The 57,671-nt window shown below is 29.5% G+C and carries 47 protein-coding genes and 4 tRNA genes (1 of these 51 running past the window's edge); 10 read left to right on the top strand and 41 right to left on the bottom strand.

What is annotated here, in order from left to right; translation table 11 throughout:
* A protein-coding gene (locus BR69_RS0105495) for a YkvA family protein (RefSeq protein WP_027632287.1) crosses the window boundary here: on the bottom strand, positions 1-326 show its start. The gene continues 610 nt to the left of window position 1, outside the view; only the first 326 of its 936 coding nucleotides appear in the window; its start codon is at positions 324-326; its stop codon lies off the left edge, out of view.
* 181 nt (positions 327-507) lie between these two features.
* Between BR69_RS0105495 and BR69_RS0105490 the strand changes: the two genes are divergently transcribed.
* Positions 508-2,247, top strand: coding sequence for an ATP-dependent metallopeptidase FtsH/Yme1/Tma family protein (locus BR69_RS0105490; RefSeq protein ID WP_027632286.1), 1,740 nt, complete (start codon positions 508-510; stop codon positions 2,245-2,247).
* A 68-nt stretch (positions 2,248-2,315) separates the two neighbouring features.
* On the opposite strand, the gene BR69_RS0105485 is transcribed toward BR69_RS0105490, so the two are convergent.
* The 5 genes from BR69_RS0105485 to BR69_RS0105465 form a co-directional block, all read right to left on the bottom strand.
* Positions 2,316-3,278, bottom strand: a complete 963-nt coding sequence (locus BR69_RS0105485) for a rhomboid family intramembrane serine protease (RefSeq protein WP_027632285.1) — start codon at positions 3,276-3,278, stop codon at positions 2,316-2,318.
* A gap of 23 nt (positions 3,279-3,301) precedes the next feature.
* On the bottom strand, positions 3,302-4,360 hold the full coding sequence (locus tag BR69_RS0105480; RefSeq protein WP_027632284.1) for an HD-GYP domain-containing protein: 1,059 nt from the start codon (positions 4,358-4,360) through the stop codon (positions 3,302-3,304).
* 315 nt (positions 4,361-4,675) lie between these two features.
* Positions 4,676-6,475 (bottom strand): oligoendopeptidase F, encoded by a 1,800-nt coding sequence (pepF, locus tag BR69_RS0105475; protein ID WP_027632283.1) that lies wholly within the window; start codon positions 6,473-6,475, stop codon positions 4,676-4,678.
* A 207-nt stretch (positions 6,476-6,682) separates the two neighbouring features.
* Positions 6,683-7,078 carry a DUF6762 family protein gene (locus BR69_RS0105470; RefSeq protein ID WP_027632282.1) on the bottom strand — a complete coding sequence of 132 codons (396 nt, stop codon included), beginning with the start codon at positions 7,076-7,078 and terminating at the stop codon, positions 6,683-6,685.
* 66 nt (positions 7,079-7,144) lie between these two features.
* The gene (locus tag BR69_RS0105465; protein WP_027632281.1) at positions 7,145-8,059 is read right to left on the bottom strand and encodes a metal ABC transporter solute-binding protein, Zn/Mn family; all 915 of its coding nucleotides are present in this window, start codon (positions 8,057-8,059) and stop codon (positions 7,145-7,147) included.
* Positions 8,060-8,163: 104 nt separating this feature from the next.
* On the opposite strand from BR69_RS0105465, the gene BR69_RS0105460 reads away from it, so the two are divergent.
* Together BR69_RS0105460 and BR69_RS0105455 are read left to right on the top strand one after the other, a co-directional pair.
* Positions 8,164-8,811, top strand: coding sequence for a metal ABC transporter ATP-binding protein (locus BR69_RS0105460; RefSeq protein ID WP_027632280.1), 648 nt, complete (start codon positions 8,164-8,166; stop codon positions 8,809-8,811).
* Between the two features lie 14 nt (positions 8,812-8,825).
* Complete coding sequence (locus BR69_RS0105455; protein ID WP_027632279.1) at positions 8,826-9,626, top strand: metal ABC transporter permease; 801 nt, start codon at positions 8,826-8,828, stop codon at positions 9,624-9,626.
* Between the two features lie 28 nt (positions 9,627-9,654).
* Here BR69_RS0105455 and BR69_RS0105450 read toward each other — a convergent pair whose 3' ends face one another.
* Both BR69_RS0105450 and BR69_RS0105445 read right to left on the bottom strand, forming a co-directional pair.
* The gene (locus tag BR69_RS0105450) at positions 9,655-10,068 is read right to left on the bottom strand and encodes a Fur family transcriptional regulator (protein WP_027632278.1); all 414 of its coding nucleotides are present in this window, start codon (positions 10,066-10,068) and stop codon (positions 9,655-9,657) included.
* A 273-nt stretch (positions 10,069-10,341) separates the two neighbouring features.
* Positions 10,342-10,890, bottom strand: a complete 549-nt coding sequence (locus BR69_RS0105445) for a manganese efflux pump MntP (RefSeq protein WP_027632277.1) — start codon at positions 10,888-10,890, stop codon at positions 10,342-10,344.
* 503 nt (positions 10,891-11,393) lie between these two features.
* Between BR69_RS0105445 and BR69_RS0105440 the strand changes: the two genes are divergently transcribed.
* Positions 11,394-12,590: a 6-phosphofructokinase gene (locus BR69_RS0105440; protein WP_027632276.1), complete on the top strand. Its 1,197-nt coding sequence runs from the start codon at positions 11,394-11,396 to the stop codon at positions 12,588-12,590.
* A 153-nt stretch (positions 12,591-12,743) separates the two neighbouring features.
* Here the strand turns inward: BR69_RS0105440 and BR69_RS0105435 are convergent, their stop codons facing one another.
* The gene (locus BR69_RS0105435) at positions 12,744-14,024 is read right to left on the bottom strand and encodes an aminotransferase class V-fold PLP-dependent enzyme (protein ID WP_027632275.1); all 1,281 of its coding nucleotides are present in this window, start codon (positions 14,022-14,024) and stop codon (positions 12,744-12,746) included.
* 134 nt (positions 14,025-14,158) lie between these two features.
* Here BR69_RS0105435 and BR69_RS0105430 point away from each other — a divergent pair, with 134 nt between their 5' ends.
* Positions 14,159-14,407, top strand: a complete 249-nt coding sequence (locus BR69_RS0105430; protein WP_027632274.1) for a hypothetical protein — start codon at positions 14,159-14,161, stop codon at positions 14,405-14,407.
* 174 nt (positions 14,408-14,581) lie between these two features.
* On the opposite strand, the gene BR69_RS0105425 is transcribed toward BR69_RS0105430, so the two are convergent.
* Genes BR69_RS0105425 through BR69_RS0105415 form a run of 3 tightly spaced genes read right to left on the bottom strand, consistent with a single transcriptional unit; the run spans position 14,582 to position 17,713 of the window.
* Positions 14,582-15,790 (bottom strand): ABC transporter permease, encoded by a 1,209-nt coding sequence (locus tag BR69_RS0105425; RefSeq protein ID WP_027632273.1) that lies wholly within the window; start codon positions 15,788-15,790, stop codon positions 14,582-14,584.
* A gap of 12 nt (positions 15,791-15,802) precedes the next feature.
* Positions 15,803-16,495, bottom strand: a complete 693-nt coding sequence (locus BR69_RS0105420) for an ABC transporter ATP-binding protein (RefSeq protein WP_027632272.1) — start codon at positions 16,493-16,495, stop codon at positions 15,803-15,805.
* A 12-nt stretch (positions 16,496-16,507) separates the two neighbouring features.
* A complete protein-coding gene (locus tag BR69_RS0105415) occupies positions 16,508-17,713 on the bottom strand; it encodes an efflux RND transporter periplasmic adaptor subunit (protein ID WP_027632271.1) in 1,206 nt (401 codons plus the stop codon).
* Between the two features lie 193 nt (positions 17,714-17,906).
* Here BR69_RS0105415 and abc-f point away from each other — a divergent pair, with 193 nt between their 5' ends.
* Positions 17,907-19,829: a ribosomal protection-like ABC-F family protein gene (gene abc-f, locus BR69_RS0105410; RefSeq protein ID WP_027632270.1), complete on the top strand. Its 1,923-nt coding sequence runs from the start codon at positions 17,907-17,909 to the stop codon at positions 19,827-19,829.
* 253 nt (positions 19,830-20,082) lie between these two features.
* On the opposite strand, the gene gloA2 is transcribed toward abc-f, so the two are convergent.
* The 7 genes from gloA2 to tsaD form a co-directional block, all read right to left on the bottom strand.
* The gene (gene gloA2 / locus BR69_RS0105405) at positions 20,083-20,463 is read right to left on the bottom strand and encodes an SMU1112c/YaeR family gloxylase I-like metalloprotein (protein WP_027632269.1); all 381 of its coding nucleotides are present in this window, start codon (positions 20,461-20,463) and stop codon (positions 20,083-20,085) included.
* 61 nt (positions 20,464-20,524) lie between these two features.
* Complete coding sequence (locus BR69_RS0105400) at positions 20,525-21,088, bottom strand: hemerythrin domain-containing protein (protein ID WP_027632268.1); 564 nt, start codon at positions 21,086-21,088, stop codon at positions 20,525-20,527.
* Positions 21,089-21,631: 543 nt separating this feature from the next.
* Positions 21,632-22,888 carry a S1C family serine protease gene (locus tag BR69_RS0105395; RefSeq protein ID WP_027632267.1) on the bottom strand — a complete coding sequence of 419 codons (1,257 nt, stop codon included), beginning with the start codon at positions 22,886-22,888 and terminating at the stop codon, positions 21,632-21,634.
* A gap of 316 nt (positions 22,889-23,204) precedes the next feature.
* On the bottom strand, positions 23,205-24,833 hold the full coding sequence (locus BR69_RS0105390) for a MutS-related protein (RefSeq protein WP_051623506.1): 1,629 nt from the start codon (positions 24,831-24,833) through the stop codon (positions 23,205-23,207).
* Positions 24,834-24,844: 11 nt separating this feature from the next.
* A complete protein-coding gene (locus BR69_RS20000; RefSeq protein ID WP_034849413.1) occupies positions 24,845-25,024 on the bottom strand; it encodes a DUF4177 domain-containing protein in 180 nt (59 codons plus the stop codon).
* A 304-nt stretch (positions 25,025-25,328) separates the two neighbouring features.
* A complete protein-coding gene (locus BR69_RS0105380; RefSeq protein ID WP_027632265.1) occupies positions 25,329-26,333 on the bottom strand; it encodes an alpha/beta fold hydrolase in 1,005 nt (334 codons plus the stop codon).
* 19 nt (positions 26,334-26,352) lie between these two features.
* Positions 26,353-27,375: a tRNA (adenosine(37)-N6)-threonylcarbamoyltransferase complex transferase subunit TsaD gene (gene tsaD / locus BR69_RS0105375; protein WP_027632264.1), complete on the bottom strand. Its 1,023-nt coding sequence runs from the start codon at positions 27,373-27,375 to the stop codon at positions 26,353-26,355.
* Between the two features lie 377 nt (positions 27,376-27,752).
* On the opposite strand from tsaD, the gene BR69_RS0105370 reads away from it, so the two are divergent.
* On the top strand, positions 27,753-28,385 hold the full coding sequence (locus BR69_RS0105370; RefSeq protein ID WP_027632263.1) for a RusA family crossover junction endodeoxyribonuclease: 633 nt from the start codon (positions 27,753-27,755) through the stop codon (positions 28,383-28,385).
* Between the two features lie 174 nt (positions 28,386-28,559).
* Positions 28,560-29,210: a GNAT family N-acetyltransferase gene (locus BR69_RS0105365; protein WP_027632262.1), complete on the top strand. Its 651-nt coding sequence runs from the start codon at positions 28,560-28,562 to the stop codon at positions 29,208-29,210.
* A gap of 324 nt (positions 29,211-29,534) precedes the next feature.
* Here BR69_RS0105365 and BR69_RS0105360 read toward each other — a convergent pair whose 3' ends face one another.
* Positions 29,535-30,353: a homocysteine S-methyltransferase family protein gene (locus tag BR69_RS0105360; RefSeq protein WP_027632261.1), complete on the bottom strand. Its 819-nt coding sequence runs from the start codon at positions 30,351-30,353 to the stop codon at positions 29,535-29,537.
* A 443-nt stretch (positions 30,354-30,796) separates the two neighbouring features.
* On the opposite strand from BR69_RS0105360, the gene BR69_RS0105355 reads away from it, so the two are divergent.
* A complete protein-coding gene (locus tag BR69_RS0105355) occupies positions 30,797-31,390 on the top strand; it encodes a GDSL-type esterase/lipase family protein (RefSeq protein WP_034849410.1) in 594 nt (197 codons plus the stop codon).
* 99 nt (positions 31,391-31,489) lie between these two features.
* On the opposite strand, the gene BR69_RS0105350 is transcribed toward BR69_RS0105355, so the two are convergent.
* The 9 genes from BR69_RS0105350 to yedF all read right to left on the bottom strand — a co-directional run bounded on the left by BR69_RS0105350 (position 31,490) and on the right by yedF (position 45,079).
* Complete coding sequence (locus BR69_RS0105350; RefSeq protein ID WP_027632259.1) at positions 31,490-32,749, bottom strand: NAD(P)/FAD-dependent oxidoreductase; 1,260 nt, start codon at positions 32,747-32,749, stop codon at positions 31,490-31,492.
* A gap of 243 nt (positions 32,750-32,992) precedes the next feature.
* Positions 32,993-33,697 carry a hypothetical protein gene (locus tag BR69_RS0105340; RefSeq protein WP_027632258.1) on the bottom strand — a complete coding sequence of 235 codons (705 nt, stop codon included), beginning with the start codon at positions 33,695-33,697 and terminating at the stop codon, positions 32,993-32,995.
* Positions 33,698-33,886: 189 nt separating this feature from the next.
* Positions 33,887-35,128 carry an imidazolonepropionase gene (hutI, locus tag BR69_RS0105335; protein WP_027632257.1) on the bottom strand — a complete coding sequence of 414 codons (1,242 nt, stop codon included), beginning with the start codon at positions 35,126-35,128 and terminating at the stop codon, positions 33,887-33,889.
* 4 nt (positions 35,129-35,132) lie between these two features.
* Entirely contained in the window at positions 35,133-36,038 is a 906-nt protein-coding gene (gene ftcD, locus BR69_RS0105330) for a glutamate formimidoyltransferase (protein WP_034849407.1), read from the bottom strand.
* Between the two features lie 101 nt (positions 36,039-36,139).
* The gene (locus tag BR69_RS0105325; protein ID WP_027632255.1) at positions 36,140-38,170 is read right to left on the bottom strand and encodes a urocanate hydratase; all 2,031 of its coding nucleotides are present in this window, start codon (positions 38,168-38,170) and stop codon (positions 36,140-36,142) included.
* Positions 38,171-38,673: 503 nt separating this feature from the next.
* Positions 38,674-39,894: a NupC/NupG family nucleoside CNT transporter gene (locus BR69_RS0105320; RefSeq protein WP_027632254.1), complete on the bottom strand. Its 1,221-nt coding sequence runs from the start codon at positions 39,892-39,894 to the stop codon at positions 38,674-38,676.
* A 382-nt stretch (positions 39,895-40,276) separates the two neighbouring features.
* Positions 40,277-41,497: a NupC/NupG family nucleoside CNT transporter gene (locus BR69_RS0105315; protein ID WP_027632253.1), complete on the bottom strand. Its 1,221-nt coding sequence runs from the start codon at positions 41,495-41,497 to the stop codon at positions 40,277-40,279.
* A gap of 607 nt (positions 41,498-42,104) precedes the next feature.
* On the bottom strand, positions 42,105-44,096 hold the full coding sequence (locus BR69_RS0105310) for a fructose-bisphosphatase class III (RefSeq protein WP_027632252.1): 1,992 nt from the start codon (positions 44,094-44,096) through the stop codon (positions 42,105-42,107).
* Between the two features lie 407 nt (positions 44,097-44,503).
* Positions 44,504-45,079, bottom strand: a complete 576-nt coding sequence (yedF, locus tag BR69_RS0105305) for a sulfurtransferase-like selenium metabolism protein YedF (protein WP_027632251.1) — start codon at positions 45,077-45,079, stop codon at positions 44,504-44,506.
* Between the two features lie 217 nt (positions 45,080-45,296).
* Between yedF and BR69_RS0105300 the strand changes: the two genes are divergently transcribed.
* The gene (locus BR69_RS0105300) at positions 45,297-47,150 is read left to right on the top strand and encodes an LTA synthase family protein (protein WP_034849404.1); all 1,854 of its coding nucleotides are present in this window, start codon (positions 45,297-45,299) and stop codon (positions 47,148-47,150) included.
* A gap of 18 nt (positions 47,151-47,168) precedes the next feature.
* Here BR69_RS0105300 and BR69_RS0105295 read toward each other — a convergent pair whose 3' ends face one another.
* The 12 genes from BR69_RS0105295 to BR69_RS0105240 all read right to left on the bottom strand — a co-directional run bounded on the left by BR69_RS0105295 (position 47,169) and on the right by BR69_RS0105240 (position 57,476).
* Positions 47,169-47,684 (bottom strand): hypothetical protein, encoded by a 516-nt coding sequence (locus tag BR69_RS0105295; RefSeq protein ID WP_027632249.1) that lies wholly within the window; start codon positions 47,682-47,684, stop codon positions 47,169-47,171.
* A gap of 540 nt (positions 47,685-48,224) precedes the next feature.
* Positions 48,225-49,568 (bottom strand): TldD/PmbA family protein, encoded by a 1,344-nt coding sequence (locus tag BR69_RS0105290; protein WP_027632248.1) that lies wholly within the window; start codon positions 49,566-49,568, stop codon positions 48,225-48,227.
* A gap of 11 nt (positions 49,569-49,579) precedes the next feature.
* Positions 49,580-50,959, bottom strand: coding sequence for a TldD/PmbA family protein (locus BR69_RS0105285; RefSeq protein ID WP_027632247.1), 1,380 nt, complete (start codon positions 50,957-50,959; stop codon positions 49,580-49,582).
* Between the two features lie 223 nt (positions 50,960-51,182).
* Positions 51,183-52,625, bottom strand: a complete 1,443-nt coding sequence (locus tag BR69_RS0105280; RefSeq protein ID WP_027632246.1) for a hypothetical protein — start codon at positions 52,623-52,625, stop codon at positions 51,183-51,185.
* 12 nt (positions 52,626-52,637) lie between these two features.
* Positions 52,638-54,083 (bottom strand): sensor histidine kinase, encoded by a 1,446-nt coding sequence (locus BR69_RS0105275; protein ID WP_027632245.1) that lies wholly within the window; start codon positions 54,081-54,083, stop codon positions 52,638-52,640.
* A gap of 1 nt (position 54,084) precedes the next feature.
* Positions 54,085-54,768, bottom strand: coding sequence for a response regulator transcription factor (locus BR69_RS0105270; RefSeq protein WP_027632244.1), 684 nt, complete (start codon positions 54,766-54,768; stop codon positions 54,085-54,087).
* Between the two features lie 118 nt (positions 54,769-54,886).
* Positions 54,887-55,870, bottom strand: a complete 984-nt coding sequence (locus BR69_RS0105265; RefSeq protein ID WP_051623505.1) for a polysaccharide deacetylase family protein — start codon at positions 55,868-55,870, stop codon at positions 54,887-54,889.
* A 144-nt stretch (positions 55,871-56,014) separates the two neighbouring features.
* On the bottom strand, positions 56,015-56,773 hold the full coding sequence (locus BR69_RS0105260) for a YdcF family protein (protein WP_027632242.1): 759 nt from the start codon (positions 56,771-56,773) through the stop codon (positions 56,015-56,017).
* A gap of 375 nt (positions 56,774-57,148) precedes the next feature.
* Positions 57,149-57,223: transfer RNA gene (locus BR69_RS0105255), tRNA-Asn, on the bottom strand.
* A gap of 9 nt (positions 57,224-57,232) precedes the next feature.
* Positions 57,233-57,307, bottom strand: a tRNA-Asn gene (locus BR69_RS0105250).
* A 10-nt stretch (positions 57,308-57,317) separates the two neighbouring features.
* Positions 57,318-57,392: transfer RNA gene (locus tag BR69_RS0105245), tRNA-Asn, on the bottom strand.
* A gap of 9 nt (positions 57,393-57,401) precedes the next feature.
* A tRNA-Asn gene (locus BR69_RS0105240) sits at positions 57,402-57,476 on the bottom strand.
* Positions 57,477-57,671 lie beyond the last annotated feature (195 nt).

The raw sequence follows: 57,671 nt of genomic DNA, 5'->3' as shown, positions 1-57,671 counted from the left end.
ACCCTATCTTCCTTAAAACTTATACCATCCTCTTCTAGATCTCTAATAATTTTATTTACAACTCTTTTTTTTATAAAGTTCCAAAGAGAGATATTACCTGCTTTTATCTGCTTTACATTAAGATATACTTTATTTTCTAAGTTCCCATCTAAAGTCATTGTTATGTAAAAAGGCAGTTTTATAATACCCTTATATTCTCCCTTAATCTCTACATTCTCTAGTACTTTTATATTTTCTATCCTAAGTCCTTGTACTTTTAAAAAGTCCTTACATATGGATAGAAGATCCTCTCCACTAAGTGCTAAGTCTACATTACTTACCTTCATAAATTATCCTCCGTAAAATTCAATTTTACATACTAAAAGTATACCATATATTTCTTTTTTATAAATAGATTTATAACTACTACCACAAATTACTTTACCAAATGTTATGATTTTCGTTAGACATTTTATCTTAAATCTTATATGTTAGTTATAGAAAAAGCTTTAAGGGGGAATAAAACAAATGATAAAAACAAAGAAAAATAAATTTTTCATATCTTCTATTATAGCTTTGATACTTATAATACTAGGATCCTCTTATTTTATTTTTAATGATAAGCCTAGTAGTAAAAGTTATAATGAATTTCTAAAAGATATAGAAAATAATAAGATTTTAAGAGTTAGTTTAAATAAAAGTTCTAAACTAACCATATTAACTAAAGATGGTGCAGAGTACCTTACTGATAATCCAAATAACACAACTTTAAAAGAAGATTTATTAAAAAATAATATAGAGGTAAAGGAAAGTAATACTCCTCCTCTTAAAGATATAATGTTAACTTTACTTATAATAGGCTCTTTAGGAACTATTGTATTTTTATCTCTTAAGAAAACTTCTCTTGGGGCTAAAAATATGCTGTCTGCTGATAGCTTTGAAGCTCATAAGGATGAAAACTTCTCATTTAACTTTTCATCTATGGCAGGTAATGAGGAAGCAAAAGAAAGCGTTAAAGACATAATAGAATTTTTAAAAACCCCTGAAAAATATGCTAAATACGGTGCTAGAATGCCAAAGGGGGTAATACTTTATGGTGAACCTGGTACTGGTAAAACCCTACTTGCAAAAGCTGTGGCTGGTGAAGCTGGTGTTCCTTTTTATGCTTTATCCGGTTCAGACTTTGTTCAACTATATGTAGGGGTAGGTGCCTCTAGAATAAGAAATCTATTTAAAAAAGCTAAAAAGAATGGAAAAGCTGTTATCTTTATAGATGAAATAGATGCTATCGGAAAAAAAAGAGATAATTCTAAAGCTGGAGGATCTGATGAACGTGATCAAACTCTAAACGCCCTTTTAACAGAAATGTCAGGATTTAATGAAAATGAAGGCATAGTAGTTATGGCTGCTACTAATAGATTAGATATGCTTGACTCAGCCTTATTAAGACCTGGTAGATTTGATAGGCATATAGAGGTATCTCTTCCTGATGTTAGTGCTAGAGAAAAGATTATAAATTTATATCTTGAAGGAAAACCTCATAAAGATTTAGATATTAAAGATTTAGCTAAAAAAACTTCTTACTTTTCAGGAGCTAAATTAGAAAATTTAATAAATGAGGCTGCTATTATAGCTTGTAAGGAATCTAGTGATTATATATATGATATTCACCTAGACAAAGCCTTTTCTATAGTAGTTGCAGGATATGAAAAAGTAAACAAGGAAGGAATAAAAGAAGAAGATAAAAATATAACTGCTTACCACGAAGCGGGACATGCTATCTTATCTAAACTAGTACTTCCAGAAGATAAGCTATCTAAGGTTACCATAATTCCAACCTCTAAAGGAGCTGGTGGTTATACACTAACAATACCTCATGATAGTTCTTATCAAAACCTATCATACCTTCATAATAGGATTAAGGTTCTTCTTGGTGGACGTGCTGCAGAGGAAATCATCTTTGGGAAAAATAAAATTACTACAGGAGCCTATAATGACTTAAAACAGGCAACTAACATAATATCGTCGATGATAACTAGTTATGGTATGGGAGAGTCCTTAGGTCTTTTAAGTCTTAGCGAACTTCAAAATTTAGGTGGTATAAACACTTCTGAGGTTCTTGATGAATGTAAGGATACGGTTTATAAACTTTATGAAGAAACTAAGGCTCTTCTTATAGAAAATGAGGATGTTCTTCATTCTCTAGCTAAGTCCCTTTTAGATAAAGAGACATTATATGAAGAAGACATATATAAGCTAGTATCATAAAAAATCCCTATAAAATCAGCACTATGAATATTATTTAGTCTTAATTAATATTCATAGTGCTTTTATTTTTACATTTTATTCTTATCTCTTTGAAAATACATTATAAAGGCTACTATAGCCCCTCCTATAAGTCCCCCTAGATGACCATAATTATCTATATTAGGTAAGGTAAGTCCTATAAATATATTTATTCCTATAACCTTTAATATTTCTATAAAAAATTCCTTGCCTATACGATTTTTTTCCTTATAGGCATAAATTAAAGCCCCTCCTAAAAGAGCAAATATAGCTCCTGAAGCCCCTACTGATATACTGTCTGAGAATATGTAACTAAAATAAGATCCAGTAAGCCCTCCTAAGAAATATATAGCTAAAAACTTTTTAGCTCCATATATTCTTTCACTTAAATCTCCTAAGGATTTTAAGGCATACATATTAAATCCTATGTGGACAATACCTCCATGAAGAAACATGGCTGTAAATAACCTAAAATACTCACCTTTATCAATAAGAAAATTAACCTTAGCTCCAAAGAATACTAAAACATAATTATTTATGTTAGATAAACTTCTTGAATAGTAGGCTGTTATTAAAAACATTATTATATTTAATCCTATAATTATATTGGTGGGAGTAACCATTTCTCCTATAGGTTTATCTATTTTAATATTACTATTAGAGTTATTTTCTTTTAAAATATTTATAATACTTCCACTAGCATTATTATATCCTATAATTTCTCCATTACTTTTACTTATAAGAATGGTTCCGTAATTTTCATTATGTATATTAATATTATCTGTGATAATTATGTTATTAAAATATATTTCACTAAACCCTTTAGCTCTTAAGTGATTTAATCCACTTATGGCTTTTAACTCATAATCACCCTCAGTACTTACTATAACTGCTAAAGCCTTTGATCCCTCAAAGTGAATAGCTATGTATTCTCTACTCTCTACTCCAAGTATGTTATATTCCTCTATAAAAAATCCTTTTTGAGACAGTAGGGCAAATATATCTCTTTCCATAAATACCCTCCTTTAAAATAAATTTAAACAATTCCTACTATAGTTAAGCTTATCTCCTTAAGTAAATCTACCTCATAAAAAGGTATGGATTCCCTGGTTTTATTATCATAAAGAATTCTTATTTTAGGCCTATCTGGATATCCACTATTTTGATTTATAACATATCCCTCTATACCATTAGATAATTTCACGCAGCATCCTAATGGATATACGAAAAACGTGCTTCTAAAGTTGTTTACCATATCTATTCTAAAACTATTGTTAGCCTCTGATAATATAAGCTCATAGGCATCATTGGGAGAAAACTTCTTTCTATACACCCTATCATTACTTACAGAATCATATACATCACATATAGATACAATTTGAGCTGCCTCGCATATATGAGCATCTTTAAGTCCATAAGGGTATCCCTTACCATTAAACTTTTCATGATGCTGAAGAACTGTCTTTACTATCTTATCTGATACGAAATAATTTTTCTTCAACATTTCAGCCCCATAAATTGGATGTTTCTTCATTTCCTTAAATTCTTCATAGGTAAGAGGTCCTCTTTTATTCATTATCTTTTTAGGTATTTTAAGCTTTCCTATATCATGAAGTATAGCTGCAACTCCTAAATCTATTAATTCACTTTTAGGAATGTTAAAATTTATCCCCATAAAAAGACTCATTATTCCTGTGTCTATGGAATGAATATGTGTGTAGTTATCAAAGGTCTTTATGTCATATAAAGTTTTACTTACATCTCCCATGTTTAATATGTAATCCATAAGTTCTTCTACAATTTCAGTAGAAGTTCTAAAACTTACCTGAGAATTATTATCTACATTTTTAACCACATTGGATAATGCCTTAACAGCATTCATCTTTATTTCATTTAGCTTTTCATCTTCTACGTTAATATCCTCTAATCTGTCATCTTTTATATAAATATAAAAGACTTCTAAGTTCTTAAGTCTTTCAATATATCTAGTAGTTAAGGTTATACCAGATCTTAAAAGAACCTTCCCATCACTTGTAAATATACTTTTAGCTAATACTTCCCCATTGTTTACTCTATCAATAAATTCAAATCTCATATTATCCCTCTCTAAAATTAACTATACTAACTAATTCCTAACATCCTATGGAATATAATCACTCCTGATAAAATTTATTTTAGCTTATCTAATGGCCATAATTGTTTATTTTCTCACTTAAAACTCTATATATTATAAATAACACCTATTATTATAAAGCTTTAAACTAATTTCAACAAACCCTTTAAAATATATTAAAATTTTTAAAGTCCTAAATTAATTATATAGTGTAAAATCTATTTCTTCAAAGCATAATTAAAAATTTTTATAAGCTAAAGAGGTTATTTATATAAATAACCTCTTTAAAAGCATAAATTATAGTTCCTCTTCTAGCATATCTAATAATTCATTAAATCTCATCATAGTCGCTTCTAAAGGCTTAGAAGTTGTCATATCAACTCCAGCTTTTCTTAATATATTTATTGGATAATCACAACCTCCAGATTTTAAGAAGCCCTTATATTTTTCTACTGCCTTATCTCCTTCTTTTAAAATAGAATTTGCAAAGGCAAAGGCTGCTGCATATCCTGTAGCATATTGATATACATAAAAATCTGAGTAAAAATGAGGAATTCTTGCCCATTCTATATCTATTTCCTCATCTATAATCATATTTGGTCCAAAGTATTTTACATTTAAATCATGCCAAATCCTATTTAAATCCTCTCCTGTTAAAGAAGCTCCTTCTTCCATAGTTCTATGGGTTATTTCCTCAAACTCTGCAAACATTAATTGTCTAAATACAGTAGTTCTTATTTGCTCTAATTCTTGATTTATTAAATACAATCTCTTATTTTTATCCTTCTCTTTATTAATTAAATAATTTATAAGTAAAGCTTCATTACAAGTAGACGCAACCTCAGCGCAGAAAAGTGTATATCCTGAGTATATATAAGGTTGCTCCTGTCTTGAATAATAAGAGTGAATAGAGTGTCCCATTTCATGAGCAAGGGTAGAAACATCATTTAAATCATAATTATAATTTAGTAATACATAAGGCATACTATCATAGCATCCCCATGAATAAGCTCCTCCTCTTTTACCCTTATTCTCAAAAGCATCTATCCATCCACTTTCTATTCCTTCATTAAAAATTGATAAATATTCTTCCCCTAATGGCTTTAACCCTTCCTTTACTATATTAACAGCTTCCTCATATTCTATATGTTCTTTTTCTACGTCTATAACAGGAACATATAAGTCATACATGTGTATATCTGAAATTCCTAAAAGCTTCTTCTTTATGTCTACATACCTATGAAGTAAGTTTATATGTTTACTTACTGTCTCTAAGGAGCTATGGTAAACCTCTAAAGGTATATTATTAGGTTTTAATGAGGTTTCTAAGCAAGAACTATACTTTCTAATTTTTGTTTCTAATATTAAGTTTTTTATATTAGAAGTTAAGGAAGTTGATATGGTATTTATATATTTTTTATAAGTGTTAAATAAAGCTTTAAAAGCCTTTTCTCTCACGTCTCTATCCTTAGATCTTATAAATGTTCCATAATTAACCTCTGTAAGTTCTACCTCATTTCCTTCCTCATCCTTTATAATTGGAAAAGTCATATCTGCATTGGTTAACATGGAATAAATATTTCCTGCTGCCCCTAAGCAATCTGAAACTGATGCTAATAGTTCCTCCTCTTCCTTATTTAAAGTATGAGGCTTTTGCTTTAAGATATCCTGAAGGAAAAAACTATAATCCTTAAGTTCTGGAATCTTTATCATAGCCTTTTCTAAATAATCCTCTGGTAAAGACAGAATCTCTGGTTCTAAATAAGCATAATAGGATCTAAACTCCGCCATAAATGTATCTATTTTGCTCTTTAAGCCTTGATAAACTGTATTAGTTGTATCCTCATCACTTTTTAAATGAGCATACATAAATATTTTATCTGAAAACCTAGATATATCTTCGTATTTCTTTAAAAATTCCATAAGCTTTTCTGGATTGTTCAGTTGTGATGAAAATGTCTTTAATATAGGCGCTTCTTCTTTTAACCTTTTAAAATCTTCCTCCCATTTAGAAACATTCTCATATAATTTCTCAACCTTCCATTTATACTTCCCCTCAATGGAATCTCTAGTTTTTATAGTTTTTACATTATCCATAAATAGCCCTCCTTATGGTAAAAAATATGAAAAATCTCTTACTCATTATAATATCATAGGGGTTTCTTAATTTAAACACTATAATTTTCTATAAAGAATTTATTTTTAAAACTTTTCCTCTTTAGTTTATTATATAAGTAATTATATGAAAATAATAAAACACTATTAAAATTTATTTTTTATAATAAACTTTAATAGTGTTTACTTTTAATATTCTGCTTCTTTTCCTTCTATTCTTTTAAAAGATTCTAAAATAGCCTCTTCTATTAAATAGCATATATTATTTAAATCTTCCTTCATATCACTATGCTCTTCTTTATAATTTAAGGTAACCTTCCAAGTAGGGTTATATTCATCATCCATATCCTCAATCTCTATTCCTTTATCACTAAATATTTCATAAGGGAATAAATCATATATAGCGCTAAATTCCCACTCCTCCACATCCTTCTTTGTGTCAAAAACTAAAGTTACCTTTCCTTGAGATTCATAAAGCTTTTTCACATATTCTGCTCCCTCATTAACTTCATAACTTCCAAGTTCTTTAGTTAAAAATCCTGTCTCACTGTCTTTTTCCATTATAACTAATGATGAAAACTCCATAATACTTCTCCTTTTTATGTGTTCTATATATATTTATATACCAAATTAGATAAGTAGTCAAAATATCTATTTTAAAACATTATATATTTTCTCTAAGTTTTCCCTCATAGTTTCTCTATAGTTTCCTTCACTTTCAAGGGTATTTAGGGTTTCAACTTTAGCTCCAACTTCCTTAGCAACAGTCTCTGACACCTTAGAACTACCTCCCTTTTCCATGAAGATTGTTTTTATATTATTTGTTTTAGAATACTCAACTAGTTCCTTTAATTTATTACTAGTAGCTTCCCCCTCTGCAAAAACTCCTTGAACTCCCTTTTGAGTTATTTTAAAGTCCCTCGCTAAATAGGAGAATGCCTCATGGCCTACTAAGATAGTTTTGTTACTAAGCTTTGAAAATTTCTCATCATATTCTTGTAAAAGCTTTGAATTTTCATCCATAAATTTCTTGTATCTTTCAAGATAATATTCCTTATTCTCTCCATCCACCTTTAAAAGTCCGTCTAATATATTTTTAGCCATTATATTAGCATCCTTTAAACTAAGCCAAACATGAGGGTCATATTTTCCATGACTATGTTCTTCTTCCTTATCATGATCATGGTCCTCCTCTTTATTCTCTATAAGATTACAATATTTAGAGGCTTCAACACTCACTAGATTATTGTTATTAACCGTCTTTAAAGCACTTTCTGCCCAACCTTCCATGCCTAATCCATTATATACAAATAACTTGGCTTCATTTAAATAGGCCATATCCTTTGGCTTTGGCTCAAAATCATGTGCTTCTACTCCCTTTGGTACCATAACTGATAACTCTATTTTATCTCCGCCTATTTCTCTTGTAATATCAGCTATGGCATTAAAACTTGCCAATACCTTTATTTTTTTATTCTCTTCCTTAACTTTTTCAGGCTTTGAACAGGCTGCAAAAGTTAATAACATAATAAAAGATACTCCTAGTATCCACATTTTTTTCTTCATTACAAAAACCTCCTATTGCAAATCATTTGCATTTGGTTATATAATAATATTTGAGTTAATAAATGTCAACAATATATTTAAGATTATTTTTAGGAGATGATACTTTGATCAGTATAGAAGATTTATGCTTTTCATATAACAATTCTTCCCCTTATATTTTAAACAATGTGAATATTTTTATTCCAAAGGGGAGTTATGTTTCAATAATAGGTGAAAATGGAAGTTGTAAAAGTACCTTAATAAAGTTAATATTAAAATTATTAAACCCAAATTCCGGCAAAATAACCCTTCATAGTTCTAAGATTGGATATGTACCTCAAAGGATGGAAGGTTTTAATTCCCAGTTTCCCATAACAGTTAGTGAACTTTTAAATAACCATAGAAGGGCTCTTAACATAAAGGATAAATCTATAATAGATTCTGTTTTAAATAAGGTTAATATGAGTAACTTTAAAAATAAACTTCTTGGTAATCTCTCTGGAGGTCAACAGCAAAGAGTATTTATAGCAAGAGCTCTTATGGGCCTTCCTGAGATTCTAATTTTAGATGAACCTTCTACTGGTATAGATCATGAAAATCAACTTGAAATCTATGCCCTAATAAAAGAACTTAATTTAAAGGATAATGTGACTGTTATATCTGTAGAGCATAATATGGGTGCAGTGCTTAATAACTCATCTCATGTTTTACAACTTTGTAGTGGTGATGCAAAATTTTTCACCATAGATGAATTTAAAAATTTAACTAAATAAAGGAGTTATTAACCATGCTTCAATATGAATTTATGCAAAATGCCTTAATAGCAGGCTTTTTCATTTCAATTTTATGCCCATTAGTAGGTATGTTTTTAGTACTAAAAAGATATTCCATGATGGGAGATACTTTGTCCCACGCTTCCTTTGCAGGTATTTCCATAGGACTTGCTACAGGGGTTGACCCTTTGCTAGCTTCCTTTGCATTTACCTCCCTTTGTGGATTATTTATAGAATTTTTGAGAAATTATTATAAAAAATATGCAGAGCTTGTTATGTCTATTATTTTAACCTTAAGTGTAGGTATAGCTATAATACTTATAAGTAGTGGTAAGACCACTGCTAATGTAAACTCTATATTATTTGGTAGTATACTTACAGTATCTAAGGGTGATTTAATAACCATATTAATAATTAGTATAATAAGTTTTATATTAATAGCGTTATTATTTAATAAGCTTCTTTATATAACCTTTGATGAAGAAGGAGCAAAATCCCTTGGTATTAAGGTATCCTTTGTAAATTATATATTTACCCTATTAGTTGGAGCTACTATATCAGCCTCTATAAGAATTATGGGTATACTTGTAATTTCATCAATGATTGTTGTTCCTGTAGCTACAGCCCTTCAGCTAAAAAAAGGTTTTAAAACTACCCTTATTTGGGCTATGATATTTGGATTCTTAGATGTATTCATAGGACTTATAACCTCTTATTATATAGATAGTGCTCCTGGTGGTACCATAGCTGTAGTATCCGTAGTTATTTTAATACTGACTATATTAATAAATAATTTAATATCTTTAAAAAAATAAAAATAGGCTATCTAAAAATTTAGATAGCCTATTTTTCATTGGAGCAATCCTTACATAAACCCTTCATTTTAAGCTCATGTTCCACCAAAACAAAGCCGGTTGTGTTCCTTACTAGTTCCTCTATTTGTTTCATAGGACAGGTAAGTTCTATTTCTTTATGACAAAGACTACATTCTAATAAATGTTTATGATCATGTTTCTTTAAAGAAAAGTTATAGTACCCTGTTCCTAAATCAAACTTCTCAATTAACCCCTTTTCTTCAAAAAGTTCTAATGTCCTATAAACTGTTGATAAATTAATATTTAACCCCTGATCTAAACACTTTTTATATATCTCTTCTGCATTTATTGCTTTATCTTCTTCACCAATTATATTATATATATTAACTCTAGCCTTGGTCATCTTAATATTGTGTTTTCCTAGGATCTCTATGACCTTCATAAGTTTCACCTACAATTTTATAATTTTATAAAAACCATAATTAAAATATATAAATAGTTTTTATATTATCTACTATAAGTATAGCAGATATTTACTTAGTAATAAATTATTAAATAAACATTATTTCATCTATGACCTTACAATATATAATATACATGATATTAAATCTAAATATAAAAATCCTAAAGTCAAAAGTCTTATTTAGCTATAATTCTCCAAAACTCATTTTCATTTAAATTTACTTTAGTCTTATTCCTATTATATTACTTAGTATTAAAATAAAATCATCTTTAGCCCAAAAATTATTAGTATTGCTCCTCCAATAAAATCTGCATATTTAGAAACAAATTGAATTTTATTAAGGAATTTAGATAATATAAAAGCTACTGAAGTTAATACTAAAGTAGTAACTCCAATTATTAAGGTGCTATTTAATAGATGGCTAATATTTTTTATTGTATTTAAAGTTATAAAACCCACTACTAAAGCATCTATACTAACAGATACTCCAAGAATTAAATACATTCTTTTTTTTAATAATATACATTGATCCTTATCTCCAAAGCCTTCTTTAATCATCATTACCCCTACTATTGATATAATCATTCCCCCAATAATATTAGGCACAGATGCAAAGGAAGTAAATATATATCCTATGTATGCCCCCAAAAATGATAAAAAGAATTGAAAGAATCCAAAGGACAATATAAAGAATACCTTATTAATAGTTTTAACCTCACAATTAAGCCCTATGCTTAGTGCCACCCCAAAGGCATCTAAGGATAAAGCTATAGCTATTAACATGAGTGAATAGAACTCCATAAACCTACCCCTTTCTTTTAATCAACAAATCTATTATATTCCATAGCCCCTAAGTTGAAAAGAAAAAACACATTCTATAGTATTAATATTCAAAATAAAGCTAATTTATATCTATTAAATTAACTTCTTGTGCCAGTTAATTTAAAGTCTTTAAATCAGTGGATTTTAGGTTCTTGATCTTATAGCTTTATAAGTTAAAAGCACAAGTTTTCGCTACTTCAAAACACTTGAATATTACAATAGGTTACATCAACTTCATTTTAGCTATTATTTACAAATCAGTAATAAGTTGTGTTCTTATTTAGATTTCACTATATTTATCTTAAGTCTTAGATTTAATAAGTCTTATTATTTCACCATATTTAAAGGATATGTGCTATACTTTTTTCTCACTTTATAAATTATTTCAAAAAATATCTTTATATTTTATTCTTTTTAGTATATTATATTAATATAATATATATATGATATAGTCCAATTAAGGGAAAGGAGTAGCAATAAATATGTCTAATTGCATCATAGCACAATCTGGAGGTCCAACTGCAGTAATAAACGCAAGTGTAATAGGGGTTGTAGAAGAAAACTTCAAAAAAGGATTTTATGAAAATGTATATGCTGGTATAAACGGTATAGAGGGAATATTAAATAAAAAACTAGTAAATTTATCAGAAAAGTCTAAGGAAGATTTACAACACTTTAGGTTTACTCCTTCTTCTGGATTAGGTTCATGTCGATATAAAATGAAAGATTTTAGAGAAAATGATGAAGAATACATAAAACTTTTTAACCTTTTAAAGGAATTAAATATAGATACCTTCTTTTATGTAGGAGGTAATGACTCTATGGATACAGTAGCTAAACTTAGTGAATATACAAAAATTAATAATATCCCAGTTAAGGTTATAGGAATTCCTAAAACCATAGATAATGATTTACCATTAACTGATCATACTCCTGGTTTTGGTTCAGCAGCAAAACTAATATCTACCCTAACCTTAGAAACTTATTTAGATTCTTCGGTTTATACTAATAATGGAATTTTTATTCTTGAAACTATGGGCCGTGATACTGGTTGGCTTGCTGCTAGTGCCGGTGCTTCAAAATTAAATGGTAAGCAAGTAGCAGATTTTATATATCTTCCTGAGGTAGCTTTTTCAACGGAAAAATTCCTAAAAGATGTGGAAGAAAAATTTAAATCTCAAAATCAAGTTTATATAGTAGCTTCTGAGGGCTTAAGAGATAAAGATGGAAGATTCATATCAGAAACTCCCCTTTCTGGATGTCATGATAACTTTGGACATGCTCAACTAGGGGGCGTAGGTAATTATCTTAAAAACATTATAATAAATGCTGGAATTACCAAAAGGGTGAAGTCCCTTGAGCTTGGAGTTATCCAAAGATGCTCAATGCATATAGCTTCTAAAATCGACTTAGATGAAGCATATATGGTAGGTACAGCAGCCTTAAATTATGCTAATGAAGGTCATACTGGCTATATGGTAGCTATAAAAAGAAATGAATCTTTAAACTATGAATCAAGTACTTTTTTAGCTGAGGCTTCTAATGTAGCAAATAACATTAAATATGTTCCAATAAATTGGATAAACGAAGAAGGTAATAACGTTACAGAGGAGGCAATTAATTATATCACTCCTTTGATTGATAATTATATTCCTTCTTATGTAAGATTTAATAAATAGACACTCCTTTATTAATTACAATAAAATGAAAGAGTATGGCCGCCTTACCATACTCTTTCAATTTTTATTTTATATCTCATTTAATATTCCATTGATATTAAGTATCAATGGAATAGCATTTTTTAAAATGAGATTTTTATACCTATCTGTGTATTAACCTTTTCTTATTATATATCTTAAAGCATATAAAAATCTTTTGGCTTCTTCTAAAGTATTATAAACACCTAAACTTATTCTTACCATTCCTGGTTTTTCTACCTTATCATAATTTTTTATATAGTATTCCATGTCCTCTTCACTTATTCCAAGCAATTTTTCAACATAAGGATGGGCACAAAAGCATCCATTTCTAACTGATATTCCAAAGTCTGAGCATAGGCTATTAGCCACTTCACTATGTCCCATTCCATCCACATTAAAAGTTATTATTCCTAGTCTATTATCAGTAGTTAAAGGCCCATATATATCTATTGGAAGTCCCTTCATTCCATTTAATATATAATTGGTTATTTTCACTTCTTCATTATGAATATTATCCATACCTATATTATCTAGAAGCTGCATAGATGTAAGAAGAGCTACCACTCCAAAAACATTTGGTGTTCCCCCTTCATCCCTAGCTGGAGACTCATCCCAATATACCTTATTTTCTGTTACTATCTTTATAGTGCCTCCTCCCTTTATAAAGGGTTCTTTATTTTTCAGCTCTTCCTTTAACCCTATTACAACACCTATGCCAAAAGGAGCATACATTTTATGGGCAGAAAAAACTAAAAAATCTACTTCTTCACCACTTCCATTGCCTAACATATTAACTTTTTTATGAGGAACAAGTTGAGCTCCATCTACTATTATTTTAGTTCCATATTTGTGACATAACTTTGCTAACTTATTTATATCATTAACACATCCTGTAACATTAGATGCTCCTGAAACTGTTAAATACTTTATCTCATTTCTTTTAAGTTTATCTTCTAAGTCTAATATATCTAAGGTTCCATCATCTTTATTTATATTAACATACTCTAAATGGCATTTTCCTCTCCAAGGCAAATCATTAGCATGATGTTCCATAAAGGTACTTAAAACCTTATTCTCCTCATTAACTAATAAATGACTTAACAAATTAAGCCCCTCAGTGGTATTCTTTGTAAAAATAACTTCATACTTATCCTTAGGTGCATTAAAAAACTTTAGAATTCTATCTCTTGCATCTTCATAAAAGTCTGAACATATCTTAGATTTATATCCTGCACCTCTATGAACAGAAGAGTACCAGGAGGCAAACTTTTCTATACTTCTTATTCCATATATAAATGGTGGAGTTGTTGCTGCGTTGTCAAAATTTATACCAATAATTTTTTTACCATTGTCTAAAGGTACCTCATCATAAATACCTGGAAATAGCTTTCTAATCTTTTGTAAATCCAACATAACCTCTACCTCCTTAATATAATATACTATTACGGTTATGAGTCAAAAGTGATAAAATTTATGATTTTCCTTCTTAAATACTTTATTCCATCATATTATATACTGATATTTATTATATGCTTGGAGGTAATAGTATGGAATTTGAAGAGTTAGCACTATATAATCATAAAATTTTAGAGAAGTTTATTCCTTTTGAAAATAAAGACTATGGCTTACTAAATCCCCCTATATCAGTATCAGTTAAATCCCCCTATAATTTTGAAAATATGATACCTCTAAATTCTTTTGAAGAAAATTTTAATTTTCTACCTAATATAATAAGATTTTCTCCCAAAATTTTATTTCCTTTAAAGATTGATTTTTTATATATAAATAAAGACTAGAACTTACTTAATATAAAAAAAGAATTCTAATACTAAAATACATTCTTTAAAAAGTTAAAACTTTATACCTATTATATTTTTATATAAGAATAAAAAATCCCCCTAGCAATCTACTATATTCTAATAGAGCACTAGGGGTTTCCCTATTCTTTAGTTATTACTGTAATTAATTTTTTATTCATATCTTAAGGCATCTATAGGATTTAATTTAGCTGCTTTCCTTGCTGGATATATTCCAAAGAAAATTCCTACTGCTGATGAAAAGATTATTACAAGAATTATATGCTTTATAGATAGTATAGGAACAACATCTACAAAGGACCCTATAATAAATGCACTTCCTACCCCTAATATCATGCCTATTATCCCTCCAATTAAGGATATTATTATTGATTCCATTAGAAACTGTAATAATATAGCTGTAGTAGTGGCTCCTATGGCCTTCCTTATACCTATTTCTCTAGTTCTCTCTGTAACAGAAACAAGCATAATATTCATAACTCCAATTCCTCCAACTAATAAAGAAATAGCAGCTACAGCCCCTATAAATGAAGTAAAAATATCTATTACCTTATTTACTTGTTCTACTTGTTTTAAAAGTTTTTCTGCAGTATAAATATTCTTCCCCCTATTATTATGTCTTGCTTCTATTATATTAATAGCATCACTTGCCCCTTCTTCTACCTTATCCTTTGAATTAACTAATATATAAATATTATTTATTTTCATGTCTCCTTCTTGAAAATTAGCAGCAGAAGTAATTGGCATATCGATTACAGCAGGTATATTTTCAACTGGAGCTCCCTTCATATAACCAGCAGCCTTTGTAACTCCCACTATATTTACTTTTTTATAGGTCTTATTTTTACCAACTAATATACTCTCTCCCACCACATCCTTATATCCAAAATAATATTCTGCTGTTATTTCATCTATAACTCCTATATTTTTTTCTTCCTCTACTTCCCTATCTGTAAAATACCTTCCATATAATATCTCGTTATTTTGTATATAATTAAACTCTGCATTATTCCCACTTATAATAGCTCTTTTACTCTTATCTTTAACCTTCCCAACTCCTTGAATCATTATGGATGGTGAAACATATTTTATATATTGACTTTTTTCCTTTAGAGCCTTTACATCTTTTAATGTTATATAGTCTCCCTTTTCCGCTAACTCTCCATTTACCTTTAATTGTATGGTAGAAGATCCTATTTTCTCTAATTCCCCAACAATACTCTCCTTCCCACCATTACCAAGGGATAATATAGTTATAACAGAACTTATTCCTATTATTATGCCAAGCATGGTCAAAAAGGAACGAAGCTTATTGGCTTTTATACTATCAAGAGACATTTTTAAGTTTTCATATATATTCATAGTTAAGCTCCTTTAAATTATTCTCCTATCCTTTACCTCTTCATCAGAGGTAATAAGCCCATCCTTAACTTTTATAATTCTTTTACTATACATAGCTACATCATTTTCATGAGTAACCATAACTATGGTTGAGCCTTTATCATTTAAATCTTGAAATACCTTCATAACCTCCTCTGAAACTTTAGAATCTAAATTCCCTGTAGGTTCATCTGCCATTATCACAGAAGGGTTATTTACTATAGCCCTTGCAATAGCTACCCTTTGCTTTTGTCCCCCTGAGATTTCATTTGGCTTATGCTTTTCCCATCTACTAAGTCCTACCTTTTCTAAGGCTTCCTTAGCCCTTAACTTTCTTTCCTTTAAAGAAATCCCTCCATAAACCATAGGTAATTCTACATTTTCTAAAATATTCATTCTAGGAAGAAGATTAAAATTTTGAAATACAAAGCCAATCTCCTTATTTCTTATAAGAGCTAGTTCATTATCACTTAAATTGGATACATTTCTATTATTTAAAATATAAGATCCCTCATCTAATCTATCTAAACATCCCAATATATTCATAAGGGTACTCTTTCCTGAACCTGAGGGTCCCATTATTGATAGAAATTCCCCTTCTTTGACCTTTAAGTTTACACCTTTTAGAGCTGTAAAAGTTATATTGCCTGTTTTATAAGTTTTAAAAACATCTCTTATCTCTATCATCTAATATTCCTCCTAATTCTTTTCTTTAACCTTTACTCCATTTTTAATAGAACTATTTGGATTTAATACTACCTTTTCTCCTTCATTAACTCCTGATAATATTTCAATATTTAATTCTGACTGAATTCCAACCTGAACAGCCCTCTCTTCAATTATTTCATCATTTAGTATATAAACCACATACTTTTCATCTTTTTCCATCTTTAATGCCTCTGTTGGAATTAATAACACATCTTTCTTTTCACCTGTTACTATATCTGCATCCATATCAAAATTTATTTTAATATTCTCTGGATTGTCTAAAAATTCAACTTCTGTCTCTACATAGGTATCCTCTCCATTTAAGGATTTAATCTTTTTAGCCGTTGGACTTATAAAGCTTACTTCCCCATGATAATTTTTATCCTTACCGTGAATTATAGCCCTTTGATCCTTCTTTATTTTTTCAGCCTCACTTTTACTTAGGGATAAGGATAGCTTTAAGCTATTTATGTTTTCAAGAATTAAGGTAGGTGCGGCTGGGTTTGTTACTCCTCCCACTGAAGCATTTATTTCTGTAATTATCCCCTGAAATTCCGCTATAATAGATCCTCCTAGAGAGTCTAACTTTGATTTTGTAGCCTCTAAAGAACTTTTTCCCATATCCACCTGATTTTCTGCTAACTTTACTTTTTCTTTACTTATAGGTTGAATGGCAGCTTTTTCACGTTTTAGCTGTTCTATCTGCATAGTGATTCCTTCTATCTCCTTTTTTACTAGGTCCTCTTTTCCCATAGTCCCTTCCACTAATTGTTTTTTCTTATCTTCTAAGGAATTTATCTTATTTTCAGTATCTTTTATTTTACTATCATATAAGCCTACTTGATTTTCTAACTCCTTCTTTTGAAGTACAGCATTGTCATACTGTAGCTGAGCCTGATTTAAACTATTATTTAAATCTCCATTATCAAATTCTATAAGTACATCTCCCTTTTTAACTTCATCTCCTACCTTTACATTAATCTTCGTTACTTTCTGTTGTGCTGAAAAATATTCCTTATGCTCTTTTGATTTTATAACCCCTGTAGTATTGACTAAAGAAGTTATATCACCTTTTAAAACTTTTTGAGTTTTAACTTCTATATCTTTATCTCTCTTTTTTATTACATATAATATTCCACTTGCTACTAATGCTAAAGTTAATAGAGGTATTATTATTTTAAGAACTTTTTTATTCATAATTTCACAGCCTTTCTTAAATTTATCACATAAAAATAATATACTATTTAGAATTATCTTACAACTAAATAAAGTGAACAAGAATCATATTAACATATTATTAAAAAGTTATGGTATTTCCCTATAAGATTTGATAAGTTCTAGGAGTAATAGTATAATTATTTATGGAAATTTTCTTTTAAGGAGAACTGAAATGATAGTTATTGGATGTAAAGATGTACATAAAAGTTATGGTATAGATATAGTTTTAAATAAAATCACTTTTTCTATTAATGAAGGAGAAAAAGTTGGATTTATTGGTGCAAATGGAGCTGGAAAATCTACTCTATTTAAAATATTAACTGGAAGCTTAGAACAAGACTCTGGTGATATTTTTATAGATAAAAATAAAACCCTTGGTTACTTATCTCAACATTTATTTCTAGAAACTAATACCACCATATATGAAGAACTTCTAAAGGTATTTAAGCCTCTTTTAGATATGGAAGATAAAATGAAGGTTCTAGAGGAAAAGATGGCTGAAGAATATGACCCATCAAAAGCAAGTTATCATGAAAAGCTTATAAAGGATTATACCACCTTAACAGAGGTTTATAATAATAGAGGTGGTTATACTTATAAAGGAGAGATTGGTAGAATTTTAAAGGGTCTTGGATTTACTGAAGAGGACTTTGATAAATCTATAGATATATTAAGTGGTGGTCAAAAAACTAGAGTTGCTTTATGTAAGCTTCTTCTTACAAATCCTGATATACTCCTTCTTGATGAACCTACAAACCATTTAGACTTAGAAGCTATAGAGTGGCTTGAGGATTACCTTAAAACCTATAAGGGAACAATTATAGTTATATCCCATGATAGATTTTTCTTAGACTCTGTGACCACTCATACCTTTGAACTTATAAATGGGGAGGTAAATACATTTAACACTTCCTATACTAAGTTTTTAGAACTTCGTGAAAAGGCTTATGCTGAAAAACTTAAGGCATACAACCTACAACAAGCAGAGATAAAAAGACAAGAAGAAATTATTGAGCGTTATAGATCCTTCAATCGTGAAAAAAGTATAAGAGCAGCTGAAAGCCGTGAAAAAGCTTTAAATAAAATTGAAAGAATTGAAGCTCCTCCAAAGGAAAATAAGGCCTCAAAGATAAAATTTGAAACCCAAATTAAAAGTGGTAACGATGTTATATATGGAGAAAACCTTAGTAAATCCTATGGGGATAAGACTTTATTTAATAATGTAAACTTTGATATTAAAAGAGGGGAAAAAATTGCCCTTATTGGAGAAAATGGACGTGGAAAAACAACTCTATTTAAAATAATAATGGATAATGAACCCCCTTCCTCTGGAGTTAAGGTTCTAGGTAAAAATGTGTTCCTTGGCTACTATGATCAAGAACAAAGGAATTTAAATGAAGGTAAAACTATATTAGATGAAGTTTGGGATGAATTTCCAACCTTATCCACCACCCAAGTTAGAAATGCTTTAGCTTCCTTTTTATTTACTGGAGAGGATGTTTTTAAGGAAATTCATCTTCTAAGTGGTGGAGAAAAGTGTAGAATAAACTTATTAAAACTTATGTTATCTAAGTCTAACCTTCTTCTTTTAGATGAACCAACTAACCATTTAGATATTATGTCAAGAGAGGCTCTAGAAGATGCTATCCTTAGTTATGATGGAACCTTAATTGTAATATCCCATGATAGATACTTTTTAAATAAAGTTATAGGTAAAATTTTTGAATTAGAAGAGCAAGGAATAAAAGAATATCTTGGTAATTACACCTATTATTCTGATAAAAAGAAGAATCCTAATAGATATGAAGGATTAGAAGAAATTCAAGGAAAAAGTAAGACTCAAATAGCAGAAGAAAGAAAAAAGAAGCGAGAAAAAGAAAAAGAAGAAAAGATGAAGGCTAAAAAGGTTAAAGATACTGAAGGTAAGATAAGTTCTCTTGAAGAATCCTTAGGTAAACTTCAAGAAGACTTATGCCTTGAAGAAGTTTATTCAAATCCAAAGAAATCTGAAGAGGTTCATAAAGAAATCTCTTCCATTGAAAATGAGCTTGAAAGTCTTTATGAGTTATGGGATACCCTTATATCTGAAGAATAAAAATAGGTTTAGTGAAGAATAAAACACACTTCACTAAACCTATTATTTTTATATTCTAGGTTAACTAAAATATTATATTTAATAAATCTTAAATTGGGTGGGGCTGTGGCACTAAAGACTTTACCTACAATATATACATTTGCAAATTTAAAATTAGCACAATATATTATAGTATTTGTTCTTAGTGCCACCGCCCCATCCTAGCTTAAATTAAACAATAGAATACTACTATATCAATTTATAAATCTATCTACTATTCATATATCTCTAGTGGAAGATTATCAGGGTCAAAGAAGAAAAAAAACTTCTTCCCTGTAAATTCATCTACTCTTATATTCTCGACCTTTATTCCCTTAGAACTTAAACACTTATGATCATTTTCTATATCCATGGTTTTAAAGGCTAAATGTCTTAATCCTGCTCCTTCTGGATAGCTAAGCCTTTTAGGCACATTATTAAAAGAAAATAATTCTATGACCATAGACCCTTTTATTAAATCTAACTTATAGGATTCTCTCTCTTTCCTATATACTTCATTTTTAACTTTAAATCCTAGTATGTTCATATAAAAATCCTTAGATATAGCATAATTAGAACATATTATAGCTACATGGTGAAAATCTACTATATTCATAGGTGTCCTCCTTAGTATTGTATATAATAATTATACTACTCTCTATTAAAAGGTAATATATTTATTTAAGGATTCCTACCTTTTTTTCAAGATTCTCTAAAAGGTTTATATAATTTTCTTGTATTCCCTTAATTTTAGCTTCATTTTCTACTACCATACACTTATCATCAACTATGGTCTTATTATCTTCACTTAATCTTGCATCAGCAAAGGTATATATTAAATTATCTTCTTTATCAATATGTCTATGAAGAAGCTCTGCATAAGCCATAGAATTTGTCATTATATCTAAAACAGCCTCTTCTTTTTCTTCCTTTAATCGGCCTAAAGCTTCCTCTAAATTCTTTATATATAATCTTCCAAGATCATGCTCTATTAACATTCCTGTGATAGGACCATTTTTTATAGCATCTCCTAAGGTTTCCCCCATATACTTAAATAAAATTTCTTCTTCTTTATTATGATGATGCTTATCTGCATAATTACGCACAAAATCTATAACCTTATAAAAATCCTCAAAGTCTACATCTCTTCCTTTTAGTATGTTTAAACAATTCTCTCTTATTACCTTTAACATCCTTTTTATATTCTTATGCTCATCTATCATTATTTCTACTGATTTCATATATAAACACTTCCTTATTACATATTTTATAAATCTTTTAAGTTTTATTATATCTTTATTATAATGATTTTATAAGGGTAAGTATGTAACATAAGTTACAACTTAACCATTATACTATATATTTTTCTATTTTAAATATACTGATTTTCCTAGTTAAGACCTAAATTTAAATATATAGGGTTTTAATTTTAAAACTTAATTTATACACCTGCTAAAGCAAGATAAACTAAGTATATTTTTAATGAATAAGTTAAGAGTTTATGTTAAAACCCTATATAACCTCTGGCTAAGGCAAGATAAATTAATCATAGTTTTAATAAAGAAATCAATAATTTATTTTAAAATTCTATATAACTTAAACCTTATAATATTTTTAACTCTTCCTAGATTTTAATCCCATAAAAAAGTACATATTATTAAAGGTTAAACCTAATAATATGTACTCTTTCTTTTATATATTATTAATATACTTAGTATAGATAGTAAATATATTATATCTACTAGATTTTTTAATTAGCTTTTAGATTTTCCTAACTAAACATACTATTCTGTTAAAGTAAGTTCTAAGGTTTTCGTGCCTTTCTCTCTATAAACTTCTACTTTTACTGTATCTCCATTTTTATGTTTAGCCTTTAAATCATTTATTTCTGCCATGGTTTTTATTTGCTTTCCATCAAAGCTTGTTATTATATCTCTTGGCTGTATTCCTGCTTTTTGTGCTGGACTAAAATCTTGAACCTCTGTAACTAAAACTCCCACAGGTACATTATTTTCCTTAGCCTTCTTCTCATCTACATTTCCACCTATTATTCCTATTTTTAATATAGGTTTTAAAAGATCTTCAAGCTTTGGTTTTATTTCATTTATAGGAATAGCAAATCCCATTCCTTCCACTCCTGCTCTACCTGTTTTTAATGTATTTACTCCTATAATCTCTCCCTTAGCATTTATTAAAGGGCCTCCGCTATTACCTTTATTTATAGCTGTATCTGTTTGTATAAACTTAAGGGTACTTCCATTGTTATCTACAACAATATCCCTATTTACAGCACTAACTATTCCTTGGGTTACTGTTCCTAAGAACTCACGTCCTAAAGGGTTTCCTATGGCTATTACCTGTTGTCCTGGAGCTGTAGCATCTGAGTCTCCAAGAGTTGCCACTGCTGGTATTTTAACATCATCAGTTATTTTAACTACGGCTATGTCTCTATTAGCATCATAATTTACAACCTTAGCATTAACCTCTTTTCCTTTTCCGTCCTCATTTAATATCACCTTAACTTGTTGAGCTCCTTCAATAACGTGATAATTTGTAAGTACATATCCCTCTTCATTTATTATAGCTCCAGATCCTATACCTTCAGATACTTGCTGTCCAAATAAAATATCTCCGCTTATACTTTTTGTAGAAACTCCCACTACTGCAGGTCCTACTTTTTGTACAACTTCTGGTATGGTCATTCCTTCCTTAACTGACGTAAACTCTGGTATTGGTCCTGTGTATTGATTTCCTTTTAAAGTCTTATATAATTCAGTATTTTTAAAACCTTCATATTTAGGTAGGGCATATAAAACTGTAGAAGTGGTTATAATTCCTCCAATAAGAGCACTTGCAACTCCCACTGCTACATAGGACATAATTCCTCTTCTTCTTTTAGGCTTTTTTTCATAAAGTGGTGACTTATTAAAATTAAACCCCTCTTTATTTCCTTCATATTTTCTTTCTTCATTTTTATTATCATTAGATCCCATCATAATAAAGTTAGGATTGTTATTATCATTATTAAATTCTTTATCCATATTAAAGTCCTCCTTATTTTTTCACTAATTATTATATCCTTGCTATGAGTATATAATAACAGTACTTTGTGTCAATTTTATGTCAAAATAAAAATTAGCTATAAAATATTTAATTTTATAGCTAATCTTTATAATATATCTCTTAGTCAATAATAAAATTCTTTTAAAGTTAAGAGAGTAATATACCTAAAATATAGAATACTCTACTATATTAAAAATATTATATATATTGGATTAAGAACTTTACATTTCACTGATTGACGACTCAATAAGTTTCAACTGAAGCTAATGCAGTTTTAATATTAGAACTTATATATTAAATAATTGTTCTCTCCGCTCCCTCAATAATCTCCTTAGGATAATCTAAATACTTTAGAAGCTTTATAGCATTTCTTGTTTTACATACTCCCTCTTTTAATTTATAATCAAAACTTAGTCCCTCTGTTTCACTCATACCTTCTTCAAAATGATAATTGTCATATTTTCCATCTGTCATTACTGTAAGTTCTAAATCATGAGTTGCTACCATAGCTAAGGCACCTTTATTTATTATATATATTAAAATTTCTTTTGCTGCCTTTACCCTTTCCACAGGGTTTGTTCCCTTAAATATCTCATCTATAAAGCAAAGTACATCATTATTATTTTCTATAACCTTTAAAATCCTATTTACAGCCTTTGCTTCTCCTAAATAATAGCTTTCTCCACCGGCAATATTATCAGTTATACTTATGGAAGACATTATTCTAAAAATTCCTCCCTCATAGTCTTTGCATAAAGTGGTATATATGCTTTGAGATAGTATAGCATTGATTCCAACTGTTCTTAAATAGGTAGACTTTCCTGCCATATTAGACCCTGTTAGTATTATGCCTTTTGGTCCTAAAGTAATATCATTAGCAACTCCATCTAAAATTAAAGGGTTTAAAGCTTCCTTTGATATTATATATTTCTCCCCTTCTTTTAAATTAGGCTCACTATAATAAGGAATAGTTTCCCTATAATAAGCTACTGAACTTAAAGCATCTATGTAACCTAAGCTTCCATATAACTCAGTTAATTGTGACTTTTTATCCCCTATATTTGCCATAACTTTAAAATAGCTTCTAACCTGAAATAAAAATAAAGCATTTAAGTAATCTCCTAACACATCTAAACCTTCTAATCTTCCTATGGTAGATGAGTTTTTAAGAACCACATCACATAACTTTATATTTTCTCTTAATTTTTCTGTATAGGGTTCTAGTAACTTATTATTTATGGATGATAAGTCTTTACAGGCCTTTGCAATATTAGAAAGATAGTCTATAGACAATACCTTTCCTTGAATTTTCTTATTTATGCTATAATGAACTATCATATTAATAGGTGATATAATAGCAAGTAAAAGAAGTCCATTATATCCTATTACAGTCATGGATACTATAGATCCAATTGCTGCTAAAGCTAATATGTTGTATATTATAAGGTTTCCCTTAAAATCTTCCTTTTCCTTATGATAAAGTATCTCTAAGATATTTCCTTGTGCTTGTTTGCCTAAGGTAGCAAATATCTCTCTAACCTCTTTAAAAAGCTTTTTATTACTTTGAAGTTCTTTTATTATATTATTTCTTTCTTCTAATGAATCTTTTTTAAGACTTATTCTTCTTAATATATCATATAGCTTATGCTCTCCAGCAGTTGATAAGGTTAAATCTAAATTTGAAAAAACCTTATCCATTTCAAGATCGCTCCAGGTTTGATCATCTATATAAAACTCCTCGTTATTTTTATTTTCCTTAAGAAAATATTCCTTTATCTTTTTAAAATCTCTTTTTCTTTTTTTAAGATCCTCTAAGGTATAATTTAATACCTGTTTCTTTCCATTTCTTTCTTGAAAATTATTGAATATAATAATTCCAAGAACCAACACCATAAAAAAAGCTCCAAAACTCCATTGCGGCATAAAACTTCCTCCTAATTTTCTCTCTTTTTAAATATTAATGTATTAAAGGCTGTTCCTGTATTATTTATAGTATTTTGAGGTATTACATTTATAAGTTCCCATTCCTCTTCCCCTAATGTATTAAGGGTATCTTCAAGCTCCTCACTGCCACATAAAGTACCTTCCCATTCTAACACCTTATATTTCCACATATAATCTCCCTCTTTCTATGTATTTATTTAAGTATAATATTTTTTCACTATAATATAAATTCTTTTTATTTTAAATATACATTTTATAGGTTAAAATATCAGTATTTATTGGTAAATTCCCTCAGCTTCCTATTTAATTTATATCCCTAAAACTTTTAAATTAATAACCTAAAATTTTATCTAATGGCTAGGAGCTGTAACACCTCCATCCTCTGTCTTATGTATTTATTATACTCCAAAGTTTTCTATAAAAAAGCACTACTAATCTAAATAATAAACTTTAGTTAGTAGTGCTTGATTTCTATTATTCATTTACCTTAGGAAGTTTCTTAGTTACACTTTTTATACCATTTATAACTGCATCAGGCCTTTCTAATGGTATAAATACATCTTCCTCTTCTAATGTATTTATATCACTTCTTTCTGAAATATTTAAAAGGCTCTTCTGATCCTCAAGTTCTTCTCTCTTTTTAGAGGTTATAACCATAAGAGGAGTGTTTCCAAGCTCCTTTTCTTTTAAAAACGAAGTGTTATTTAATCCTTTAAGTTCTCCCATATAAGTATTACAAAGTTCTCCTGATACTCTATAGTTTCTATATATAGTTTGCTCTTCATCTTTAAGATTATATAAAAATCCTTTTTCATATTCTAAAAGATTTAATTTATCTACCATCCTAGTAACCCCTAACTTAGACAGGGATTTTTGAAGCTTTAATCCTAAAACCTTATTCTTACTATATTTCTGAAACTCCTTAGAGTCTACCATAGTTTTTGTGTATCCATTAACTAAAACCACTGCTCCAACTTCATCTTTATACAATTTTAAAAATTCATTGGTTATAGCACTTCCATATCCATGGCTTACCATAATATAAGGAGATTTAGCTCCAGACTTTTTAAGAATGGTATGTAGCTCTTTTGCTTGTTTTTCTGGACTTATTTCTCCTTTTGTAACTTCACTTTTACCATAACCTGCCCTATCGTAAGTGAAGAACTTAAAATCTTTAGACCCTTCCTTAACAACTTTATTCCATTCATTGGAGGTGATGGCTATATCATTCTCTAAAACCACGGTAAAAGGCCCTTGTCCTTGAATATTATAGTGTATTTTATTTCCATCTATTGTGGCTATTCTTGTCTTAGTTTTATTTAATGAACTTATTTTACTATTACTTATATTTTCAAATAAAAATCCACTCATTAAAACTAAAAACAATATTACTAGTATATACTGAACTGTTTTAATTTTATTTACTTTTTTCTTAACCTTATATGTATGCATACTATTTGAATAATTTATAAGCCTCATACCTATCCTCCCTAATGAATTATCTCTCACCTAACTTTAAATTAGGCTTAGCATTAAGATCTAATGAAGATGTATTTCCTTTTATATATTGGAAGTATGCAGCACTACCTATCATAGCTGCATTATCTGTACAAAGCACTAATGGTGGGAATAATACCTTAACACCTATTTTTTCCCCTTCCTTAATTAGAGACTCCCTTAAAGCAGAATTAGCTGCTACTCCACCTGCTATGGCAATCTTATCTACCTTTTTCAACTTACAGGTTTTTATAACATTATCTGTTAATACTCCTACAACAGCCTTTTGAAAGGAAGCTGCCACATCTGCCTTTATAACCTCTTCACCTTTCATCTCCATTTTATTTAAATAATTTAGTACAGAGGACTTTACTCCACTAAAGGAAAAATCTAAGCTATCATCATGAAAATTAGCTCTTGGAAACTTTATAGCATCCTCGTTTCCTTCTTTAGCTAACTTATCTATTTTAGGACCTCCTGGATATCCAAGACCAAGAGCTCTTGCTATCTTATCATAGGCTTCTCCTGCTGCATCATCTCTTGTTTGTCCTATGATCTCATAGTCTCCATGATCTTTTACATAAACTATAAAAGTATGGCCTCCTGATACCACAAGACATATAAAAGGTGGTTCTAATTCCTTATGTTCTATAAAATTAGCACTTATATGTCCCTCTATATGATTAACTCCAATTAAAGGTTTATTTAGGGCATAAGAAAGTCCTTTACCATACTGAAGCCCAACTAAAAGTGCTCCTACAAGCCCTGGTCCATAGGTTACCCCTATAGCATCTATATTATCAAAAGTCATATTTGCCTCTTCTAAGGCTTCTTTAACAACTCCATCTATAACTTCAATATGTTTTCTTGAGGCTACCTCTGGAACTACTCCTCCAAATTTTGTATGTATATCAATCTGAGAAGATATTATATTAGATAAAACTTCTCTTCCATTTTTCACTACTGCCGCTGATGTTTCATCACAACTTGTTTCTATAGCTAATATTACTACATCTTTATTCATTGTTAATCATCCTCTTTTTCTTATATTTCCTCATTGTATTATACTTCAATCCCCTGTATTATTCAATTATATTAAAATTTTTAAGGTGTATCTATGTATATTCTTTATATATATAGATAAGTTACTGTAAACTACAAGAACATATATTCTATTTTTCTTGATAATTACCTATTATAATATTAAAATTAATATAGGACTAAAAATCAAAATATCTACTTAAATATCTATTTAAATTTAAGCAAAATAAAGGAATAATTACTCTACTGGTAAATTTATTATAAGATACTTCTTATTTAATACCTCTAAAATATACCAATAAGCTATTTCTAAAGATAAAAACTAAAGATAAATATTATTATAAATGATAGGAGTTAATTATGTGTAACAATTATGCAAAGATTATAGTTAAAGGATCACCCATATCTAAGTCTAATTTTAAACTTTTTAATATAAATGGTAGGGCCATCCTTCCTGTAAACTCTGGAAAGTATCATGATAGATATGCAATTTATGAGGAGGAAATAGCCTTAAATGCTAGATCTCAAAATCCTGGTATAGTTCTTAGCGAAGCACTAATTGCTGTACTTAAGGTATATTATAAAAGTAAAAAGCGTCATCCTGACACCAATAATATTACCAAAAGTATTTTTGATGGCATAGAAAAAAGTGGTCTTATAATAAATGACGCTCAAGTAAGAAGACTTATAATAGAGGAATTTTATGATGAAAAGAATCCTAGATTTGAGTTAGAGCTCTTTGGTGAAAGTTCTTATGCTATGGAATATTCCATAGTTAAAAGAGAGGTTCAAGAAGAAAAAATATTATATAATCCACCTTCTAATAGAAAAAAAGCTTCTTTAAAAACTCCTAAACAGCATAGTGAATTATCACCTAAAACTTCAGAATTCTTATGTGAAATATGCGGGAAAGAACTCTCCCCTGATAACTTAATAAGTGCTAACAAGGGAAAAACTATTATATGTAAAGTATGCTTTAAAAAATTATTTTAATTATATAAAGGTTATAATTTAAAAATAAAGCTATGTTTTAAATGGGTACTTACATATGATACCTTTCTGAAAATAGATTATAATTATGTACTGTAAGAATGACTTATAATGAATTAGAAAGTATTTAAAGTAAAGATCAATTGTTTAATATTATGAATAATAGTGAGTTTTTTTATGATTGATTTAGATGAATATAAAATGAATCCATGTAAGTTATCCCCAATCCCCTACTGGAAGGCAAGAACATTTAAAATACCTAATAATATTTCAGTTATTCATGATGAAGAATACAATCTTAGCCCAAGTAGTTCAAGTTCGGATACCTTATATTTTAGATTAAAGCATAATCTTAAATCAGTAGAACTGATTCCCTTAGATAAGATGTTTGAGTATGGCAATGTGGATGTTACTTCTATTAGTGATTTAAAAGAGATAGTTAGTATTATCAATAAAAGTTATAGAGATATCCAAGTTGATTTAGAGCAAGTTATTAGTTGGACAAAATTAAAAGTGTTTAATGAGAATTTATGGATATTTATTATTCATAAAAATACTCAAAAACCTGTTGGATTAGGTATTGCTGAATGGGATAAAGAAGTTGCTGAAGGAATGTTAGAATGGATTCAGGTTTTACCAGAATACAGGGGACGTAAACTTGGTGAAGCAATAGTTACTAAGCTTCTTGCTAATCTAGCTAACCATGTAGATTTTGTAACTGTTTCAGGTCAAGTGAAAATAAGACAATCCCTGAAAAACTTTATCGTAAATGTGGATTTGAAGGAAAAGATATATGGCATATTATATCAAAGAGATAAAATTTATTGATTTCTAACTTTAACCTTAAGCAAGGTACATGTTTAGCAATGCTAGTTAGATAAACATATATTTAACCATAGGTGATGAAGTAATATACTTTCTTGGCTAGTCTTTAGGCAAGTTATAACTTTAATTATTTATATTGTTGCAGTATAGCAGTTATTAAAAAGTAATGAGAAATATTGAATTAATATTATTTTAAAACAAATCCTAAAATAAAAGTGTATGCATCTAAATAATCCTTTTTATTATTTGAATGCATACACTTTTACTCAATACATATTAATACTGAGTTTATTTAAATAACTTTCTAACTCCATATTATTATAAGAATTACCTAATGAGATTTTTTAATTCTCCTATATATTCTGGAGTTGTACCACAACATCCTCCAATTATAGTTACCCCTTCTTTTATTAAATCTTCCATATACTTTCTAAACTCCTCTTTAGTAATATTATATTTAGGATTACCCTCCTCCATAGTTGGAATCCCTAAATTAGGTTTAGCAATAATGTCACTTTTCCAAAACCTTCTTATTCTTTTTATAAACTCTTTGGCTTCTTTTGGTCCTTTAGAGCAATTTATTCCTAATCCACATACATCTTTCTTGTTAATATACCTTTCTAAATCTTCTATAGACTCTCCTGAATAAAGATTTCCATTTTCATCAAAGGTGTAACTTATCCATAATGGTTTATTTATATCCTTAAATACTTCTAAAGCTATAAGGCTCTCCTCTAAGAGATATTGGGTTTCTATAAGTATATAATCTATATCATTGCTACTCTCAATAAAGCTTTTAATTAAACCATAACCTTCCTTTATCTCACTTTCAGAATTTTTTTTAATTCCTAAGGGGCCTATATCATAGGCTATTTTTCCTCTTCCTTCTTTTTTTATAGCCTCCTTAGCACAATCTATGGTAGCTTCTATAAGGCCTTTAAGTTCCTCTTTATTTTCTATAACAAAAGGATTTAATCTAAAACTATTTGTAGTTATAATTTCACTTCCGGCTCTTAAATACTCCCTATGGATATTTATTAATAATTCCCTATTTTCTATTGCCATATAGGGTATCTTAGGATAATCTATACCCTTTATTTTGCCATAAGTCCCCATAGCTCCATCTAATAAAATTACCTTCTCCATGTTTTCCTCCCTAGCTAAAATTAGTTATCATAGAATGATTTTAACTATTTTTATTTATATATTAAGTACTTTAAAACTTTTAAAGTACTTTACTTTTTTATAATATATTTTTATCTTATTTCATTCTTTATTATATAATTTCTATGGACAGATTATTATTAATGATAATGCCTATACTAATATTATCTCACATTATATCAATAAAGATATTAATTTTAGTAGCATTCCTTTATATACTCTAAAGTTTTACTACTCTTCAGTATTATCATCTATATTTTACAACATAATTAAGATATATGGTGTTAACCCTTTTTAATTAATGCTAAATCTCTTAAAATTTAGCCTAAATATGTTTATAATTATCTCCTCATATTTGCTATACTCTCCTAGGGAATATATAATTTATTTAAAGGATTCCTTAGGTAGACAGGAGTGATATTAGTTTGAAAAAAATAGTATGTATTGGAGATAGTTTAACCTCTGGCTTTGGGGTTTCTAAAAGTCATAGTTGGTTTTCCTTGTTAGAAAATAAATTTTCTAAATATTTATGGGTGAATAAAGGAATAAACGGTGACACCACCCTTGGTATGATGGATAGATTTTATGAAGATGTTATAGATGAAAAGCCTAATATGGTAATAATTATGGGAGGAAGTAATGACTTTTTAAGCCATAGAAGTGTAGAAAGCACCTTAGATAATATTAAATTTCTAGTAAAAGATGCCCTAGATAATCACATTATTCCTATCCTAGGTATTCCCCCTTTTATCATATGTTCTATGGCTATGGAAAGTTGGGATCCCTACTGTAATTATGCTTTAATGAACTCTAAATTAGAATTATATCAGAATCTATTAAAGGAATATTCCATTAAAGAAAACCTATTAGTATTAAATTTTTATGATTTATTTAAGAATTTATCCATAAATAACTCTATAGAACACTTCTATACTGATGGCCTTCACTTAAACTCTAAAGGTCAAAATGAAATGTTTTTACTTATTGAAAACTTAATTAATGGTATTAATAATCCCTAAAAATTAAAGCTACAGATTAAATGGAATAAAAATACCACTTAATTTGTAGCTTCAATTATCCTTATGAATTTATTAAATCCTTTAGCCTAATATAACTACCTAATTTACAACCTTTAAGGTTATCTTAGTAGCTTCCTTATTATTTTCAAGTAAAGTCTTTGAAACTTTTAGCTTCTCCATATCTCCTGGAGCTAAAATTCTTTTACTTAAACATATTTCTTCCCTATTATCAAGTAAAAGAGAAATATGAGCATTTTTATATAATCCATCTACCTTAAAACTTATTTCTAAATCTTCTTCTAAATTATTAGGATTCACAGTATCTGGTACCACATATCTTATCCCATCTCCACATGCAATATTAATGTTTTTCTCTGCTCTTTTATATTCTCCCTTAACAAACTTAGCTGCTTTTCTTCCTGCTTCATAGCTTTCATTAGTTACATCATCTATTAAATCATGAACATGCAAAATATTACCACAAGCAAATATCCCCTCAATACTGGTCTCCATGCTCTCATTAACAATTGCTCCACCAGTTATATTAGAAATATCTACCCCTGCTCTTAATGACAGTGCATTATCTGGCATTAATGAAACCGATAATATAAGGGTATCACAACTTATATGTTCTTCCGTTCCTTTTATAGGCCTTCTATTTTCATCAACCTTTGAAATTATTATTCCTTCTAATCTATCCTTACCCTTAATTTCTACTAGCGTATGGTTTAGCATTAATGGAATGTTAAAATCTTTTAAGCATTGCATTTCATACCTTTTAAGCCCTATACTATAAGGCATCATATCAACAACTGCATTTACCTTAGCTCCTTCTAATGTGACCCTTCTTGCCATTAGAAGCCCTATGTCTGAAGATCCTAAAATAACTATTTCCTTTCCTGGCATAACTCCTTCTATATTTACAAATCTTTGAGCTGTACCAGCTGTATATATTCCAGCACATTTAGAGCCTGGTATATTTAAATCCCCCCTAGGTCTTTCACGACATCCCATAGATAAGATTATAGATTTTGCCCTGATCTCTACTACTCCCTCTTCTGGGTTTACTGCTGTTATTATCTTATCTTTAGTTATATCTATAACCGTAGTGTTTAACTTATATTCAATATTCATATCTATAAGCTTTTTAGAAAATCTCTCTGCATACTCTGGTCCTGTTAACTCTTCTCTAAAGTTATAAAGACCAAACCCAATATGAATACATTGATTTAATATTCCTCCTAAATCATCATCCTTCTCAAGAACCACTATTCTTTCTATGCCTTCCTGTCTTGCAGATATAGCTGCTGCCATACCAGCTGGTCCTCCTCCAATTACTACTACATCATAATCTATCACTATAAAACCCTCCATTCTCCGAAAGTTTACTCTCTATATATCTAAGAACTATTTTACCATAGTTCTTATTATGTTGTATAAACTTAATTTTATATACCATAGCTTCTTTCTCTATATAAATATATTTTATGAAAATTACTAGTTGTTCTCTTATAATAAAAAGGCTATTACTAAAGTAACTGTTTAGTTAATTCAGTAATAGCCCCTTATCATAAACAACTAATGTTATTTATTATAAATCCTCTATTCAAATCCATATTCTATTTTCCCTAAAGCTTGTCCTTTGAGTAAATAATTTAATTTATTAACTCTTCCTTTTTTATCATATCCTATTTCAATATCATCAAATTTAGTAAAATTAAATAAATTTCCTCTTTTAGTTCTTATATCATATTTATCCATTCCACTTAAGAAAACATCTCTTATGGCATAGCTAAACTTAAATAAAAGAACCCTTTCATCCTTATACACAACCTGTATTAAGCTCTTATCCAGGTTAAACATCCAATCAATAATTACATTATCAAGGGACTCAAATGTTATCTTATCCTTATCTATCTTAAACTCTTCTCCCTTTAAGGTTTTATCTTTATTAAACTGTAGAACCCTACTAAATCTTATTTTTCTCTCTAAGGTTGTAGTATGTATTTCACTAATATTATCTTCCTCATCATAGATAATTTCATTTATATATTCTACTGTTCCATCTCCATTTTTTATAACTATTTTATCTAATAGTCCTTCTTCTCCATATCTATATTCTTTTATATTTATTACTTTCTTATTATTATCCTTACATATTTCCTTAACTTCTTTATCCCTAAACTTTCTTTCATAAATTCCTTTTAAAGTACCTTTTCCATCATAAACAAGTTTCTTTATCCACTGACCCTTCCAAAACGTAAAGTCTTTTATTTCTTCAAAAAATTCAATTAATTTCTCTGTCATATAAAACACCCTTTGCATAGTATTTTTATTATATTATATAACTTTAAAACTACTTTTACTACATTCCTTAGAGGATTAATAAAAATTTAAATACTATTCTTATGTAAAACAAAAGGAATAGAAAATACACTATTCCTTTTATTACCATTTATTCTACTATATATTACTATACAAAATCAAGTTTTTTTCTTATTTTTTTATAATACATCCATTCTTTACAACCTTATCTACTAAATTCATTCCTATATTATAACATAGGAACTTATAAGAAGGGTAACTGAGCACTATTAAATCTCCTTGTTTTCCCTCTTCTAAGGAGCCAATAACATTACTTCTATCTATTGCTGCTGCTCCATTTAAGGTTAGTGCCGTTATGGTCTCTTCTATGGATAAATTCATATATATGGTGCTTAATGCTATTATTAAAGGAATAGAGTTTGTAAAGCAACTTCCTGGATTTAAATCACTAGCTAAGGCCACTGCAAGTCCTCTATCTATCATTTCTCTTCCTTTTGCATATTCCTCTTTTAGACTAAAGGCAGTACAAGGAAGTAGAGTTGAAACAACTTTATTATCTCTCATATCATCCATTCCTTCTTTAGATGCTTTAAGTAAATGGTCTGCAGATACTGCTTTTATTTCCCCACTAAGTTCGGCTCCTTTAAAAGGTACAATCTCATCTGCATGAAGTTTAACCTTCATATTAAGCTCCTTTGCCTTAAGGAGTATATTTCTTGAGTCTTCTATGGAAAATACATTTTTCTCACAAAACACATCACAAAACTCTGCCTTATCCTTAACCTTAGGAAGTACTTCTTCTATGATAAAATCTACATACTGTTTTTCTCTTTCCTTATATTCTGCAGGGGTTGCATGAGCTCCCATAAAGGTTATAGCTATATCTATATCACTATCCTTATTTAACTTTTCCATAACCTCTAATTGTTTAATTTCAGTCTCTAAATCAAGTCCATATCCACTTTTTCCTTCTACTGTTGTAACTCCAAAATCTATCATAGTCTTAAGTCTTCTTTTTCCACTTTCATAAAGTTCATTAAAGGAAGCTTCTCTTGTTTTAGTTACAGTATTTACTATACCTCCACCTCTTTCCATAATGGACATATAGCTATCTCCCCTAAGTCTCCATGAAAATTCCTCTTCTCTATAGCCACCAAATACAAAATGAGTGTGAGAATCTACAAAACCTGGAAGTACTGCATTACCCTTGCAATCTAAGATTTCGTAGTTCTCCTCATTTATATCTTTTAAAATTTCTTCTTCTTTGCCCAGAGCTTTTATTATTCCATCCTCTATTATAATAGCTCCATTTTCTATTATTTTAAGGCTGCCCATTTCCTTCCCAAACACTGCTGACCTTCCACTTGGTGTTACTATTTGGGAGGTATTTTTAACTATTAAATTTCTTCCCATAACTTTACTCCATAAGTCTACTTTCTAAAACTTGATCCATAGTAAAGTCCTCTATGCCCATATAATAAGAAGCCACATCTATTAATGCTTCCATTGGCACAAGTCCAACTATCTCACTTCCTACTACATTAACCCCATATCTTTTAGCTTCCATTTTAACCATTTCAAAGGATCTATAAAGAGCTGTCTTTGTAAAGTCTGTCATGTTCATAGATACCTGAGTGATTCCTCTGTCTTTAAGCTCAACTCCCATGGCCTTACAGAACCTTAATCCCCCGCCTATAAATCTTATCTTTTTAGCAATGGCATCAGTTACATCTATGTTTGAAGTATCTAAGTTTACATTAAAAGCTACTAAAGGCATTCTTGCTCCTACTGCTGTAACCCCTGCACTCTCATGAACCTCCTTGGGTCCAAAGTCTGGAGTCCAATTAGGATCTTGAAGCTTTTCTTTCATACCTTCAAATTGACCCTTTCTAACCTTAGCTAAATTTTCTCTTTCTGGATTTGTAGCTGCCTTTTCATAAAGGAATATTGGAAGATTATACTTTTCTGAAATCTCCTTTGCTACTTCCTTTGCTAAAGCTATAGCATCCTCCATGTTTACATTTCTAATAGGAATAAATGGTACTACATCACAAGCTCCCATTCTTGGATGTTCTCCACTATGATTTCTAAGATCTATAAGCTCTATTGCTTTTCCTACAGCTTCAATCATAGCATTCTTTAATGCATCTCCTTCTCCAACTAGGGTAACTACTGTTCTATTGTGATCCTTATCTGAGCTATAATCTAGAAGTTTAACTCCTTCTTTTCCTCTAAAAGATTCTACTATCTTTTCAACTTTTTCTAAATCACGTCCCTCACTAAAGTTCGGAACACATTGGAAAATCCTTTTAATATTGCTCATTATATAATCCCCCCAAAATTTATTAAATATATCTATAAAAGACTTATTTTAATCTTATAGACACTTTTATATAAAATTTAAAATTTTTACTTTTTATTTAACTAATTCTTTTTAAATACTTCTCCAACAAGTCTTTTAATAAGACTATCCTTTGGTATATAAGGAAGTGTTATATGATCTATTCCCTTATTTACATTGTTATAATCAATGCTTGTGGTTATGGAATTCTCATTTCTAGCCCAAGCTCTTCTAGCAACTCCTCCCATAACATCCCATGGCATGGCACTTTTTATTATATTATCTACTTTTTCACTTCCATCAAGTAAAAGTCCAAACCCTCCATTAATAGATTTACCAATGCCTACTCCCCCTCCATTATGAAGGGCAACTAAGGTCATACCCCTTGCACAATTTCCAGCGAAACACTGAATAGCCATATCTGCCATTATATTACTTCCATCTTTTATATTAGAAGTTTCCCTAAAAGGTGAGTCTGTACCACTTACATCATGATGATCACGTCCTAGCATTATAGGTCCAACCTCTCCCTTTCTGACCATTTCATTAAACTTAAGAGCTATAGTAGTTCTTCCCATAGCATCTTGATATAATATTCTAGCCTCTGTTCCAACAACTAAATCATTTTTTTCTGCATCCCTTATCCATACATAGTTATCCCTATCCTGTGCTCTTCTATTTGAGTCTATACAATCCATAGCTGCGCTATCTGTTTTTACTAAATCCTCATGATTTCCACTTAAACAAACCCATCTAAATGGTCCATATCCAAAATCAAATAACTCTGGTCCCATAATATCTTCTACATAAGACGGGAATATAAAACCACCCTTTTCATCAATACCATTTTTAGCTATATCCTTGCATCCTGCATCATAAATTGCCTTCATAAAGGAATTTCCATAATCAAAGAAATATGTCCCTCTCTCTACAAGAATTTTTATAAGCTCATAATGTTTTCTTAAAGTCTTATCCACTAAAGAAATAAAACTTTCCCTATCCTCTTTTAACAGTCTTGTCCTTTCTTCAAAATCTACTCCCTGTGGACAATATCCTCCCTCATATACAGCATGACAAGAGGTTTGATCAGATAATAATTCTATATTTATATTTTTATCCACTGCATATTGAAGTAAATCTACTATATTCCCATGATATGCTATGGATATAGGTTCCTTCTTATTCATATACTCTGTTGAAGTTTTAAAAATCTCTTCTAAGTTATCAGATACTAATGATACCCAGCCTTGATTCTTTCTCGTTTCTATTCTTGAATAATCTACCTCTGCAACTATTCCAACTCCACCAGCTATTTCAATAGCCTTTGGCTGAGCTCCACTCATTCCTCCTAAACCAGAGGATACAAACATATGTCCTCTTAAGTCCTCATTTTCTTTTATTCCAAGTTTTTGCCTACCTGCATTTAATATAGTATTAAACGTACCATGTACTATACCCTGAGGTCCTATATACATCCAACCTCCTGCAGTCATCTGTCCATAGTTAGCTACCCCCATTTGCATAGCATAGTGCCAATCAGTAAAATTATCAAACATTCCAACCATTAAGGCATTGGTTATTATAACTCTAGGGGCATCCTTAGATGATTTAAAAAGTCCAAGAGGATGACCTGATTCTATAACTAAGGTATGTTCATCAGTTAACTCTTCTAAATATTTTTTTATAAGTCTATATTGCATCCAGTTTTGGCATACCTGTCCTGTCTCTCCGTAGGTTACTAATTCATATGGATACAATGCAATATTAAAATCTAAATTATTATCTATCATAACCTGAAAAGCTTTACCTTCTAAAGTCTTTCCTTTATATTCATCTATAGGTCTACCATATATTCTTCCTTCTGGTCTAAACCTATAGCCATATATTCTTCCCCTTGTTCTAAGTTCTTCTAAAAATTCCCCTGCTACTTCCTCATGTAATTCTTCTGGTATATATCTTAAAGCATTTTTTAAAGCTATTTCTGTATTTTCTTCTGTTAAGTTAAATCCTCTGTCTGGAGCCCTTCTTATTCCTTCTAAGAATTTTGGCATAGGTGGCAATATATTATCTAGTTTTATTGTCATTCCATTAGATATTTCAAAATTACTTACCATAAAACCTTCCCCTTTATAACTCTTATTTAAAGCATATTAATAAATCACTAGTTATCCTATAAAGAAAATACTATTATATAATCCTCTTATTATGGTTAAAAGTTAAATAATTATAATCTGTATTCTTAAAGTAATAACTTTATTTAATATGCATTATATATATTTTATAGTTTAAATAAGATTTTTCCAATAACTTACTTTACCATGATAATATACTATTGCTTTAACTAATAAATCTAAGTTTCCTTCTAAATTACTTATTTTAGCTTATGAAATCACTGAGTCAGTAATATGATAGTTATAAAAATAATACTCTTAGACTTAAATTGTATATATGCCTACCTCCTATTAATTCATAAATTAACTTCTAATGAAATATATAACCATAATACTTAATAAAATTATGATATTTTTATAGAATTTCTCTTAAATATAAGTTCTAAAGACTAAAATTCTATGAAAAAAATACTATCAATCTTGATAGTATTTTTTCCTTCTATGTATTACAATAATAGTCCTGCTATAGTTGCAGTTATAAATCCTGCTAAGGACCCACCAACTAGTGCTTTTATTCCAAGTTTAGCTATATCAGAACGTCTTTCTGGTGCTAAACCACCTATTCCACCAATCTCTACTGCTACTGAGCTAAAGTTAGCAAATCCACATAGGGCATAGGTAAGGATTACTATAGTTTTAGGATTTAATGCCCCTTCTTTTATTAAAGAAGATAATTCAGAATATGCAACAAACTCATTTATTACTATCTTCTTTCCTAAAAGGTCTCCCGCCATTAATATATCAGAGGATGGTACTCCCATAATATATGCTATAGGAGCGAATATTCTACCAAATATCCAACTTAAATTTATATATGCCATACCAAATAATCCAAATATATAGGATATTAACGCATTAACTAAAGCTATTAAAGCAATAAAGGCAAGTAACATAGCTCCTACATTTAATGCAATTCCAAGTCCATCAGATGCCCCTATGGCAGCAGCCTCTATTATACTTGAAGAAGTTTTGTCTAATTTTAAATCAAAATTATCTTTAGTTAAAGGCTTTTCTGTCTCTGGTATCATTATCTTAGAAACTATAAGACCTGCTGGGGCTGCCATTATACTTGCTGCAAGTAGATGACCTGCATTTACCCCCATGGAAATATATCCTGCCATAACTCCTCCAGCAACTGTTGCCATTCCTCCAGTCATTATAGCAAGAAGCTCTGACTTTGTCATAGACTTTATGTAAGGCTTTATAACTAAAGGTGCTTCATTTAATCCCAGAAAAATATTAGCAACTGCTGAAGTAGTTTCAGCACCACTTGTTCCAAGAACTTTAGCTATTCCTTTAGTAATTATCTTTATAACAAATTGCATTATTCCTAAATAATATAATACACTCATAAAAGCTGAGAAAAATATTATTGTTGGAAGTATTTGAAGGGCAAATATCATTCCCATACTCTCATTATTTACTAATCCTCCAAATAGAAATCCTGTTCCCTCTTTTGTAAAGTTTAATAATGCTGCAATACCATCGCTTATAGCTAAGAATATTTTCCTTCCTAAGGGTACTTTAAGAATTAAAATAGCAAATGAAAATTGTATAATTACTCCTGTTATAACTAATCTCCAATCAATTTTCTTTTTGTTTTCTGATAATAAATATGCTATACCAAATAATAGTACTAAACCTAAAACTCCTACTAATTTTTCCATATAATGTTCTCCTTACTACTGTATTTCCCCCTAATTACAAAAATAAATACTAAATCTTTAAATTTAATTTTTACATTACTAAAATCTCTGAAATTCAGTATTGAAGAAGTTTATCCATACCTCTATAATTCTATTCTTAAAATCAATTATGAAACTCTTAAAGTCAAAGACTTATTAAACTCCAGATAAATATATCTTTAATTTATTTATAGAACGAAGCTTCCTTCAGATGGTGTTCTTTCCACCATCTAAAGGTTAGATAAGCTAATCTAGGATTGTAGCAACTGTCATCCCCCGCCTTTTAGAGGGTGGAGGTTACAGCTTATAGCCATAAGATAAACTATGAAAATATATAAAAAAGTGGTAAAAACCACTTTTTTAATTAAAACAATATTCCTGCTATGGTTGCTGTCATAAATGCTGAAAGCGCCCCACCTACTAAAGCTTTTAGTCCAAGTTTTGCTACATCTCCTCTTCTCTCTGGAGCTATAGCACCTATACTACCTATTTGTACTGCTATAGATGAGAAGTTCGCAAAACCACATAAAGCATAGGTTAACATAACTATAGTTTTAGGCTGAAGACTTCCTTCCTTTATAAGACCTAAAAGACTTGAATAAGCTACAAATTCATTTAATACAGTCTTTTGTCCTAATAAGTCACCTGCAGCAACAACATCAACTGCTGGTACTCCCATAACATAAGCTATTGGAGCAAATAATCTTCCAAAGACCCAATTTATAGTTATATATGGTGCTCCAAAGAAAGATCCAACCCAGCTTAAAAGTGCATTTGCTAGAGCTATTAAAGCTATGAATGCAAGAAGCATTCCTCCTACTCCAAGAGCTATTTGAAGTCCCTCTCCTGCTCCTATGGCAGCAGCTTCAATTATTCCTGAGCTTTGATTTTCACTCTTTATGTCCACTCCATTTTTAGTAACCGCTTCCTCAGTTTCTGGAACTAATATTTTTGCAAAAACTAGACCTGCTGGGGCTGCCATTATACTTGCTGCAAGTAAATGTCCTGCATTAACTCCCATGGCTACATAACCTGCCATAACTGATCCTGCAACTGTTGCCATTCCTCCGGTCATTATTGCAAGAAGTTCTGACCTTGTCATTTTGTTAATATATGGCTTAACAACTAAAGGTGCTTCATTTTGGCTTAAAAATATATTAGCAACAGCAGAAGTTGTTTCTGCTCCACTAGTACCAAGTAACTTTGCAAGCCCTTTAGCTATTATAGATATTATAAATTGCATTATTCCTAGGTAATATAAAATTCCCATAAGTGCTGAGAAGAATATTATTGTTGGAAGAACCTGTAATGCAAATATAAATCCAAACTTATCTACATTTACTAAGTCTCCAAATAAAAATCTAGTACCTTCTTTTGTAAATTCAAGAAGGCTATTTATGACATCACTAGCTGCTATAAATACCTTTTGTCCTGCTGGGACCTTAAGTATTAAAATTGCAAATATAAGTTGAAGTATCATACCGGATATTACTAGTCTCCAGTTAATCCTTTTCTTATTTTCTGATAATAGGTAGGCTATAAAAATTAATACTACTAATCCAACTATTCCGATTAATCTTTCCAAACTTACTACTCCTTTTCCTAAGTATTTAGTATAGCTTTTCATAAAGACTTCTCTTCATAAAAATACCTTTTTTAATATAACCTTTTTTTCGTCACTAATCAACATTATTTTTGTATTTTTTTAATGTAAACCTTTAATTCAATTAAAACTTTAATAATTTTCCTTATAATTATTCTATCCCTTAGTTTCTTTATATATGTAAAATTTTTATTCCCCTATTTTCCTACCCAGAACTATTCTTTTAGATAAACACCTATGTTTTATAATCTTTTTATCCTAAAGTAAATTTATAACACCTTATTAAAAAGTTTCTAAGTTAAAGCTACTATAGGGTTTTTTACATAAACACTTAACTTACTCCTTAAAAATATCCTTGATTTATCTTTATTTGGATAGATGTATAAATTAAGTCTAAAACTTAAAAGATTTAATGTATGTGTAAGTTAATCAGTAAGATTAAGACCCTATAAATCCTTTAAGAATCTTATTTTTTACAAACTCTTTAAGATATCTTATATTATATGAATTTTCTACAGTAATAAAAATAAGGTCCTACTATCCCCACTTAGAGTCTCTTCTCTTTGTGAATATAGTTGAACCTTATTAACTATCTTTTTTCTTTTATAAGTCCTTTTCTATAAGCAGAAAGCAAGAGTTTTAAATCTTTAATCTGCTTTTTAAGCTCGTCTCCCACATCAGTATCTCCCACTCTTTTTCTTTCTACTACCTTTTCTAATATAACCATAGTAGATAGTATATCAGTTTCTTCCTTTATGGCAGTATCTATAGATTTAAAAGGCTCATGACTTACAAGTTGAAGTCCAAAGGAATTATATATTAATGTATATCCTGCCATTCCAGTTTTAGATTGATATGCCCTTGAGAACCCTCCATCTATAACAAGAAGCTTTCCTCCTGCCTTTATTGGACTTTCTCCATTCTTCTTTTCTACTGGTACGTGCCCATTTATTATATGGGTACTGCTCGGATCTAATCCGAAGTCTTCTAACACTAAATTACACATATTTTCATCATCTCTTAGCTTATAATAAGCATTCTTCTCTTCCTTATGACAAGTCTTATCATCTATAAAATATCTTTCAAAAGTAGTCATCTTATCCTTTCCAAAGAGAGGTGAGTTACTGCCTGTCCATAAATACCACATCATATCCATTCCATAAAGCTTTGCCTTAGGATTACTATGATGAAAATATCCTTCTCTTGCATAGGTTTCAAACTCATCTAAAAGAGATCTTCCCTTAAATTCTTTATTTCCTATCTTTATTTTTCTTATGGTACCATCCTCATTTAAAGGTACACACCCATGAAAAAGAAGATTAGAATTATATATAAGGTACATACTCCCTTTAGCAAATAAAAAGGTTATATGTTTCTGTAACTTTTCACTATTTATAAAGGATGACTTTAACTTATCCACTAGATCCTTTTCCTCCTTAGTTAAGGCATATGGATTTTTAGGATCTATTGTTGGGAAGTTAGTATCATTTAACTTATAGGTTTTTCCATATAAATCTATGGTTCCTTTTTCAAAATCTATATTATTAAGTATCATTCTATGAGCCATATTAAACTCTGGTCTTCTTTTTATAATTTCTCCCTCTAGTTTAAATTGTATTACAGCTATAGCCTTATGCATTTTAGAGATTAATTGAATTTCCTTCATAGTATATTCTTTCTCAGTATCAAACTTAGGCTTAAAATTTGTACAAGTATCATTTTTATAAAAATCTAAAGCAAAGGTAGCTAAGGGCAACATATTTATACCATATCCATCTTCTATGGTATCTAAATTAGCATATCTTGCCTGTATTCTCAAAACGTTTGCAATACATACTTCAGACCCTGCTGCCGCCCCCATCCAAAGTATATCATGATTTCCCCATTGTATATCCACAGAGTGATAATCCATTAAGGTATCTAATATTATATGAGCTCCTGGTCCTCTATCATATATATCCCCAAGAACATGAAGTCTATCTATAACAAGTCTTTGAATAAGCTTTGATATGGCTATAATAAATTCTTTTGCCCTATCAATGTTTATTATAGTCTGTATTATTTCATCATAATACTCTTCCTTATCCTCTCTCTCTGGCTGTTCGTGTAATAATTCCTCTATTATATATGAAAAATCCTTAGGTAATGCCTTTCTTACCTTAGATCTTGTATATTTTGATGTAACATGCCTTAAGATTTCTACTAACCTATACAATGTTATTCTATACCAATCATCAATATTATCTTCTTCTTTTAGTATGTGCTCTAATTTTTGTTCTGGATAATATATTAAGGTAGCTAAAGTCTTCTTCTCACAATTTCTTAAAGATATCCCAAATATATCTTCTATCTTTCTTTTAATTACCCCTGATGCATTCTTTAACACATGTATAAAGGGTTCATATTCTCCATGTATATCCGTTAGAAAGTGCTCTGTTCCCTTTGGTAAGTTTAATATTGCTTGAAGATTTATTATCTCAGTACTAGCTGCATCTATAGTAGGATATTGATTAGCTAAAAGATTTAAATACCTTAAATCTGCCTTTATCTCTTCTGCCATTGGCTCATCTAAAAATGCCATTATTATCCCTCCAAAAACTTAACAATAATTATATTTAATCCTATTTTAGTAATTGTGTTATACCATATGATTATTATAATATACTTTTTGCCTTTTATCTACTAATTTTGTTATATTATTATTTTCTTATTCTTATGTTTTACTTTATTATCTTTTTTTTATAAATTAAACCTAATTTTAAAAATAACTTTTTATATGACCTTATAATAAATAAAAGTAGTATTCTTAATTTATATATAGTACTAATTTATACCACATATTTTCAGTATAATCTTTAAAATACGGTTACTAATTATTGAATTTTAAAACTTTATTTTTGAATATAATAAAAAGAGTTGCTATCAATTCAGAAAGTAATTTCTATTTTCATAGCAGCTCTTTTTATTATATTATATAAGTTAATGATATTATAACTTAATTGTATTTTTAGATTTGTTCATCTTTTCTACTATAGTATACATATTAGATATTTCTCCAATGGCTAATTTCTCTTTTATTCCAAAGAAATCTAAACATGTACCGCAGCTTAAGATCTCTACTCCTCTTTCATGTAGTTTTACTATACCTTCAAGACATGGTGAACCTTCTACTGTAAGTTTTACTCCACCATTCATAAAAATTAAGGTTTTAGGTAGATTATCACTTTCACTTAAAGCAAAGAAATAACTCTTCATTAAGGTCTCTCCTAAGGTGTCGTCTCCCTCCCCTAACTTATCAGAACTTACAACAATAGTTAAGTCCTCTGTAAGTTCCATAGGAGCACAATTACACTCTTCCTTACCTATAACTATCTCAAATAAATTATTATCTTCTGTAACCTCATATGTGAATCCATTACTTTCTGTGAATTTTACTATATTATTTTTAGCTACTTCATTATCAACTATAACCTTTGCTTTTCCTTCTTCTATAGAGTCAAAATACTTTTTTGTGTTTATTAAAGGAGTTGGACATTTTAATCCCTTACAATCTATTATATGCATATTTTTCCCACCTTTTTTACATTTATATATTATTTACACCCTTATTATATCATAAATTTTTAATGTGATTATTTATTGTACTAATACTAAACCATCCATCTATCAATTTGTTCAATAAGTTTTTCCTCTTTTAGACTTTCCATGGCAATTTATTTGATTTCCCTTCATATTTATAATATAATTTATTAAGCAAAATTATTAAGTAGAGGATGATAATATGAATTTAAAACCTTACATATCTACGAGAATTAACACATTAGAAAAATCACACATTATAAGAGGAAGCCTTTTTATATTTACACTTTTATCATTAGTAATAAAGTGTGCAATTTACTTAGGATTTACTCTTAATGAGAATGTATATAGTCTAAATTTTTCGTTAGGCTATGGACAAGCATCTTATTTCTTTAAATATTATGGTGCTTTTATTCTATGTTTTATGTGCTTTTATTTTTTATTTAAAAATAAAGGTAAGCTTTGGTACTTAATAGGAATAAATTTTTTCTTAACACTTTTAATCCTAATGGATCTTTGGTATTTTAGAGGATTTAAAACAGTACCATCTTTAACAATAGTAAAACAAACTGCTAACTTAGATAATCTATCTGGCTCTATATTTTCTATGATGGGATTTATAGATTTAATCTTTGTAGTAGATATAGTGATACTTTTAATTCTTTCAATAAAATTAAGGAATTTTTATAAAGAAGGTAAAAGAAAAGTATCTTTATTCTTTCTATGTTTAATTTTAGGAATTTCATACCTTGCATATATTCCTTTTATGACCAATGTACTTAAAAAGGATGTATCAGGTAGCTACATATATGGAATGTATGATCCTAATGACACTGTTAAGTATTTTTCACCTATAGGATACCATGTATTTAATGTATATCAAGTATATAAGGATTCTAAACCTTATAATTTATCTGATAATGAACTTGAAGAAATTAATACTTGGTTTGATAAGAAAAAAGAAGACCTTCCTGACAATGAATATAAGGGAATGTATAAAGGTAAAAATTTAATAGTGATTCAATGGGAATCTCTTGAATCCTTTGTTATAAATCAAAAGATCGATGGTCAAGAGATCACTCCTAACCTTAACAAACTGCTTTCAAAGAGTACTTACTTCCCTCACATAAAGGAACAAGTTAATGAAGGTACAAGTTCAGACTCAGATTTAATGGTAAATACCTCTATGTATCCTTTAAGACAAGGTAGTACATTCTTTGGATATTCAAATAACACCTATAACTCTTTACCTAATCACTTAGAGGCTATGGGGTATTCCACCATAGGTATTCACCCAGATAAAGGACCTTTCTGGAACTGGATGGAAGGATTAAGGGGAATAGGCTTTGATAAGCTAGTAGATTATTATAACTTTAATATAGATGAAACCATAGGTCTTGGTTTAAGCGATGGTTCCTATTTCAAGCAAATAGTACCTATGTTAAAGGAGCAAAAGGATCCTTTCTATTCCTTTATGGTTACTCTAACAAGTCATGGACCTTTTGACTTACCTGAAGAATATAAAAAACTAAATCTATCTAAAGAGTTAGATGAAAACCATCTAGGTGGTTATTTCCAAAGTATAAACTATACAGATACTCAGCTTGGTTTATTCTTAGATTCTTTAGAAAAAGAAGGTATCCTTGACAATTCTGTTGTAGTCATAGAAGGTGACCATACAGGAGTTCACAAATATTATAATGATAAGATAGCTACCTTATCTAATCAAGAAGATTGGTGGAAAGAGGTAACTTGGGATATTCCTCTAATAATATACGATAAAAACGCTACTGAAGGAAAACAATTTGATTTAATTGGTGGACAAGTAGATATAATGCCAACTTTATTGTATCTAATGGGAGTTCCTAGAGAGGACTTTGAGGATTCAACCATGGGTAAGGTTCTTGTAAACTCTAAGAAAAATTATTCAGTTTTAACTAATAGAACTGTAGTTGGAGAATTTACAGAAGAAGAAAAAGAACATGCTATACAAGGCCTTGACCTAGCTGATAAGTTAATAAAGAGTAATTACTTTAAAAATTACTATAAAAAATAAAAAAAATAGACCAAGGGTTTACCTTGGTCTATTTTCTTTATTAATAAATATTAAATCCTTTAAACTTATATTAAGTTCCTTTAAGCCCTTATCTAACTTGTCCTTAGCCTCTCCATAAGTATTGCTATTTTTGCTTATAGAGATAATACTATCCAATGCCCCTAGGTATTTATTATGAATAATTTCACTTTCATTACTATGATCTAAAAGTGCAACCTTATTTCTCTCTTTTTTAAGTTCTTCTATGGACTCTTTTGTGTTCTTATCTTCCTTTATATTATTAACAAGATTGAATACTTTTCCTGTAGTTTTAGATATTTCTTTATAATAAGAATACTCAACCTTGTACCTATTTATTTCATAACTTAAAGGCTTCTTTACTATTAATAGATTATATGCACTAAATCCTACAGTAAATATAAGAAAGACAATTAATATAAACTTTATTAATCCCTTTATAAACTTTACTACTATATACAATAGTAGTAATAAAATAATTATAAGGATTATATTTTCTCCTTGAAGTGCTATCATCTGTTTCCTCCTAACTTATTTTATATAATTATACCATTAATTTCTCTATACAAAACTTAATTATATATTAATTACACCTTATTTGTTTTTTAATTTACCATTTTAAGACTTATTTTAATTGAAGAGTAATTATAAAATTTATAAATTCTCAAATTCTTTAATTAGTTAAAAATATTGACTTATGTCCTTAGCTAATATAAAGTTTTACGATGAGTCCTTAGCCTATTCATTAAAAATTTTCTTCATTTATCTTACTTTAGTCATGTATATAAATTAATTTTAAAACTTAAAATCCTATATAAGGTTTTTGATTAAAAATTTATCTTATTCACTACTTAATCTCTAAGGTTTTAAAGGATTTAAAGTGCACGTATAAGTTAAGAGTCAATCTAAAAACCTATACCTTGGTTTAATATAAAAAAGGATTTACTACCCTATACATACAGTAGTAAACCCTCTCTACTTTAATCTATTAGTCTTATTAAATTATATAATATAAATTTACTCACCTTAATATTCACACTCTAGAGTAACTTAATTTTACTTACCTGCTATAGACAGTTCTCTTACAACTACCGTAGGGCTTCCGAACTTAGAAAAATCAAATTTTAAGTCATCTCCTATAAGTTCTATATCTTTTATTAAACTAAAGAAGTTTCCTGCCACTGTTATTTGTTCTACAGGTCTATCCTTATTTCCATCTTTTATTAAGAATCCACTGGCTGCTAAAGAAAAATCCCCTGTTATTCCATTAGCCCCTGAATGTATTCCATTAAATTCAGTTATAAGTAATCCATCTTTAACTTCTTTAAGAAGATCGTCTTTTGAAACATTACCTTCTTCAATATAACAATTAGATGGAGCTACTGTTACTGATGAAGAATAAGAAGCTCTATAAGCATTTCCTGTGGTTTTAATCCCTGCCTTATTAGCTGTAGATAGATTATGCATAAATGTATTTAGTTTTCCTTCTTTAATTAGATATTTCTTATAGGTTGGAACTCCCTCATCATCAAAAGGTCTTGAGTTAAGTCCATCACTTTTAAGAGGATCATCTACTAGATTTACTATGGTAGATGCTATGGTTTCAGAAAGTTTATCCTTAAGAAGAGATAGTCCCTTTTGAACATCTTCTCCATTAAAAGAATCTATAAAGGCTGAAAGTAGGGATGCCATAGCTCTATTTTCAATTGCTACCCTATATTTACCTGATTCTATGGTATCCCCATTTAATTTACCTAAAACATCCTCTGCAGCACTTTTAGCTATTTCCTTAGAATTTATATCCTTAAGAGTTGATGCGAAAATATACTCGCTTCCATCTCTCATCTCATCACCATCTTTAATTACAGAAGATAAGTAAGCTAAAGCCTTATTAAATCTATAATAAAGGTCTAATCCTTTAGAATTAATTATGCCGCATTCCATATTCTCATCAGTATAAAAGCAGTCTGCTACTTTTATAATTCTTTCATCAGCAGATTTTCCTTCCTTCTCTAACTCTAATGCTAATGCTATTTTTTCACTTACAGCAGTTTTATTTAATTCTTCATCAAAGGATTTTACCTCTTCATAGTTTTCTTTTTCTCCAAATATAAACTCCTTTTCTTCCTTTTCTATAAGCAATGCATTTTCCTTTGACTTTTCCACTAGCATATTTGCTGCCTCTTCATCTAGTATTTCACTAAAGGCATATCCCATATTTTCATTAAATATCCCTCTAAAGCCTACTCCCATAGTAGTATTTACTGAATACTTATCCATCTCTGATTCATATATACTAATTTCAAGGTTATCTTTCTTGCTATAATATATCTCATATTCACTAAATCCTTCTTCTTTTGCCTTAGCAAATACTAATTCTTTAAATTCTCTTAAATTCATAAATACCCCTCCTATCTTCCCCCAACAGTAATCTTTGATACCCTTAATAGTGGTTGTCCTACATTAGTTGGAACGCTACCGCTTTCTGATCCACACATACCTTGTCCATGGTCAAGATTCTTTCCAACCATATCTATATTCATAAGAACTTCTGATCCTTTTCCAATAAGGCTTGCTCCTCTTAAAGGTTCTTGGATTTCTCCATTTTTTATTGAATATCCCTCTAAAACTGCAAAATTAAATTCTCCTGTTATTGGATTTACTGATCCTCCGCCCATTTTCTTTGCATACAAACCATTGTCTATAGATTTTATAATTTCATCATTATCATCATCACCATTATCTATATAAGTATTAGTCATTCTTGAAGTAGGAGCAAATTTGTAGGATTCCCTTCTTGAGTTTCCTGTAGGCTCCATCCCCATTCGTCTTCCATTTAAAGTATCTATCATATAGGATTTTAATATACCATTTTCTATAAGTACATTTCTTCTAGTCTTATTTCCCTCATCATCTATATTTAAAGATCCCCATAAATTTTTCATAGTTCCATCATCAATAGCTGTAACCTTAGAAGATGCTATTTGCTTTCCAAGCTTTCCACAGAATACAGAATTTCCTTTAGCTACAGATGTAGCCTCTAAAGAGTGCCCACAAGCCTCATGGAAGATAACTCCTCCAAATCCATTCTCTATAGCCACTGGCATAACTCCTGCTTCACATGGTCTTGCCTTAAGCATAGTTGTTGCTATTTTACTTGCATTTTTCCCATAACCTTCTACATCCATTTCATTGAAAAACTCAAACCCTTTAAGCATTCCTGGTGCTTCACTTCCTGTTTGATTTTCTACTCCATTAGAGGCTATAGACTGTATAAAAATCCTACTATTTATTCTTCTATCCTCAGTGTATAATCCATTTGAATTAGCTATTAATACCTTTTGATCTTTGTCTAGCATATTCACCATTACCTGTACGATATCATTACTATAAGATTTAGCTGCCCCATAAGCTCTTTTTATTATTTCTATTTTCTTTTTAGTGTTCACTGATGAAGGCACATATAAATATGGATGGATATTAGTATTAACTCTTTCTGTTATATTAACATCAATATCCCCTTTCACCTCTCCTAGAGCAATAGCTGCCTTCTCAGCTGTAAGCAAAAGGCTTGTTAGACTATTATCATTAGTATAGGCATATACACTTTTAAATCCCTTAAATATTCTGATTCCTACCCCATAAATTCTTCCTGAAACTATACTATCAGTTTTCCCATCTGCCATAGATATTCTATTATTTAAAGTGTCTTCCTCAAATATCTCTGCAAAATCTCCTCCTGTACTTAAGGCTCTTCCTAAAACCTTATTAACTATATCCTTTGATAACATATCAATGCCCCCTTTTAAACAATTATGAATTTATTCTATCACCAATAATCTTATTTTTCAATTTTTATAATCTTCAAAACTTATTTTCTGTATAAATACAGAGAAAGTAAAATTTTTTTATTAAAACTAAAGAACACTATGAAATTTCATAGTGTTCTTTACCTCATTAAATACTTATGCTTTTTCCTTTAGCAATAGTCATATTATTTTATTAATATATTAACTATTTAATTTCCGTTCCAAGAGATTTAGCCTTAGCTTCCCATCTTGATACATAGGTTCCTGAAGCCCATTCTGCCATTACTACTGTTTCATTTGGATTTAACTTCAATGAAATCTCAGGTTCTCCCTCTATTTCATTATTTACAACATTAAATCCATATAAGTTATCCTTAGTTAAAATTATAATCATTCTATTATTAGGCGAAGTATAGGCATCCACAGCATCTGGAAATCTTGATTTTATATAGCTCCAGGGGATATATAAATCATCATAAGCTACCATAACCTTAGGTGGAAGCATATTTATATCAAAGGTTCTCCATCCTACATTACTATCAATGCCTCCCTTTAATCTCCATCTCCCATTTCTTCTATCTAAAGCAAAATAGCTTTCATCAATTTTTACTTCATCCCTATTTATCTCTGGATTATTTCTAATATATTTTTCAACCTCATTAGAAAACATAGTCTTTCCAATATCACCTTCAATATATGATAGCCTAATACCTTGACTTATGCTGGTATTATCTATTGGAATTACTTCATAGTATTGTCTTTTTACTCCATTTTTCTCATTTTCCTTTATAACCTCTGTGGATATATAATTATTCCCAACAAATAATATATTTCTTTTTACCGTTTCATACCCATTAAATACTTTTACACCCTTTTTAGAATTACTATTTAGTGAAGAAGACACTATAGTGTCTTTCTTAGCTCCATCCACAAGTAAATTCTCTACTTTAACACTAGAAAATCCATTAATTCTTGGAACTAAAAGATTATCAATATTATACATAGGTCCAAAATAATTTTCATATTGAGATATCCAAAGAGTCCTATACTTAAATTCATTTTTTTCATCCAGTGACTTTAACCCTAAAAATACTCCTGAATCCTTAAGTTTTGTACTTGGACTACCTTTTATAGCAAATTCTGATTTTGTACCTGATGAAATCTCCTTAGGATCAACATCTACCTCTTTTGATATTCTTTTTAAATAATAAAATGTATCCTCTACATATATTATAGCTTTATCCTCTTTTAATTTAATAACTTCATAGAAATTTTTTTCCTCAGAGGTAATCTGAACCACATCGCCCTCTAAATCTTCATCTAAAAAGTCACTAATATTATACTGATGAAATAAATAATTTTTTATGTTTGTATACTTAGTCTTATAATTAGGTTCATTTATATACTCATTATTAAAGGAGGCAAAATCATTGTTAAAATATGCCTTTTTTCCTACAACATTTTTGTGCTTATCTACTTCTTTTTGTCTAGTTTTATAGTCTGTAACCTCCCAAGTACCAACAATAGAAATATCTCCATCCTTGGGAGGGGTTATTTTATTATCTGGCTGGCTATTATTTGTTTCAACACAAGATACAAGGCTTAGGCTAATTAAAAACATAAAAAATACTAATAAATACTTCTTCATAATCATCTCCTACTACCTGTCATAGGGCAACATAATTATAACTTTTGTTCCTTCTTTTATCTTACTCTCTATAATAAACTTACCATTATGTAACTTAATAATCTCATCACATATTGAAAGCCCAATACCATTCTTAGACTTACTGCTTTTTCCTTTGTAAAATTTCTCCTTAACTTTTGGAAGATCCGCTTCACTTATTCCACAACCTGAATCTAAAACTGTAATTTCTAAATAGTCCTCTGTGGATTTAGCTCTTAATGTCACACTACCACCTTTATCAGTAAACTTTAAAGCATTATCTATAATATTTATAAGAACTTGCTTTATTCTGTTAACATCTAGATTAATATCCCTAGTATTTTCTTCTACTTTCAAGGTGAATTTTATCCCTTCCCTATCTGCTCTTGCATTCATATGATTCTTTACATAGTTTAAAATATCATTCACATTAACACTCTTTTTGCTAAGTACTATTTGCCCTGACACAAACTTGGAAAAATCCAAAAGCTCTTCAACCATTCCACTAAGCCTATCGCACTCTTGTTCTATTATATTAAGTCCATCCTTAACCATGTTCTTGTCAATATCATCATACTGAAGGGTTATTGCCCATCCCTTAATTGATGTAAGAGGGGTTCTTAGTTCATGAGATACATTGGATATAAAATCATTTTTCAGCTGTTCTTTTTTTAATATTTCACTAGCCATATAATTTAAGGTATCAGATAGCTTACCTATTTCATCATCATTTACCTTTATACTTCTAGCTTTATAATCTCCCATAGCCATTTTCTCAGCTGCAATAGTTACTCCCTCTATAGGCTGTATTATGCTATTAGCTAAAATCATAGTTACAAAACTTGAGGCTAAAACTACAAATAATCCAATAAATACAAAGACCATAGATATACTATAAATAGATTTGTTAACTTCCTCTAAAGATGTTATAAATCTTATTGCCCCTACTACCTGGTTTTTTGTCTTCAAAGGATAGGAAACAGCCATTACCTTTGAATTATTATAAGTAAAAATTTGTTTTATTAAATTATAGTCCTCACTATCTTTTAATACCTTTTCGCCTTTCCATACCCCTTTACCACCTAAAATAGCTTTTTTAATATCCTCTGGCTCCTCTTCCTTTGAATTAAGCCCTGAAGAATCCATAAGAAGCTTTCCTTCTTTATTCCAAATCTGTACTTGTGCTTCTGTTTGTTTCCAAAATACATCCACATCGCCTATAATATTTTCTTCTAAAGATACATTAGAAAAATATCTTGAATATATTTCTGAAGATATTTTTATTTGGTTTGTTAATAAGTCTTCTATGTTTTTATAATAATAATGTTTAACAAAATTTATTATTAAAAGTTCTAGAAGTAATACACTAATTATTACCACCAAAAGAAAGTTTCTAACTACCTTATATTTTATACTCTTACTTGTTAGATTTTTTTTCATTTTAAACTCTCCATCTATATCCTGTTCCCCAAACAGTTTCAATATACTTAGGATTTGATGAATCATCTTCTATTTTCGATCTTAATCTTCTAATGTTAACATCTACTATCTTAGGATCACCAACAAAATCGTATCCCCATACTAAGTTTAAAAGTTCATCACGGCTAAATGCCTTTCCTGGATTTTCTATAAACATCCTAAATAGCATATACTCTTTAGGTGTAACTTCTATCTGATTTTCTTTTTTAAATAGTTTTTGAGAATATAAATCTAAAATAAATGGGCCTGACTCAATGATATCCTTATTAACTACTAGTTTATCCTCCATTCTCCTTAGAAGTGCTTTTACCCTTAATATAAGTTCTACTGGATTAAATGGTTTTACTAGATAATCATCTGCTCCAAATTCAAGTCCCATAATCTTATCCATATCTTGCCCTTTAGCTGTAAGCATAATTATACCCATATTAGGCATGTTTTTTCTAAGCTCTTCACATACATTAAACCCATCAATACCTGGGAGCATAACATCTAATATAGCAATTTGTGGCTTCTCCACACTGGCAAGCCTTAATCCTTCTTCTCCACTACCTGCTTCTATAACTTTAAAATCCTGTCTTTCAAAATTTATTTTAAGAAATCCTCTTATACTACTCTCATCTTCAACTAAAAGTATTGTTGTCACTGACTATCCCTCCCTATATAACTTACTTTATTATTATAAATAAAGAGTGTTAAATTTGTCTCATATATTTTTGAGATTAAAACTTAACACCTCTTGTTCATCTATAAAAATAGATTTTTTATTTTATTGACCTAAACTCATAGCCTTCGCCTTTTAAAAAGTCAATTATTTGTGGAAGCGCCTCTGCTGTACCTTCTTTTCCATAGGTATCATGCATTAATATTATAGCTTTATCATGTCCCTTTACTGTCTTTTTCGCTCTCTCTAACAATTCTCCTGCTCCTCTTTTTTTCCCCTCTGCATCTCCATTTAATGCATTCCAATCTATACTAACAATATTCTTCTCAGAAAGTTTTTGATCAAAAGCATTTAAGTTAGGATCCTTGTAGTGCTTTCTTGACATATATCCTCCTGGCATTCTCATAACTCTTGTATTAAAGTCATCTCCTAATATTTTTTTAATAGCCTCATTGGTTTTATTAAATTCATCCATATAAGCATCTATATTAATATGATTCCCTGGATAAAGAGTTTTATAGTTATGAGTATAGCTATGATTTGCTAGGGCATGTCCTTCATTAAAAGCTCTTTTCACTAAATCTTCATGCTTTTTATTATCAACGGCATTACCAACTAAGAAAAATGTAGCCTTTACATCTTTTTCCTTTAAGGTATCAAGTATTTTAGGAGTAACTGTAGTAGATGGACCATCATCAAAGGTTAAAAAGGCTATCTTCTTATCATCCTTTTCTCCCTTTCCCTCTATCATACTCTTTACTTTTTCAGCCTCTATAGCATATTTATCTCCCTCGGGATTAACATTTTTATTTTTCAATAAGGGTTTATCTTCTTTATTTTCTTCCTTAGAATCCTTTTTATTTTCATTTTCTTTAGGGTCACTTTTCTTTTCATCTTCCTTAGATGCTTGTACATTAACATTTTGTGAATTTTTCTTATTTTCTTTATTTATAATATACTGGGCAAATAGTATTCCTCCAGCAATAACCACTAAAACAGAGAGAGTAATAAGGAATCTTTTTTTTCTCTTTTTTCTTATTCTCTTTTTTCTTAAATCACTACTTCTCATAATATCTTTTCTCATTGTTTAATCCCACCATTTCTATTCTATTCTGTAAAATTATAAGCTCAATTAAATTATAATTTACCATGGAAATCTTAAGATTACAAAGCAATTACAATACTCTTATAATAATCTTAAGAAAAAGTTTAAATATAATTAAAATCCTTATTTGTCAAAAACAAATGATTTTACTAAAGCAAAAAACTCTCTAAAGAAATAATTAGGTGCTAGAAGCCAATGAGTTCTACTAGTATATAATGTAATATTTTTATATCCTAACCTTTCTGCTAAAATCTTAGCTCTCAATCCGTGATAATTACTGGTTATTATTTTCACCTTGTAATTATCTATACTATTATTGGAGTATTTCTCTATAATCTCTTTAGAATATCTTAAGTTTTCATAAGTATTTCTAGATTTCTCTTCAATAATTATTCTATCTTCATTTATTCCATTATCCACTAAATACCTTTTCATAGCCAAAGATTCACTTATACTTTCTCCTGGTCCTTTACCACCTGATAATATAACTTTATCCTTATCTCCATACTTTTTTAAATACTCTAAAGTAGTGTCCATTCTTTCTTTAAGGCTTAAGGTCATATTTTCCCCTTTTAGTCCTGCACCTAATACTATTAAATAATCACTTGAAGATTTGTCTCTTTTAATAGAAGTTATTACTATAAAACCTTGTACTAAAATAAAAATTATTATTCCTAAAAAAATAATTGATTCTATTACCTTTATTATTCTAAAAAAATAGTTATGGCTTTCAATAGTTTTATAGAAAATTCCATATAGTAAAAATATCACTCCAATGAAAGGAAACACTTTACTAAAGGCCACTTGTCCCATAACTGATGTCAAAATAATATAATATAGTATACATATAACCCCTGATACTAAATATATATTTCTCTTCATATCCTTCCCCCTTAAACAATACCTAATAATTTATAGTACACTCTATCTGTTTTAAAATAAAGTTTAAAACAGATATCTTATCTTATATTTATCTCATTGAAATTATTACCTTTTATTCACTGATTTATTGTATTGTAGAATTTAAGTATGACATCGGTGATTATTTCCAAATTTAACTAGACCAAACTTTTAAGTTAAAATATATACTATTTTATATATTATAACTCACTCACTTACGCTATGCATAGATTTCCTATATTTTTATCCTATTAAATTTTAAACAATATTTTTTATAATAAATTATCAATTATATACTTTTATAAGTATCTTTAAATGCAAAAAAACCACAAGATAATCTTGTAGTAAAATTCTAATTGGCTCCGCAGAGAGGATTCGAACCTCCAACCTATCGGTTAACAGCCGAGTGCTCCACCATTGAGCTACTGCGGAATATTAAATTGGCTCCGCGGAAAGGATTTGAACCTTCAACCTATCGGTTAACAGCCGAGTGCTCCACCATTGAGCTACCGCGGAATATTGAATTTGGCTCCGCAGAGAGGATTCGAACCTCCAACCTATCGGTTAACAGCCGAGTGCTCCACCATTGAGCTACTGCGGAATATTAAATTGGCTCCGCGGAGAGGATTTGAACCTTCAACCTATCGGTTAACAGCCGAGTGCTCCACCATTGAGCTACTGCGGAATATTCATTCAACTTACATTTTATATTATATAAGCTACTTTTTTTCATGTCAATACTTTTTTAAAAGATTTTATATAAAGATTTAACTCTACATTCTTCTTAGGTATTGCATAATAAAAATGGTGGGACTAAATGGACTCGAACCATCGACCTCACGCTTATCAGGCGTGCGCTCTAACCACCTGAGCTATAGTC

The organism is Clostridium hydrogeniformans DSM 21757 (assembly GCF_000686705.1).
GTDB classification, from domain to species: domain Bacteria; phylum Bacillota; class Clostridia; order Clostridiales; family Clostridiaceae; genus Clostridium_Z; species Clostridium_Z hydrogeniformans.
Note: the sequence above shows the minus strand (reverse complement) of the source record. Positions and strands in the feature narration are given on the sequence as shown.

What these genes read in the sequence shown, in the direction of transcription:
- ftcD (WP_034849407.1), bottom strand. Translation starts at nt 36,038, where the DNA reads ATGAGCAATATTAAAAGGATTTTCCAATGTGTTCCGAACTTTAGTGAG.
- BR69_RS0105380 (WP_027632265.1), bottom strand. Translation starts at nt 26,333, where the DNA reads ATGAGGCTTATAAATTATTCAAATAGTATGCATACATATAAGGTTAAG.
- BR69_RS0105365 (WP_027632262.1), top strand. Translation starts at nt 28,560, where the DNA reads ATGATTGATTTAGATGAATATAAAATGAATCCATGTAAGTTATCCCCA.
- BR69_RS0105435 (WP_027632275.1), bottom strand. Translation starts at nt 14,024, where the DNA reads ATGTTGGATTTACAAAAGATTAGAAAGCTATTTCCAGGTATTTATGAT.
- BR69_RS0105470 (WP_027632282.1), bottom strand. Translation starts at nt 7,078, where the DNA reads ATGGAGTTTTCATCATTAGTTATAATGGAAAAAGACAGTGAGACAGGA.
- BR69_RS0105295 (WP_027632249.1), bottom strand. Translation starts at nt 47,684, where the DNA reads ATGATAGCACTTCAAGGAGAAAATATAATCCTTATAATTATTTTATTA.
- BR69_RS0105390 (WP_051623506.1), bottom strand. Translation starts at nt 24,833, where the DNA reads ATGCCGCAATGGAGTTTTGGAGCTTTTTTTATGGTGTTGGTTCTTGGA.
- BR69_RS0105440 (WP_027632276.1), top strand. Translation starts at nt 11,394, where the DNA reads ATGTCTAATTGCATCATAGCACAATCTGGAGGTCCAACTGCAGTAATA.
- gloA2 (WP_027632269.1), bottom strand. Translation starts at nt 20,463, where the DNA reads ATGAATATAGTAGATTTTCACCATGTAGCTATAATATGTTCTAATTAT.
- yedF (WP_027632251.1), bottom strand. Translation starts at nt 45,079, where the DNA reads ATGCATATAATAGATTGTAAGGGATTAAAATGTCCAACTCCTTTAATA.
- BR69_RS20000 (WP_034849413.1), bottom strand. Translation starts at nt 25,024, where the DNA reads ATGTGGAAATATAAGGTGTTAGAATGGGAAGGTACTTTATGTGGCAGT.
- BR69_RS0105415 (WP_027632271.1), bottom strand. Translation starts at nt 17,713, where the DNA reads ATGAATAAAAAAGTTCTTAAAATAATAATACCTCTATTAACTTTAGCA.
- BR69_RS0105395 (WP_027632267.1), bottom strand. Translation starts at nt 22,888, where the DNA reads ATGGATAAAGAATTTAATAATGATAATAACAATCCTAACTTTATTATG.
- BR69_RS0105320 (WP_027632254.1), bottom strand. Translation starts at nt 39,894, where the DNA reads ATGGAAAAATTAGTAGGAGTTTTAGGTTTAGTACTATTATTTGGTATA.
- BR69_RS0105490 (WP_027632286.1), top strand. Translation starts at nt 508, where the DNA reads ATGATAAAAACAAAGAAAAATAAATTTTTCATATCTTCTATTATAGCT.
- BR69_RS0105425 (WP_027632273.1), bottom strand. Translation starts at nt 15,790, where the DNA reads ATGAATATATATGAAAACTTAAAAATGTCTCTTGATAGTATAAAAGCC.
- BR69_RS0105275 (WP_027632245.1), bottom strand. Translation starts at nt 54,083, where the DNA reads ATGAAAAAAAATCTAACAAGTAAGAGTATAAAATATAAGGTAGTTAGA.
- BR69_RS0105310 (WP_027632252.1), bottom strand. Translation starts at nt 44,096, where the DNA reads ATGGCATTTTTAGATGAGCCAATGGCAGAAGAGATAAAGGCAGATTTA.
- BR69_RS0105455 (WP_027632279.1), top strand. Translation starts at nt 8,826, where the DNA reads ATGCTTCAATATGAATTTATGCAAAATGCCTTAATAGCAGGCTTTTTC.
- tsaD (WP_027632264.1), bottom strand. Translation starts at nt 27,375, where the DNA reads ATGAATAAAGATGTAGTAATATTAGCTATAGAAACAAGTTGTGATGAA.
- BR69_RS0105485 (WP_027632285.1), bottom strand. Translation starts at nt 3,278, where the DNA reads ATGGAAAGAGATATATTTGCCCTACTGTCTCAAAAAGGATTTTTTATA.
- BR69_RS0105290 (WP_027632248.1), bottom strand. Translation starts at nt 49,568, where the DNA reads ATGAATTTAAGAGAATTTAAAGAATTAGTATTTGCTAAGGCAAAAGAA.
- BR69_RS0105400 (WP_027632268.1), bottom strand. Translation starts at nt 21,088, where the DNA reads ATGAAATCAGTAGAAATAATGATAGATGAGCATAAGAATATAAAAAGG.
- BR69_RS0105360 (WP_027632261.1), bottom strand. Translation starts at nt 30,353, where the DNA reads ATGGAGAAGGTAATTTTATTAGATGGAGCTATGGGGACTTATGGCAAA.
- BR69_RS0105370 (WP_027632263.1), top strand. Translation starts at nt 27,753, where the DNA reads ATGTGTAACAATTATGCAAAGATTATAGTTAAAGGATCACCCATATCT.
- pepF (WP_027632283.1), bottom strand. Translation starts at nt 6,475, where the DNA reads ATGGATAATGTAAAAACTATAAAAACTAGAGATTCCATTGAGGGGAAG.
- BR69_RS0105480 (WP_027632284.1), bottom strand. Translation starts at nt 4,360, where the DNA reads ATGAGATTTGAATTTATTGATAGAGTAAACAATGGGGAAGTATTAGCT.
- BR69_RS0105265 (WP_051623505.1), bottom strand. Translation starts at nt 55,870, where the DNA reads ATGAGAAAAGATATTATGAGAAGTAGTGATTTAAGAAAAAAGAGAATA.
- BR69_RS0105325 (WP_027632255.1), bottom strand. Translation starts at nt 38,170, where the DNA reads ATGGTAAGTAATTTTGAAATATCTAATGGAATGACAATAAAACTAGAT.
- BR69_RS0105340 (WP_027632258.1), bottom strand. Translation starts at nt 33,697, where the DNA reads ATGACAGAGAAATTAATTGAATTTTTTGAAGAAATAAAAGACTTTACG.
- BR69_RS0105280 (WP_027632246.1), bottom strand. Translation starts at nt 52,625, where the DNA reads ATGAAGAAGTATTTATTAGTATTTTTTATGTTTTTAATTAGCCTAAGC.
- BR69_RS0105450 (WP_027632278.1), bottom strand. Translation starts at nt 10,068, where the DNA reads ATGAAGGTCATAGAGATCCTAGGAAAACACAATATTAAGATGACCAAG.
- BR69_RS0105420 (WP_027632272.1), bottom strand. Translation starts at nt 16,495, where the DNA reads ATGATAGAGATAAGAGATGTTTTTAAAACTTATAAAACAGGCAATATA.
- BR69_RS0105430 (WP_027632274.1), top strand. Translation starts at nt 14,159, where the DNA reads ATGGAATTTGAAGAGTTAGCACTATATAATCATAAAATTTTAGAGAAG.
- abc-f (WP_027632270.1), top strand. Translation starts at nt 17,907, where the DNA reads ATGATAGTTATTGGATGTAAAGATGTACATAAAAGTTATGGTATAGAT.
- BR69_RS0105285 (WP_027632247.1), bottom strand. Translation starts at nt 50,959, where the DNA reads ATGTTATCAAAGGATATAGTTAATAAGGTTTTAGGAAGAGCCTTAAGT.
- BR69_RS0105465 (WP_027632281.1), bottom strand. Translation starts at nt 8,059, where the DNA reads ATGAAGAAAAAAATGTGGATACTAGGAGTATCTTTTATTATGTTATTA.
- BR69_RS0105445 (WP_027632277.1), bottom strand. Translation starts at nt 10,890, where the DNA reads ATGGAGTTCTATTCACTCATGTTAATAGCTATAGCTTTATCCTTAGAT.
- BR69_RS0105260 (WP_027632242.1), bottom strand. Translation starts at nt 56,773, where the DNA reads ATGAAGAGAAATATATATTTAGTATCAGGGGTTATATGTATACTATAT.
- hutI (WP_027632257.1), bottom strand. Translation starts at nt 35,128, where the DNA reads ATGGGAAGAAATTTAATAGTTAAAAATACCTCCCAAATAGTAACACCA.
- BR69_RS0105300 (WP_034849404.1), top strand. Translation starts at nt 45,297, where the DNA reads ATGAATTTAAAACCTTACATATCTACGAGAATTAACACATTAGAAAAA.